The sequence below is a fragment of the Acetobacter ghanensis genome, assembly GCF_001499675.1.
In the GTDB taxonomy this organism is placed as follows: domain Bacteria; phylum Pseudomonadota; class Alphaproteobacteria; order Acetobacterales; family Acetobacteraceae; genus Acetobacter; species Acetobacter ghanensis.
On record NZ_LN609302.1, the window covers coordinates 342,896 to 400,011 of the forward strand.

A 57,116-nucleotide genomic window follows, 5' to 3' on the forward strand; every position below is an offset into this window, starting at 1 on the left:
CTGCGCCCAGAACAGCCTATCCTCAAACCGGGGAATACCGACTGTGTCGGGCAGAATAACCAGCCGGGCCTGCAACCCCTTGGAGCCATGCGCCGTCATAACCCTGACCGCGTTACCCCCTGCTTCGGCCTCACGCTTGACGGTTTCCTCCGAATGGCGGAGCCAGTGCAGGAACCCCTGCAAGGAGGGCGGGTGCTGCTCCTGATACCGCAGGGCGGCGGACAGCAGTTCGTCCATAGGTTCTGCTGCTTCCGGCCCCAGCCGCGCCAGCAGGCGTGCACGCCCCCCGTGCTGGCCAAGGGCTGCGCACAGCAGTTCATACGGGGTCAGATAATCCACCCGGCCAAACAGGGCGTTGAGCATCTGCCACGCCTGTGCCCACTCCGCCCGCTGCGCATGGCGCTCCCGTAATGTGGACCATAACGGCGCACCGGGTGTACGCCCCACGGCCAGCGCCATCAGACTATCATCCGACAATCCACCCAGAGGGGAAGTCAGCACGCAGGCCAGTGTAAGATCATCCTGCGGCAGCAGCAGAGCGGCGCACAGGGCCATCAGGTCCTGCACCACAAGCTGGTCCGCAAGCCCGGTACGCACCAGCGTTGCCACTGGAATGTTGTGCCCTTTGAGCGCGCGGACCAGCAACGGGACAAAAGAGGACCGGCGCGGCACCAGCACCAACACGTCTGCCGGGGTCAGGGCTTTCTGCCCCGGTGCGGGGGGAGCAGCCAACTCGCGCGCAATGGCGCTGGCCAGCGCATCGGCCAGCTTCTGCCGTGGGCTTTGCCGGGTGGCGTTTACGCCAGCTGGCTCCCACGGGCTTATGCTGTCCTCCGCCCCTTCCACCTCGGCCAACGGCCATAACTCCACACGCCCACCCTGGCCGGGGCGGGCCGTAATATGGCGCATGGCGCGGCCCTGCTCCTCCGCCACGCCACGTGCGGCCTGCGGGTCGGCAAAAACCGCATCAACCAGTTGCAACACAGGCGCTGTGGAACGGAAGGACACCGTCAACTCCGGCTCCCGCCACGGCATGCCCGCAGCCTGCGCCCGCTGTTTGAAGCGCGCCCGCCAGCCCCGGAATTCTTCAGGGTCAGCACCCTGAAAACCGTAGATGGACTGCTTATAGTCCCCCACCGCAAAAACGGTGCGCGGCCCTTCCTCCTGCGTGCGTGCGCCTTCACCCGCAAAAAATTCTTCTGTCAGGTCACCCGCAATACGCCACTGTTCGGGGGATGTGTCCTGCACCTCATCCAGCAGAAGGTGGTCTATACCACCATCCAGCTTGTACATGACCCATGCGGCCCCCGGCTCCCGCAGGAGGGAGAGGGTGCGGTGGATCAGGTCATCATATTCCATTTGCCCCTGCATGGCCTTGCGCTGGTCAAACAGGTTGGCCACGGGGGCGGCCATTTTCAGCAACGCAACGCCCAGACGGGCCAGTTGCCGGGCGTTCAGGCCTTCTTCCACCGCCAGAATACGCTCGGCTTCTTTTTGCAGCGCCTCGGCCAGATCTGTATATTTTTCCGCCTGCTTGGCGGAAAGCAGGCCCCGGCTGCGCAACTTGCCATCTTTGGTCAGCAGGCCATTGCGCCACACATCCCATTGCGCAGCTCTTGCAGCAGGGGGCTGGGCCAGCCAGTCCAGCAGGGTATGCACGTTGGCCTTCACTGTGGCGGAACCTTCTTCCGCCAGTAAACGCAGGCCATCCCGCAACACGGCCTCGCCCTCAAACCCGGTGCAGGCAGCTTGCAGAACATCCTCATCCGTCTGCTGCAAAGCCGTTGGGGGTAACTTAAGCACCCGGCACAGCAACGCCTGCGCCTGTTCGGGCTGGGCACTTACAAGCTCGCGCGCGGCTTGTGCCCGGCCATCCCGCCGGAGTGTGCCCGCCAGCGCCACAAAATCTCCCAGCCCGATCTGCCCGGCCAGCGGGGCGACCGTCGCGGGGGCCTGACCGGCCAGCACCATTTCCACACAGCTTTGCAGGGCCAGTGCTGCGTCTGTTTCCTCCATGACCGTAAAATGCGGGTTCATGGAGGCCTCAAGCGGAAAGCGGCGTAAAAGCGACTGGCAAAAGGCGTGAATAGTGCCAATGCGCATACCGCCGGGCAGGTCCAGCACCTCGGCAAACAGGGCGCGTGCTTTGCGCCTTGTCTGCTCCGTGCGGGGAACGGACAGGGCTTCCAGCTCTGCATCAAGCCGCTCATCCGGCAATGTAACCCAACGACCAAGGCGGTTTTGCAGGCGAATGGCCATTTCCGCTGCTGCGGCCTTGGTAAAGGTCAGGCATAGAATACGTGCAGGTTCACTGCCCGGCACAATGGAACCATCGACCTCCACCCTTGGCAGCATAAGCCGGAGCAGCCGGTCAATCAGCAGTTTGGTTTTACCACTCCCAGCGGACGCCGAAACAAAGACGGACGCCGTGGGGTCGGACGCCATGGCCTGTTGCTGGTTAGCCTGCGTAATGGCGGTATGCAACGCGCCCTGAGCCGTGCTGGTGGTCATGCATCCGTCTCCATGCGCCCTGTGTTCCACTCCGGCACACGGGCCAGACGGGCGTAATCCGCAAAGCGAGGCTCCTGCCCCGGATGAGGGTGGGAGAGGTAAGGCTGTGCAGGGTTGTCATACGCAGCAATACGAACCAGCAGGCTTTGCCATGTGTGTTCGGCCAGATCGGTCAGGTCGGGATAGTCCTTGGAGGCCACGGCCACTTCCTCCCCCGGCTCCGCGCCACCCGTCAAACGCCAGTAAATAAGGCCGCCAATTTCCGCCACACCGGGGGCTGCGGCAAACCCGCCACGCAGCAGCATGGCGGCCTCCAGCGGCAACTGCGGGCTCCAGCCGGACAGCACATCCCGCATGGAAGGCAGCATTCCTGTTTTGTAATCCTGCACAATCACGCGGCCCTGCGCGCCAAGCTCCACCCGGTCTGCCCGACCAACCAGCCGGAAAGGACCGCCCGGTGCATCTGGCACCACAACAGCCCCTGCAATTTCGGTCAGAATGGCTTGCGGCACGCCGTGGGTAGCACGCCGTTTTTCTTCTGCCTGTGCAACCCAGCCTGCTATGCGCTCCAGCCGGGGCGCCCACCATGCTTGCAGAGCGGGGCGCAAGGCCTGTTCGGCAAGGCAGGCTTTGAACATATCCGCCAGTTTGCGTTCCGCATCGGCTGGCCACGACACACCATAGGTTTTGACCCACCGTTCCAGCGCGTCATGCACGATCATGCCGTAATCGGAGGCATCCGCCCCTCCTCCAGCTCCGGCATAGGGTCAAGTTTCAGAATATGACGCGCATAAATGGCGTAGGGGTCGCGCATCCATGTTTCTATTTCCGTAACGCTCAGGCGGCGCGGGCGCAGGGAAACATCTGGCGTGGGGCGCGGCGGAGCCACCGGCATGGCAGGGCCATCCGGCTGGTCCAGTTGCGCCAGCCAAGACAGAACCGGATGTTCGGGCACGCTCCCCCCCAACCCGCCAGAAAGGCGTCCAGCCGGGTCAGCCAGCGGGCTGGCACCACGGGTGCTCCCTCCCGCCTGCGAGCGGAAGACAGAACCACATGGTCCGCCGAGGCCGCCATGGCAAAAAAGTCATGCGCGGCTTGCCCCACGGCCTGTTCAGGCGGGGGGAGGCCTACCCGCTTGCGCATGGGGCGGCTCATCCACGGTCCCGCATCGGGCGCGGGGGGCCACACCCCTTCGGACAGGCCACCCAGAATTACAGTTTCCGCCGTTTGCAGGCGGGCTTCGAACAAGCCCCAGATCAGCACGCGTGGGTGCAGGGCCTGCGGGTTGTTGCCCCTGCGCGTTGCCACACGTTCCTGCGCCAGTACGGCAGTCAGCAACCCGTCCAGCACGGCGGGAGGCTGGGGCGGCAACACATCTGTTGCCAGCATAAGTTCGCTCAGGCGGGACGCCAGCAAACTGCCATCTTCCCCTTTCCATAACCGGGTGGCGGCGTCATCCTCATCCGTGCGGGCAAGGCGCTCCACGGTTGCCACAAGGGCCGCCAGCAGGTCGGGCACCGCCGCCTGATGCCGTGTGCCCGCAACCCCGGCCTGCACGGCTCCTTCTGCCTCGTCCCACCCCAGAACAGGCTCCAGACAATGGGCCAGCCGTTCCATAAAGGCTGGCAAGGGTTCGGGGCCAAAGGGGCGGTCTGCGGTTTCCCCTTCCGTTATGCGTTGCCGGTCTTTTTCCCTCCGGGGTTCAAGCCTGTCCCTTACGGCGGCGCACAGCCCGGCAAAACCGGGCACGGGGGACGGGCCACGCAGCACGGCACGCTCAAGCAGGCGGGCTGTGGCACGGCACACACCGGGGGCGAGACCACAGGCCACCAATGGATGTTTGAGGACAGAAAGCAGGGCCACCGGCGTAAACCGGCTATCCACCGCCTGCGCCACCAGCCTGAGCAGAACAGCCACCGGCGTATCCGCCAGCGTGGCCCCTGCACTGTCATCCGCCAGAATACCCCAACGCTCCAGCTCTGTGGCAACGCGGGCAGCCAGCCCGCGGTCTGGAGTCACCAACGCAACCCTGTGGCCGGGCTGCTCAATAGCGTCCCGCATAATCATGCTGATGGCCACGGCTTCTTCCTGCTGGTCAGCGGCCTCAAACCGGCTGACATGCGCCAGTTCCACCGGTCCGGGTTTTGACCAGTCATCCAATGCCGCGGCAGGCAGCATAATACGGGACAGCACCGCCGCACGCGCGGGCTCGCCGCCCGGCGCATTCCATACCTGCACGTCTTCACGCCGGGTTTCTAACGCGGCCAGCAGGTGGCTCATACCGGCCTGCGGGTGGCTATCTGGCAAGGTGGCAAACACATCCTCGGGCATGAGCGTATCCAGCCCCGGCAGAATGACCTTACCCTCTGGGCAGGACAGAATAGCCTGCAGCGCTTCTGCCGTGGGCGCCATGGCATGGGTAAAACCGGCAGCCCATAACCGGGCCGTCTGCCCCTGTTCCCCCATAGTCCGCCACAACCGCGCCTGAGAGGCCAGCAACGCAACCTGCCGGGCCACGGGGTTGATCAGCCCCTGACTTTGCAGCCATGCGGGCCATGCCGCCGTCACGATTTCCAGAAACTTAAGAATAATCTGCCAGTGTTCGGCAAAACTCTCCTGCACCGCATCTGGCAGGCGCTCAAGCAGGTTCACCCCGGCCCACTCGGCCTCGTCCATCAACTCCGCCAATGCGCGGGCCAAAGGCCATGCCTGATCCAGCGTGGGGCGGGTGCCAAAGGCACCATCGGCCTGCAAAATAAGCCGGGTTAACACGGCCAGCCGGGTCATACCGGTTACGGCTGGTGGCAAGGCAAGAGCATCCGCTCCACCACAGACGGACAGCCCCAGTTCGGTTTCATCCAGCGCACCAATGGGCATAATGCGGGGCAGCAACATACTGCGCCCGTCCATGCGCCGTAAAAAGGCCTCCGTTAACGCACGGGCGGCCCGGCGGCCGGGCAGAATAATTGTGCCTTCCCCCATGGCTTCCGGGTCATGCCCCGATGCCTCTATCCACCGCCCGGCCAACTGGTCGAGAAACGGCAGATGCGCGGGAATGGTGGCGACCTTCATGCCCCGTTCTCCGGGCCTGCGCCGCATGATGTTGGCAAACGCCCCGGCCACCCAACAAGAGTTGCAGTCCGGCTGCCATCCTCCGCAACGTCCAGTGTAAGGTGCAGGGCATGGGGGGGCATCATATCCTCCAGCCGTTCGGGCCATTCGACCAGCATGATGCCCTCGCACGCATCATCCCACCCCAGTTCATCCAGCTCATCCGGGCTGCTCAGGCGCCACAGGTCAAAATGATAAACCGTGGCCACGGGCGCATCATACGCTTGCACCAGCGTATAGGTCGGGCTTGGCACTTCCAGCGCCGGGTCTGCACAAACACTCCGCAAAAAGGCGCGTGCAAACACGCTTTTGCCTGCCCCCAAGGGGCCAGACAGCAAAATGGCATCTCCGGGTTGCACAAGACCTGCAAGAGTTCTGGCCAGTTGTGCCGTATCGGCTTCGGTTTTGAGCAACATGACCGCTTTCTACTCCTGCTCCCTCATGGACAACCCTTTATGCCCAAAGTCCAAGATTGTCCTTTTTCATATCAGGCTGGAAGCGAAAAGGGTGAAGCAGTGAATTTGTAAATTTTTTACAAACATGAGATTTGTTAGGAAATACTAAAACCCAATGCAAATAACAAACCAAAATACCGGAAAAATTACTTAACATTTGTGTGTTTTATATGCCATTTTCATGGAACTCCATGTATATTCGGAGCGTGCACGTAAAAATCCATTTTGAATGTATCTTTTTAGTTATGATTTAAGTGCATATCTGCCATTAGTAATATAATAAAAATATTATGAATTTGTGTTTATTTTTTCTAAAAAACACGTAAAGGTATATCCACACGAACACAATACAACCACAAGGTGTATAGCCTTCCTGCTGCTACGTGAGGCCCGTCATGCGCATCCTGTTTGCCGAGGACAAGTTTACCTCCAGCCGCGTCATTCTTTCAGCCCTTAAAAAAGCTGGATTTGCCGCTGATCTGGCCCGGTCCGGCCAGAATGCCATAGAATTACTGCGCAATTATGACTACGGCCTAGCCATTATCACCATGACGTTGGCGGATATGGATGGGTACACCATTCTCAACACGCTCCGCACGCTCAAGGTCACCACACCGGTTATCATGCTCTCCAGCGTGAATACACCAGACGCCAAAATCCGTGCCTTTACCCTTGGAGCAGATGACTATCTGGCCGAACCCTTTGAACCCGCCGAACTGATTGCCCGTGCACAGGCCATTTTGCGCCGCTCAAACGGTTATGCCCACCCGGTTGCACAGGTTGGCGCACTGACCTTGAACCTGAACAACCACACGGTGACGTATGAGGGGCACCCCCTGCACCTGACTGGCAAGGAATTTGCTATTCTGGAACTGCTGGTCCTGCGCAAAGGCATTGCCCAAACCAAGGAGACATTCCTCAACCACCTCTACGGTGGGCGGGATGAGCCGGACATCAAGATTATTGATGTGTTTATCTGCAAACTGCGTAAAAAACTCCAGACTGTTGGAGCCGAGGACCTGATTTCCACCGTATGGGGCCGAGGTTACATCCTGCATGACCCGGATGCACAGCCACCTGTTCCGTCCTCTCTGGCAACCCTCTCCCAACTGGCCACAACGCCAGAGCGCGCGATGCGCCAGTTGCAGGCCGTAGGAGACTAACGGACCTACTGCCTGCTCTCTTATACGGGCCGGGTCGCCGGGTGCCATGCGTGCGCGTGCCACAAAGGCCCCGCGCCCTGCCCCAGTTCCGGCGCCTGTAAAATGGCGTTGTACACGTAATGGCGTGACTGCCTGACTGCCTCTGGCAAAGTGAGGCCCTGTGCAAGGGTCGTGGCCAGAGCGCTTGCCAGTGTACAGCCCGTACCATGCGTATGCCGGGTTGCAATGCGTTGCCCCGCAAACTCCGTAAATCCTGTATGATCCAGCAGAACATCCACCAGATGTTCCCCGGCCATATGCCCCCCCTTAAGCAGTACTGCGGCCCCCGTACGCTCACGTAGCCAGAGGGCCGCTGCCTTCATATCCTCCACGGTATGGATGGATTGACCAGTCAGCTTTTCCGCCTCTGGCAAGTTAGGCGTGATGAGCGAGGCAAGAGGCAGAAGCGTTGTGCACAAGTAGGCCACAGCATCCTCGGCTAACAGGGCCGCCCCCCCTTGGCACCATAACCGGGTCCACAACAACCACCAGACCCGGCAGTTTCTGTTTAATTTCTGCTATTTCTGCGGCAACTGTCCGTGTTTCCGCCACGCCGCCCAACATGCCGGTTTTAATGGCGTCCACACCAATATCGTCCACCACACAACGGATCTGATCTCGAATAAACGGAAGGGGCACAGGCAGAATGCCATGCACGCCGCATGTGTTCTGCGCTGTTAAGGCCGTTATGGCCGTCATGGCGTAACCACCCAGAGCGGTAATGGCTTTAATATCCGCCTGAATACCCGCCCCACCACCAGAGTCGCTCCCTGCAATGGACAGAACTCTGGGGCGTGAAGGGGCGGCAACGTCCATATCGGCTTTCTCTTTTATTCAGGCAGGCAGGGCCACTTTTTCCAGCACAGCGCACATCTGGCTCACGGCTTCGTCCACCAATGCGGCATCTTCCGCTTCAGCCATAACGCGTACCAGCGGTTCCGTTCCGCTACGCCGCAACAACAGGCGGCCATGCCCGGCCAGCTTGCGCTCTACCTCGTGCTGGCGCTGGCGCACTTCATCCGTATCCAGCGGGCAGGCCCCTGCATAGCGGACGTTGCGCAACTTCTGCGGAAAAGGCTGGAACAGGCGACATACCTCGCTAGCAGGCCGTCCGGCCTCTACCAGCACGGCCAGAATCTGCAAGGCGGCAATCAGCCCGTCACCAGTCGTGGCGAAGTCCGTCAACACCATATGGCCGGACTGCTCGCCCCCCACATTAACGCCCCGCTCCAGCATCCGTTCAACCACGTGCCGGTCCCCGACTGCCGTGCGCTCCAGCCCAACACCCATGCTTTCCAAAAACCGTTCAAGGCCCATGTTGGACATAACCGTAGCCACCACGGCATTGCCCACCAGACGGCCTTCCGCAGCCCATGACCGGGCAATAAGAGCCAGAATCTGGTCACCATCAATCAAGCGGCCAGTTTCATCCGCTATCAGCACCCGGTCTGCATCACCATCCAGTGCAATGCCAATGTCCGCACCATGCTGCACAACGGCCTTGCACAGCGCCTCCGGGTGGGTGGAGCCACATTGTTCGTTAATATTCACGCCGTTGGGGTCACACCCAATGCGAATAACCTCCGCCCCCAGCTCCCACAACGCGGTAGGCGCAACCCGGTAGGCCGAGCCATTGGCGCAGTCGATGACGATCTTCATACCATCCAGCCGCAGCTTGCGGGGGAAGGACGATTTAGCACTTTCAATATACCGACCGGCTGCATCATTCAGGCGCGAGGCACGGCCAATCTGGGCCGGGTCTGCCATATCCGCATGCAGATCGGTTACCATCAGGTTTTCAATCGTGCGCTCATCCTGATCGGAAAGTTTAAAACCATCAGGGCCGAACAGCTTGATCCCGTTATCCCCAAACGGGTTATGGGAGGCGGAGATCATGACCCCCAGATCGGCCCGCAGGGAGCGGGTAAGCAAGGCAATGGCTGGGGTGGGCAGAGGCCCCACAAGTGTGACATCCATACCGGCGGACAGAAAGCCGGAAACCAGCGCGCTTTCGATCATATAGCCGGACAATCTGGTATCCTTGCCCAGCAGCACGCAGTGCCGGTGGTCCCCCCGCCGGAAGTGCAGACCAGCCGCCTGCCCCAGCTTCTGAGCAATTTCCACCGTCATGGGGGTAATATTGGCCGTGCCCCGAATACCGTCTGTTCCGAAAAATCGCTTCATAATACTCATTCCATTCCGCAGTCGGCAATGGACCTGAATACTCTGGCCGTTGCTGGCGGAAACTCCTGATCCTGTCCTGCCCATCTTTCCTAAAACGGTTTCCTGTTGGAAGAAACCATGTTCGGACGACAAAAAATATTTTTAACTTACAGTGTGTTCAAGCGCCATACACGCCCTGCCACACCCGCACCCCCTGCGCCATGGCAGCCACATTATGCACCCGCAAAAGTGGGTTCCCAAATGGCAGGGCCGCCAGAGACGCCGCAACCGTACCGCTGTCACGTTGCGCGGGATCCGTAACGCCCGTTAATGCGCCAATCATCCGCTTGCGCGAAAGGGCGCAGACCACACGGCACCCCAGATTGGCCAGCAGGAGAATACGGCGTAGCAGAGCGGTGTTCTGCTCGTTGGTTTTTGCAAACCCAAAGCCCGGATCAACCATCAACCGGCCACGGGCAATACCGGCGGCAACCGCGGCATCCACCCTCTGCCCCAGTTCACGCACCACGTCACAGGCGACATCGGTATAATGGGTGTGCTCCTGCATGGTCTGGGGCGTGCCACGCATATGCATCAGCACAACGCCACAATCTTTATCCGCCAGCAGAGGCAGGGCATCCGGGTCATGCTCCAGTGCTGAGACATCGTTAATCACACGGACTCCTGCGGCCAGCGCCCGCTCCATGACCAGACTATTCCGCGTATCCACCGAAAGCGGCACATCCGGCAGGGTGTGGCGCAACCCTTCCAGCACCGGGGCAACCCGCTCCCACTCCTGCTGAGGCGAGATAACCTGAGCACCCGGCCGCGTGCTCTCGCCCCCTATGTCCAGCATACCGGCGCCATCATGCACCATCTGCCTGCCAGCGTGCACGGCGTTTTCCGCCTGCAAATGCTGCCCTGCACAGCTAAAACTATCCGGCGTTGTATTGAGAATACCCATAACCAACGGGCCAGAAGGCAGCCCCGCATCCGACACGGGAGAAACGAGGCGCTGCACCACCGGGAGCCACGTATTGGGCACGGCGCCAACTGGCATGGGGCCAGAAACCTTGTCCCCATCAATCAGCAGCACAGTTGTAAACGCTGCGGTACTGTTCTGAAGCGGCAACGCCACCCCTTGCTGTATGGCGGCCTGCGCCATCTGCCCGAACAGTAGCCCCATAGGTTCAACCAGCCTGCGCCACATACCTTTTGTCCTCTTTTATCGTCCCCAACATACAAAAGAGGCGGCACTGGGTGCCGCCTCTTCCGCTTTATGTCCGCTTACTACCGCACCCTGCCATTAGCCGGGCTGAGGGGCGGGAACCGCGCCGCCACCATCAGCCGGGTCGGAAGAAGGAACTTCTCCCGTTACCTGCGGCACGGAAGCACGGCGGTTAACCGGGCCATCTTCTGCTTCTTCCGGCCGTTCAATCGGCTGACCACGCATGATCTGGCGAATGTCCTCACCCGTCAGCGTTTCATACTCCAGCAGGGCTTCGGCCAGACGATGCAGTTCGTCCACGTGGTCATGCAGGTAATTACGGGCCTGCACATAGGCTTCATCAATCAGGCGTTTGACTTCCTCATCAATGTCTCGCGCCGTCTGTTCGGAGAAGTTGCGCGAAGCACCAAAGAAGCTGTTGTTCTGATCGTCATCCGCATAGGCAATCATGCCCAGCTTGTCGCTCATGCCCCATTCGGTCACCATGCTGCGGGCCACGCGGGTTGCCATTTTAATGTCCCCCATAGCGCCGTTGCAGATGTTGTCCTTCCCGTAGATCACTTCTTCCGCAACACGCCCGCCCATGGCCACAACCAGATGCGCGATGGCGTTCTTCTTGCTCATGGAAAGCCGGTCATCTTCTGGCAGACGCATGACCATACCCAACGCGCGACCACGCGGAATAATGGTCGCCTTATGGATAGGTTCGCTCTCCGGAACCAGCACGGCCGTAATGGCGTGCCCGGCCTCATGGTAAGCAGTGCGCTTTTTCTCGTCCTCACTCATCACCAGCGAGCGACGTTCCACACCCATCAGCACCTTGTCCTTGGCGTCTTCAAATTCACGCATAGACACCGTGCGGCGGCCAAGGCGCGCGGCGGACAGAGCGGCTTCGTTAACCAGATTGGCCAGATCCGCGCCAGAAAAACCGGGGGTGCCACGGGCAATAATGCGCGGGTCCACATCGGATGCCAGAGGCACCTTGCGCATATGCACCCGCAGGATTTTCTCACGCCCGCTAACGTCGGGGTTCGGCACCACAACCTGCCGGTCAAACCGGCCGGGACGCAGCAATGCGGGGTCCAGCACATCCGGGCGGTTGGTGGCGGCAATCAGGATCACACCCTCATTGCTTTCAAAGCCATCCATTTCCACCAGCATCTGGTTCAGGGTCTGTTCGCGCTCATCGTTACCGCCGCCCATGCCTGCACCACGGTGGCGGCCAACGGCGTCGATTTCGTCAATGAAGATAATGCACGGTGCGGACTTTTTGCCCTGCTCGAACATATCCCGCACGCGGGAGGCACCAACACCGACAAACATTTCCACAAAGTCGGAACCGGAGATGGTGAAGAAGGGCACATTGGCCTCACCCGCAATGGCGCGGGCCAGCAGGGTCTTACCCGTGCCGGGCGGGCCAACCAGCAGCACACCTTTGGGAATTTTACCGCCCAGACGCGTAAACTTCTGCGGGTCCTTGAGGAAATCCACGATTTCCTGCAACTCGCCCTTGGCTTCATCAATGCCAGCGACGTCTTCAAACGTCACGCGGCCGTGCTTTTCGGTCAGCATCTTGGCACGAGACTTGCCAAAGCCCATGGCGCGGCCACCGGCCCCCTGCATCTGGCGCATCATAAACAGCCATGCCGCTACCAGCAGGATAATGGGCAGGGAGTTCAGGAAGTAGCGCAGCAGCGGGCTACCATCCTGCTCCAGCGGCTTGGCCACAACCTCGACCCCTTTGCCCACCATGCGCGAGACAAGGGAGGGGTCCATGGGCGCGTAGGTCTCAAACGCTGTGCCATCGGTCAGCGTGCCGGAAATATTGTGGTTCTGCATGACAACAGACCGCACATGCCCGGAATCAATATCCGCCACGAAATCGGAATATGCCAACTGCTGGGCGGCATGCTGCGCCGTGCCCGGCTGGAACATGTTCACAAGTAACAGCAGCAGCAGGATAATGCTGACCCAAAGCGCCAGATTGCGACCTAAATTGTTCATCTTGCCCGAGTGTCCATACTTCTAGTGCGTAAAGCGCCGGAGTGTCCTGCCATCTTGCCCGGCGCCCGGGGAAAAAAGCAACCTTTGCTCTTATAAATGGGATGCCTGAACCGTTTTCCTAGCCCACGGGTCCCACATAGTCCTTGTTGTGTACTTTTTTGCACCCGTACACACCCATTCCGGTTGCGGGAACAGGCGGTCTGAAATCAAAAAAAGCACCATCCCAGTCGGCTGAAAGACTCCAGCCCAGATGCGGCACGCAAACCAGTTGCCCCTGCCACCATAAGGCTGGCAGCCCCGCGCAGAACAGGGCGGGCCATCCGCCACGGGTCTTACGAGGCAACCCATAACCTGCCGCCCCAACATATACCCCGCAACGCAACAGGGCAGAAGGGGCATGCAGCACAAAGCGGCCATCCCACACAACGCCGGGGCTGGCCGCAACCGGAGCCGCAACCCCGGCCTGCTCCCGAATGAGAAACCACTCATCCCGCCATCTGACAAGACGGGTGCCCGCCAGAGTGGCTGCCTCCCCCTTTTTGCACACCCGCTCTACGGCAGCAGGTGCCGGAGGGTAGCGCAGCCCCCCCACCGTGCGGATGACGGCCGAAAGAACAGCCGGTTCTGGCAACGCAGCCCCCAGCCCGACCCAGCCTTGCGGATAAAACGCACAAGTCCGCGCCAAACTGGCCGCATTGGCCTTGTCCCGCTCCATACGCTGCCACCCGGCATCCATGGCAAGACACCAGAACTGTTCGGACAGCCCACCCTCATGCAGGGCAAAGCGCACACGCACACGCTCGGCTTTCATATCCAGATTAGATGGGTCATCCACCCACGCCTGCCCGGCCTTGCGTAACGTATTGCGTAAGGCTGCGCGGGAGACCCCAAGCAGAGGCCGCACAAGCCGGACATCCGGGGTGTGGCTGATCCACCCCATAGCCGCCAGACCATCCGGCCCGCTGCCTGCGTTGGATCGCATCCATGCCGTCTCGGCCTGATCATCGGCCTGATGGCCAAGCAGGAGGTCCACGCAACCTGCCTGCTGGCAGGCTTCCACCATACGGGCATAGCGGGCCGTGCGTGCACGCGCCGCTATGGCAGGACCTTTTGCCAGATCTGTTAGGGTAATCAGCCGGGCCGGCACATCCATATGGGCCAGACGTTCCAGCGTAAGCTGCGCTTCGGCTGCGGATTCTGGCCGTAATCCGTGGTCCACGACAAGAGCCAGCAAATTCCTGCGCCAGCGCCGGGCCAGCCAGGCAAGGGCCAGACTGTCCCCCCCACCGGAAACAGCAAGGGCAACAGGCGCCTGGCCCGGACTATCCTCTACCCAGGGGCCAAGGCTTTGCAAAACCGCTGCAAACCATTCCGGCGAGACCGGCTGGTCCGAAAAAACCGGCCGATGAGCAAACAGAACCGGAATATTCTTACCCCCAGCAACCAAAAGGCATCAGCTACAGCCGCCCTTACGCCCATAAATTTCCGCAGCATGGGCCACACGCGGTGCGGGGGAAGGAAATTCGTTGTTCAGCTTACCCAGCGCCTCACACGCAGACTTTTTGTCCCCCAACGCCAGCAGGGAGGCGGTAACGCCCAGCAGGGCATCGGGCGCCCGCGCACTTTTGGGAGACTGGCGATAGGCGTCGTAATAGGCCACGGCAGACTGGCGATACTGCTTTTGCCCAGCGAGCGACTGCGCCAGAAGGAACTGGGCATCCACGCGGAACGCCCCCTTGGCACTTTTAAGCGCTGCCTCTGCATTGTCATGCGCGGTGTCATAATCACGCTTCTGCAGAGCGGCTTTACCTGCACTCAACAAGGCATCCGGCGTTGTGGGGCGTGCTGCTGCCGTATCTGCCGCTGCTGCTGCGGGGGCAGCAGCCCCTGCACCAGCCGCACCGGCCTGTGCTGCAAACTGGCTATCCGCCATCTGCTTGGACAGGGCTGCCGTTTTTTGCTGCAAATCGTTAGTCAGCTGGTCAATTTCGCCACGCATGTCGCGCTGCTGCTGTTCCAGCGTGTTCACCCGGTCCAGCAACTGGGACACAAGGTCCCCATTGGCAGAGGACGAGGAGGACGGCGTGGCGGATGGAGGCGGCAGCGCTCCCCCGTCTGCCTGAGACGCCTGCATCTGGCTCATGCTCTGTTTGAGCGCCAGAATCTGGTTTTGCAGGGCAATGCCTTCCCGGCTTGTAACGTCCTGTGCGTGACCGACCGGGCTAGCGGTGCCCATAAGCACCGCGGCCAGCCCCGAAAGCACCAGACCATGGCGGACAACGCGTACTGCTTGAATCCGGGACTTCATTAGAACCTCACCCCATCCATAAAAGACGGGCAAGAATTCCATCATTCCTTCCCGCAAAACAAGACACGAAATACAAAACAGGCCGGGCTTTTTGGGCCCGGCCTGTTCCGCTTGATCAGTCAGATTTCAGAAAAGTCTGAAAACCTTACTTCACAGCCGTAATGGCGTTACGGTTCTGAGCCCAAGCTTCTTCGTTGTCACCCAGAGCCGTGGGACGGTCTTTGCCGTAAGAGATGGTGGAAATACGCGAAGAGGTCACACCTTTGGCCACCAGGTAGTCGCGTGCAGCGTTTGCACGGCGCTGACCCAGAGCAATGTTATATTCTTCGGTGCCGCGGTCATCGCAGTTGCCTGCAACTTCAACGTTCACCTGCGGATACTTGGCCAGCCAGTCGGCCTGCTTCTGCAGGGTTGCCTTGGCGTCTTCGCTCAGGCCGCTCTTGTTCAGGTCGTAAAATACGCGGTCCCCTACGTTGGCGACCAAGTCAGCTTCGCTGCCCGGCACCGGGCCAGACGGCTGAACAGCCGCGCCGGTGGAAGCACCTGTGTTTGCATTTTCGTGCGCACAGGCTGACAGAAGAGCAACCATACCAAGCGCAGCAACAACTTTCAGTCTCATGTGTCGGATCCTGAGAATTAGCCATAGGGCTATTCGGAGAAAAGAAGTTAATAACCTTGTATCCCCGCGTATTCTTCTGCTCCCCTCCGAACCCTTCGAAGAGCCGACGAATTTTGGAGACCATTTCGCCGTAAGCCATAGCTTTAGCGACCGGTCAAGCGTGTTCTCTGTTTCTCATATCAGCCATACCTTGACTGATACCCAAACAACACACTCCAGCCTTACGCACACTAGGCCCATTTTGCGAAATTATAAAGAAAATTACGGCGAAATTATGAAAACTTCTCCCGCCCAAACACTGGGCGGGAGAATAATCCATCACCCATTCAGGGGGGACCATGCCGGGTCAGATGCCCCTTCCGGCGTAGGCAGAACACGGTCATTGAAGCCCGTAATATCAACCATGCCGATGGTGGAGCTAAACCCGCTCCCACCCGCGCCGGCGCGGCTCTGGCGGCAATAGGCCAGCACACGCCCGTTGGGGCAGAAGCTCGGACTTTCCACCGTAAAGCCTTCGGTCATAATCCGCTCACCAGACCCATCAGGCTGCATAACCCCAAGCGAGAACATACCCCCTGCAATACGGGTAAAGGCAATCAGATCCCCACGGGGGGACCATACGGGTGAACCGTAGGTGCCCTGACCGTAGGAGATACGCTGCGCGGTCCCACCACCAGCAGGCATGATGTAAAGCTGCGGGCTGCCGCCTCGGTCTGAGTTGAACACGATCTTGGAGCTATCCGGGCTGTAACACGGGCTAGTGTCAATCGCGCCCGAGGCCGTCAGCTGCCTGCGCGCGCCCGAGGCCAGATCGACCGAATACAGGTCAGACCCACCATTGCGGGTAACAGACAACAGGACCGAACGCCCATCGGGAGAAAAGCGCGGGGCGAACGAAATGCCTTGGAAATCCCCCAGAATCTGCTGCCGACCGGTATTGAGGTCAAACAGATACACCCGTGGCCGGTTATTGGCGTAGGACATAAAGGCGATCTGGTCCTTGGCAGGGCTGAAGCGCGGCGTCAGCGTCAGCCAATTCCCTGCCGTCAGCATACGGGCATTGGCACCGTCCTGATCCATGATGGCCAGCCGTGTGCGCTGGTGCCCACGCGGCCCGGAACGGGAGATAAAGGCGATACGGGTATCAAAATACCCTTTCTCACCCAGCATCCGTTCGTAAATCACGTCCCCTACAATATGGGCGATACGCCGCCAGTTGGCAGCGGACGTGGTATAGGCCGTGCCCTGAATCTGCTGCTGGGTCAGCACATCCCACAGGCGGATTTCCACCCGCACGGACGCGCCGCTTCCTGCAACGCTGCCAGTAACCTGCGCATGGGCCCCAAGCCCCTTGGCCGTGGCAAAGTCCGGCTTGGCCGCAGTGGACGCACCGGGAATGACCTTAAACAGACCAGTGTTGTTGAGGTCGTTGGTCAGCACCTCCGCCATTTGCTGCCCAAGCCCCCCACCAAAATCGGGGATGATAATGGGAATGGGGGCCGTACGGGCCTGGTCAACCGTAATTTCCGCCTCTGGCGCGGCAGAAGCAGCAAAGGCGGCCAGCGGCGTGGCCATAATGCCCCCTGCGGCAACGCTGGCACCAAGCAGGGTCCGGCGGCGCAGCGCGCCCACCAGAGCATCTGCGTCCTGATCAGAGATAAGAGGCCGGGTACTCATCAACATGTGTTTTCCTCCGTGTGGCCTGCTTTTAAGGCCTGAAGACAAATTTGAGTTGCCGGGGCTGGCCAAGCAGCTCCTCGGGAATGGGCAGTTTGGCGCATGTGGGGCTCAGCACGGCTGCCCGTGCGCGCTCCGCCAGTGCGCGGTAAGATGCATCCGCGTTCATACGGGCCTGTGTTTCCGGCGCGAACTGCACAATGCGTGCCTCGCCCGTTGCGTCCACAGTCACCACCAGATGGGCCACAAAGCTGGCGTAGTCCTTGGCTGCCGTATCTTCCGAATAGCAACGCCGGACGGATGCCCCTATGGCCTTCTGCTGCCCAACGCTCAGGCTGCCCGTAATGTTACTGCCAACAGGCGACCCACCCCCATTGGGCGCTCCCCCGGCCTGCGGGTTGGCGCGGGCTTTGGGTGCGTGTGTCTGCTTCTGGTCCGAGCGGAAGGTATCCAGCGTTTCCAGCAGCGAATGGGTGTCAGGCTCGCTCTTCTTGGCCTTGTTAGGCTGCGTAATGTGCGATGGCACCACCGTATCGGGCAGCGTATCCGTCTGCTGCGTCATGGGGGATGGCGGAGCCACACTGGGTGAGGGCTTGACCGGCGCAGGAGGGGACGGAGGCGTTTTAACGGCCTCTGGCGAGGGTTCCTCCGCCTTGGGTGGCAAGGGCACATCCGGCAGCGGCTCCGCCTCGGTCTGGGGCGGGGGTGGCACAGGCTGCGGCGGTGGAGGAGGCGGAGGAGGCTCCTCGTTCGGCACATCCTTGGGCGGTTCTGGCGTAGGGGGTGCGTCCTGCACGGCAGGGGCTGGCGGACGCGGCTCTTCCGCAGGCTTTTCCGCCTTAGCGGATGGCCCACCATCCTGCGCGTCCGATGGTTCGAACTCCATCTCCACCGTCGGCTGCGGCGGTTCTTCCGGCGGCCGCGGTGTTGGCAGAGAGATCAGCAGTGCCACCAGTGCCGCGATATGCGCCGCACCAGACACATAAAGGGACCGCCTGAGCAGGACCTGATCAGACCGGCGTGGCCGTGCCATGGGCATCGTATTCGTACCTCTCCACCCGACCGGATGGCTTATTGCCCGGCGCTGGCGGGTTGCTGCGCCAGCAGAGCCACATGCGTAAATCCACCTGCGGTAATCTGCCCCATGACCTGCATGACCTGCCCATAATCTATGTGGGCATCCCCCCGCACAAAGATGCGGTGTTCGGAGTCATTGTTCGCTGCGGCTTTGAGCTGGGCCACAAGCTGGTCCGTGGTAACAGGCGTATCCCCCAGGTAAAGGCTGCCATCAGCCTTGATGGATACCGTAATCGGCTTGTTGTCCGAGTTGACCGGCCGCGCATCGGTTTTGGGCAGGTCAACATTCACGCCGCTGGTCATCATGGGAGATGTGACCATGAAGATGATCAGCAGCACCAGCATGACGTCCACCATGGGGGTCACGTTGATGTCGGCCATCGGACGCCTGCGGCGGCGACGGCTCCCTCCAGACGGCATGGCCATGCTCAGACCCTTTCTTCAGACTGGCGGGAGAGAATGGCCGCAAATTCGGTGCCAAATCCTTCCAGACGGTCTTCAAACAGGTCCAGACTGTTGCTGACAACGTTGTAGGCGACATAAGCGGGAATAGCGGTCAGCAGGCCAATGGCCGTTGCAAACAGCGCTTCCGAAATACCGGGGGCCACAACGCTCAGATTGGTGTTGTGTTCAGCCGCAATGGAGCTGAAGGAGTGCATGATCCCCCACACCGTACCGAACAACCCGACAAACGGTGCCACCGGCCCCACGGTTGCCAGAAAAATCACCCAGCGGCGCAGGCGATCCATCTCCCGCGTGATGGTAATGCCAATGGCGCGGTCCACGCGCTCCTTGACCCCGCCTCGCACCAGATCCACACCGGGAATACGGGCTGAACGCCGCCATTCACCCATGGCAGCACCAAACACGGCGGCCATCGGGCTTACGGGTTTTGCACCATCGCTTTCGTACAGGTCATCAAGGCTGCCACCGGACCAGAACCGGTCCTCAAACCCAGAAGCCGCGCGGTTGATCCGCCGAATTGTTACAAACTTGTCGATAATAATGGCCCAGACCATGATGGAGCACAAAAGCAGCCCCAGCATGACCAGCTTGACCACAAGCGAGGCGTTCATAAACAACGCCCAAACCGACAGGTCTCCCGCCGCGCTCACGCCGAGATTTGCCGCATCAACCGCACGATCCAATAATGCCTCCTGCCTCTGCACCCGTTGCGGGCCACCAGTCTCCGACTCGGGCGAGATTCCTCACGGCCCAACACTGCTGCTTCTTACTGTTTTCCGTAAAAAAGCAGAAGAGGCGCTTTTAGTCCTTTGGTGCCAACCGGGTCAGAAGATCATGCCATAAAGGCGGAAATCGGGCAGGACGCCCATCTGCTGCACGCACACATGCCAGCCCTACGTCCACCTCAGCCGAAACATCGTCCCCACGAGTTATAATCTGTTCCAGCCGGCAGCTTGCGGCCCGCAGGGATGTCAGCCGTGTTGTTACGGTCAGCACATCATCCAGCCGCAAGGGCATGCGGTAGGTCAGTTTGGCGTCATGCACCACAAAGACCAGCCCGTAATCATGCAAAAGGCCCGAGGCAGGCATACCGCAACTGCGAATGGCCTCGGTTCTGGCCCGTTCGGCAAAGGCCAGATAGCGGGCATGGTAAACGATGCCGCCTGCATCCGTATCTTCATAATAAACGCGAAAATCTATCGAGTGGCTGCTCATGGAGCTTCCTCATCATCCGCCAGAAAGTCCATCTGGGGTCCGGCAGTGTTTTCAGGCCGGGGTGGGGGCGTCAAGCCTAGATGCAGCCAGCCACGCTCGCCCAGTACGCGGCCACGGCTGGTGCGCAGGACCAGCCCTTCCTGAATAAGAAAAGGTTCAATCACATCTTCAAGAGTATCGCGCGATTCGGCCAGTGCTGCCGCCAGCGTTTCCACTCCCACCGGGCCACCGTGATGGTACTCGGCTATGCGCCGCAGGTAACGCCGGTCCATGCCATCCAGCCCCAGCGCGTCCACCTCCAGGCGGGTCAGGGCGGCATCGGCCACGTCCACCTCGACCACCTGCCCTTCGGGCACGGAAAGGGAGGCAAAGTCACGCACCCGGCGCAGCAGTCGCCCGGCAATACGGGGGGTACCACGGGAGCGGCGTGCTATTTCCATGGCACCAGCGGCAGACAGTGCAAAACCCAGCTTTTCCGCCCCACGCGCCACAATGCGCGAGAGTTCCTCCGGCGTGTAAAACACCAGCCGGAGCGGAATACCAAAACGGTCGCGCAAAGGCGTGGCCAGAAGTCCTGCACGGGTTGTGGCGGCCACCAGCGTAAAGGGGGGCAGGTCAATCCTGACGGAACGGGCTGCCGGGCCTTCCCCAATAATCAGATCTAGCTGGAAATCCTCCATCGCAGGGTAGAGAATTTCCTCAATCGCGGGCTGGAGGCGATGGATTTCGTCAATAAACAGCACGTCACGCGGTTGCAGGTTGGTCAGGATAGCCGCCAGATCGCCCGCACGCTGGATAACCGGGCCGGATGTAGCGCGGAAGCCTACCCCCAGTTCGCGCGATACAATCTGGGCCAGTGTGGTTTTGCCCAAGCCCGGCGGGCCATGCAGCAGCACATGGTCCAGCGCCTCGCCCCTGTTCCTGGCGGCATGAATGAAAACGGACAGGTTTTCACGACTGGCCTTCTGCCCCGTAAAGTCGGACAGTGTCTGGGGCCGTAAGGCGGCCTCGCCAACATCCTCGCTCTGACGGGAGGCATCAATCTCCCGTTCAGGGGTAAATTCCGGAGTCATCGCGCCAGATCCTTCAGGCTGTCACGCAGCACCGTGTCCAGCGTGGCGTCAGGCCCACTGGCTTCCATAATGCGGCGCACAACGGGGGCTGCCTCCATACGGCGGAACCCAAGCCCTGCAAGCGCCATAAGGGCGTCGGCCTCAATGCTGCCAACGGGGGTCGCCATAACCGGCACACTAAAGCCGCCCTTGCTGCCGGGCATTTTACCTGCCTTGTCACGCAGTTCGGTCAATATCCGTTCGGCAAGGCGGCCACCCACACCGGGGGCACGCATAAGGGTGGCCTTATCGGCCGTGGTCAGTGCGGCAACCAGCTCACCAGCAGAAAGGGCGGACAGAATACCCAGCGCCACCTTGGCCCCAACCCCCTGCACACCCGTAAGCAGACGAAACCACTCCCGCTCCGCACTTTCGGAAAAACCGTAGAGCAGGATGGCATCCTCACGCACCACGGTTTCGATCAGAATCCGGGCTTTTTCAGGCGGGTTTGGCAGGGCTGCCAGAGTACGGGTGGAGGCGGCAACCAGATAGCCCACCCCGTTCACATCCACCACACAACTGCCCAGATCCACCTGAATGACCAGCCCGCATAAAAACGCAATCATGCCATTCTGACTCCGGCTGCAATGTGGCGGGCACTTGCCCTGTGGTGTGCGTGGCAGATGGCAACGGCCAATGCGTCCGACGCATCGGCCCGAATAACCTCTACCCCCGGCAGCAGCCGGCGCACCATCATTTCCACCTGTTTTTTATCGGCTGAACCCGTGCCAACCACCGCCTTTTTAACCGCCAGCGCGCCATATTCAGCCACACTCAGGCCAGCAAGGGCCGGAGCCAGCAGGGCCACGCCGCGGGCATAACCCAGCTTGAGCGTGGCAGCACCGTTGCGGTTAACGTAGGTTTCTTCCACTGCGGCTTCTGCGGGCTGAAGGCGTTCTATCAGCCAATGCAGGTTATCGTGCAGGACCTTCAGCCTGTCTGGCACGCTGTCCGCACTATTGGTGGCGATAACGCCATTTTCCACATGCCGGAGCCTGTTGCCCTCGACATCGATCACGCCCCACCCTGTAAAACGCAGGCCGGGATCAATGCCGAGCAGACGTACCACAATCAGGCCGACAGTTTTTCCGCCAGATCATCCGGCAGGTCAAAGTTGGCATAAACGTTCTGGACGTCATCATTGTCTTCCAGAACATCAAGGAACTTGAACAGGCTGCGGGCCTTTTCCTCATCCAGCGTCACGGTGTTTTCGGGACGCCAGTCCAGCTTGCCACTTTCGGCCTCACCAAACCGGGCTTCCAGCGCATCCTTGACTGCAAAGAAGGATTCGACCTCGCACGTGATCTCGTGCCCGGCTTCGGTGGAAACCACGTTTTCGGCCCCGGCCTCAATAGCCGCTTCCAGCATATCATCTTCAGATGCAACGGATGCAGGATAGGTAATGACGCCAAGCCTGCGGAACATGAAGGAGACGGAATTGGTTTCCCCCATGGAGCCACCGCATTTGGAAAATGCTGCCCGCACTTCAGACGCGGTGCGGTTGCGGTTGTCCGTCAGGGCTTCCACAATAACCGCCACACCTGCGGGGCCGTAGCCCTCGTAGCGCATTTCCACGTAGTCATCGCCACCAGCGCCACCCGATGCCTTTTTGATCGCACGCTCAATGGTGTCCTTGGGCATGTTCACGTCACGCGCAGCCACAATAGCAGCACGCAAACGGGGGTTAGCGCTGGGGTCGGGCAGGCCGGACCGTGTGGCCACGGTCAGCTCACGAATGATCTTGCCAAACTGCTTGGCGCGCTTGGCGTCCTGCGCACCCTTGCGGTGCATGATGTTCTTGAACTGGGAATGACCAGCCATATTCCTTACCTTACCTGTCCTGCCATCGGGCGGGCCGTATTCAGCCTAGCTGCCCGTGGCAATGCTTGTATTTTTTACCCGATCCGCATGGGCAGGGTGCGTTGCGGGGGGTTTCTCCCCAGCTGGACGGATCATCCGGCATAATGGCGCTGCCGCCGATGGGCGCGGCCATTTCCGGCGCAGCACCCGGCGTAAGCCCGGTGCCCGGTTCTGAGGCATACCCTGCAACTTCCGGGTCGGCATGAATGGCCGCCGTATCTGCAAACGGGTCTTCCATCGGCGGAGGCGAAACCTCCACATGCGCCATCAGCGATGCAACACGCTGACGCATTTCCTCAAGCATGAAGGTAAAGAGCTGGAAGGCTTCATGCTTGTATTCGTTCAGCGGATCTTTCTGCCCATACGCGCGCAGGCCAATGCCCTGACGGAGCTGGTCAAGCGCGTGCAGGTGTTCTTTCCACACCGCATCGTAGGTTGTGAGCAGGATCTGCTTTTCAATAAACCGCATCAGGTCGGGGCCAATATTGGCGGCCCGTGCGGCCTGAGACTGGGTAACGGCCTGGCTAATCCGGTCGGCCACGCTCTCTGCGTCCATCCCATCTTCACGCGCCCAGTCGGCAATCGGCAGGTCAAGACCGAACACCTTGTGGACCTGCTGGGTCAGCCCCTCAACATCCCACTGCTCGGCAAAGGATTTTTCGGGGATATGGCGGGCCACCAGCGTATCGATAACATCATCCTGCGCGTCGGCCACAGTGCTGGACACATCATCCAGCGCCATGAATTCACGCCGCTGGGCGTAAACTTCCTTACGCTGGTCGTTCATCACGTCATCATATTTGAGCGTGTTCTTGCGCATGTCGAAGTTGCGGGCTTCGACCTTTTTCTGCGCCCGTTCCAGCGCCTTGCTCAGCCACGGATGAACAATGGCCTCGCCTTCCTGCATCCCCATCTTCTGGAACATACCGCTCATACGGTCGGACCCAAAGATCCGCATCAGATCATCCTGAAGCGAGATGAAGAATTTGGAGTTGCCCGGATCACCCTGACGTCCAGCGCGGCCGCGCAACTGGTTGTCGATCCGTCGGCTTTCGTGCCGTTCGGTGCCGATCACGTACAGGCCGCCTGCCTCGCGCACAATGGCGTGGTCACGCGTTACGCGGTCACGGATTTCCTGCTCAGCCGCGGCCCGTTCGGGCGTGTCTTCCATATCGCCAAGCTGCTGGGCGATCAGCATTTCCACATTGCCGCCCAGTTTGATGTCCGTGCCACGGCCAGCCATGTTAGTGGCAATGGTAATGGCCCCCGGAGCACCGGCCTGCGCCACAATCTTGGCTTCCATCTCATGGAAGCGGGCGTTCAGCACATGGTGAGGAATACCCTCCCGCTTGAGCAGAGCGGACAGGGCCTCGCTCTTCTCAATCGAGGTGGTGCCAACCAGAATAGGCTGCTGGCGCTGATGCACCTCGCGGATGAGCTTGACGACAGCGGCAAATTTTTCGCCCTCTGTAAGATAAATTTCGTCGTCTTCATCCTTACGGGCCACCGGGCGGTTGGTGGGGATGGCCACAACGTCCAGATTATAGATTTCGGCAAATTCGTCGGCTTCCGTCATGGCGGTGCCGGTCATGCCCGAAAGACGGGGATACAGACGGAAGAAGTTCTGAAAGGTAATGGAGGCCAGCGTCTGGTTTTCCTGCTGGACTTCCACATGTTCCTTGGCTTCGAGCGCCTGATGCAGGCCATCGGAATACCGGCGGCCTTCCATCATGCGGCCGGTAAATTCATCAATAATCACAACCTTGCCGTCACGCACGATGTAATCCACATCACGCGAGAACAGGGTGTGGGCCCGCAGAGACTGCTGCACATGGTGCACTACGGCGACGTGGTGCAGGTCATACAGCCCACCCTCATCCAGCACGCCGGCCTCCCGCAGCAGGTGTTCGACCGTGTCGGAGCCTGCATCGGTCAGAATGACGGTGCGGAATTTTTCGTCTTTTTCGTAAGTCGCCGGGTCCTGCACCAGCTGGGCCACAACACTGTCCACCGCACGGTACAGGTCGGAACTGTCTTCCGCCGGACCGGAAATGATGAGGGGTGTCCGCGCCTCATCAATCAGGATGGAGTCCACCTCATCCACAATAGCGTGGTGGAAGGGCCGCTGAACCATTTCGTTCAGCTGGTACTTCATGTTGTCACGCAGGTAGTCGAACCCGAACTCGTTGTTCGTGCCGTAGGTAATGTCCGCGGCATATGCCTGACGGCGCTGCTCATCAGGCATGTTGGGCACGATAACGCCGGTGGTCAGCCCCAGAAAAGTATAGAGCTGCCCCATTTCCGCCGCATCGCGCGATGCAAGATAGTCATTGACCGTGACCACATGCACACCTTTGCCAGAAAGGGCGCTCAGATACACAGCCAGTGTTGCCACTAGCGTTTTGCCCTCACCCGTGCGCATTTCCGCAATGCGGCCGGAATGCAGGACCATGCCGCCAATAAGCTGCACGTCAAAGTGGCGCATACCCAGCACACGGCGCGATGCCTCACGCGTGACGGCAAAAGCCTCGGGCAGCAGGTCGTCAAGGGTGGCGCCTTTGGCCAGCCTATCCCTGAACTCTACGGTTTTGGCTGCCAAAGCAGCATCATCCAGAGCCTGCATCTGCGGCTCCAGGGCGTTAATTTCCGACACACGGCGCTGGAATGCCTTGAGCGTCCGGTCATTGGCTGTGCCGAACAGGGCGCGGACGAAGCGAGAAAGCATGAACACCTTTCCAGAACAGTGCAGCCCTGCCCCCCGCCCTGCATCATCCCGCAAAAATGGAGCGGGACAGGGTGAAAGACACAGGCATTTTGCGTGGCTTGCCCTGCAAAATAGGACCGGGCAGGGGTTCGGTCAACCAAGCTTACCGCCGGGCCGCCATATACGAACGAAACAGGGGTTGCCGGGGCGGGTAGCCTCCTTCATACATATCGAACTGTTTTTTACCGACTTTAAGGTTTTGTCCTATGCGGTTTATTCCCTACGCGTTCGGGTTGGCAGCTACTGCCCTGCTCGGTTCCTCCATGCTGTGTGCTCCCTCTTTTGCGGCGGCTCCGGCACCGGCGGCCTCCACAGCGCCTGCTACGCCCTCGGACCCGAACACGGTTGTCGCCACCGTTAATGGTGAGAAAATCACCGTTGCCGATGTGCAGAACGCCATGGGCACCATGCCACCGCAGATGCGCCAGCTCCCCCCGACCCTGATCTACCCCATGCTGGTCAACCAGCTGGCAGACCAGAAGGCCATTCTGATTGCTGCGCAGAAGGAAGGGCTGGACAAAAAGCCTGACACCCAGAAGCTGATGCAGACGGCATCCGACAACGCGCTCCAGAATGCGTGGCTGTCCCAGCAGGTGATGCCCCACCTGTCCGATGAGTCCATCAAGCAGTATTATAACGAAAACTACGTGGGCAAACCGGCCGAGCAGGAAGTTCACGCTCGTCATATTCTGGTCAAGACCGAAGCCGAAGCCAACGACGTTATCAAAAAGCTGAAGGCTGGCGCGGACTTTGGCAAGCTGGCAGCCGAAGTCTCGACCGACAAGGGCAGCGCCGCACAGAACGGTGGCGACCTTGGTTGGTTCAAAAAGGGTGACATGATCCCCGCCTTCTCCGATGCCGCTTTCTCCATGAAGAAGGGCGAAATCAGCTCTAAGCCGGTGCAGAGCCAGTATGGCTTCCACGTTATTCAGGTGCTGGACACACGCACCGACCCGACCCCCACGCTGGACGCAGTGCGTGACAAGATCCGTCAGGCCCTCATCCAGAAATATGTGCGCGAAGCCGTGGAAAAAGCCGCATCTGGCGTAAAGATTGTCCGCTTTGACCCCACCACGGGCAAGCCGCTGCCAGATGCCCCCGCTGCTGGCGCTGCCGCACCCAAAAAGTAAAACACACTCCAACCGATAACAGGCCCGGCCATACCCGTATGGTCCGGGCCTGACCTCAATACCAAGGATACCGCCAGATGGCGCAGTCTCTCCCCGTTTCTCCCCTTGCCCAGCCAATGCCTGAGCTTGGCATTGTTCGCGGGGTAAGGCTTGGCGCCATTGCGGCAGGTATTCGCTACAAGGGCCGGACGGATCTGGTCCTTGCCGAATTTGCGCCCGGCACCACGGTTGCCGGTGTGTTTACCAAGTCCAAATGCCCCGGCGCGCCGGTGGACTGGTGCCGCGCCATTCTGCCCACCGGGCAGGCCCGCGCACTGGTGGTTAATGCTGGTAACGCAAACGTGTTCACCGGTCGCGCAGGCCGCCAGACATGCGAGGCCACGGCACAAGCCGCCGCCGAAGTGGCCGGATGCACACCCGATGCGGTCTATCTGGCCTCCACCGGCGTGATTGGTGAAATCCTGCCAGCCGAGCGCATTACCTCTGCCCTGCCCGCACTGCACGCCGCCCTGTCCGAAACTGGGTGGGAGGCCGCCGCACGCGGCATTATGACCACGGACACCTTCCCCAAGGCCGCCATCCGCAAAACGCAGATCAATGGCACCGATGTGGTTATTCAGGGCATGGCCAAGGGCAGCGGCATGGTCGCGCCGGATATGGCCACCATGCTCTCCTTTGTGGCAACGGATGCAGCCCTGCCCGCCTCTGTTCTGCAAACACTGTTGAGCGCGGGTGTTAAACAAACCTTCAACTGCATCACGGTTGATTCAGACACATCCACGTCGGACATGGTTCTGCTGTTTGCTACGGGTGCTGCGGGGAATGCCCCCGTGTCCGACACGGCAGATGCCCTGAACGACCCGGCTCTGGCTGACTTCCGCACCGCACTGAACGACCTGCTGCGCGAACTGGCCCTGCTGGTCATTCGAGATGGAGAGGGTGCAACCAAGCTTATGACCATTACGGTCAGCGGTGCCGTGTCGGATGAGTCCGCATGGCGTGTGGCCATGGCCATTGGCAACTCTCCGCTGGTTAAAACCGCCGTTGCGGGGGAAGATGCCAACTGGGGCCGCGTTGTCATGGCTGTTGGCAAATGCGGTGAACCAGCGGACCGGGATACGCTGAGTGTGTCTATTGGTGGTGTCTGCATTGCCCGTGATGGGACCGTAACCGAAGGGTATGACGAAACACCCGTGGTTGCCCACATGAAGGGGCAGGAAATTGATATTGCGGTGGACCTAGGGCTAGGCAACGGCAAGGCCCGCGCATGGAGTTGTGACCTGACACACGGCTACATCGACATTAACGGCTCATACCGTAGCTGAGTGTTCCGTTTTTACCGATCATCTGCCTGCCCGCGGCACACCAGGGAGCTATGACCATGCCCACCATTACGCCACCACCCGGCTGGGGTGCCGCCCCGCAACCCTTGCCTGAGGACCCTGCCGCATGGGGCTTACCGCAACCCAGTGTTTGGGTTTACGCGGGTTTTTGGTGGCGGGTCTGGGCGTTTTTGATTGATGCCTTCATCCTCAGCACGGCGGAGGGCATTCTCAGTCTGTTTTTAGGTCCCAAAATCAATGTGGAATGGGAGGAGCTTCCCATCCCCGATGGTTCCAGCCAGACAGTGGATGTGGTCAACATCGCCACAACGTCGCTACCCCATGCAACCCCGGCCTCTATTCTCATCCCGCATCTTCATGCCGGGTCGGAGTGGCATACGTTTGGCATTGTTCTGACCCTGCTGCCCATGCTGTACTGTGTGCTGTTCGAGGCCTCCTCCTACCGAGCAACGCCGGGCAAACGGCTGTGCCGATTGGAAGTTGTCACGCTCAAGGGGGAGCAGATTTCTCATCTGCGCGCACTGCTTCGGTTTGTTATCAAAGCCTGCTTGTCCTTCCCGCTCCTTTACATAGGGGTGCTGATGGTGGCGTTCACGCAGCGCAAGCAAGCCCTGCATGACATGATTGCAGGCACACTGGTGCTACGGCACACAAAACCAGCGCAGATTGTCCCTTTCCCACCGCATAACTAAGCAAACCTGCCTGCCTGTATAACAGTTGAACCGGTTGTTGGTCTTGATACGGCCAGAATTGCCTCCTACCCTGATGGCAACATCAGGCGTATAGCGCAAAACCCAGAGCGTTCAGCAAAGGACAAGGCAGGGAATGACTGCACACAGACGGGACCGGTATTTCTTTTTTTCCTGGATAGTCAAAAGCTGTCTTTTATTTTTACTAGGTTTGGGACTTCTTCCCCACACATCTGCCTTTGCTGATACACCAGCCCCCGTACAGGCGAACGGTCTGAACCAGCAGGATGCCCAGCAACTGCTGAATGTGCTGAATGACCCGCAAAAACGCGACGAATTTACAAAAACGCTCTCGCTCATGGCCAAGGGGCTGCCCCCAGCCCCCAGCGCACCTGCCAAAGCTCCTGCGGCCAACTCAGCAACGCCTGCCGTCATCGACAATTCCGTCCACTCGGAACTGGATGATCTGGGCAATACGGCCACAGAATACGTCAACAACTTTACCAGTCTGTTCACGGATCTGGGCACTGTTGGCAAATGGTTCCGCCACGAAATTCAGGACCCTGCATCACGCCAGTCCCTGTTGGATTCCTTTGGTCGCGCCCTGCTGATTATTGCGCTGGCACTGGCGGCGGAACGCGCAACCAGCATTGGCCTGCGCAAGCCCCTGACCGCCGTTAAAAAAATGGCCGAAGCGCGCGAAGCACGTCAGACCGCCAGTCAGAATCAGGAAATTGACACGCAGGTAGATGCGGCAGCCCCTGCCCCTGACACCGCAACAGAGGCCGACACAACCCAAACGCGTGAGACAGACCAGCGCCGCGGGAACGAGGTGCTGCGTTACCTTATTCGTGTGCCCTACAATGCCATGCACTTCCTGCTCAAGCTGCTGCCCGTGGCTGTCTGCCTGCTGCTTGGCTACCTTGGCGCGGAGTTCCTGACATCCACCGATCAGGCCCGCACGGTCGCGCTGACACTGGTCAACGCCTATGCCATTGCCCGCTGCCTGTATTTGGTTGTTGAGACCATTCTGGTGCCCCGCTCCCCAGCCATCCGCCTTGTTCCCATGCCGGATGATACCGCCCGCCTGCTAACGCGGTGGTGGAACGTGCTGGTGGCAGCCCCTTCCATTGTAATCTGCCTGTCCATTCTTGGCCGTGAGTTTGATCTGGCCACGCAGGGTGTGGAGGCCATGATGCGCGGCGTGGTGCTGGTCCAGCACCTGATTATTGCCGCCTTCATCTGGCGTATCCGCCATATTGTGGGCCGGGCGCTCCAGCCGTCTCCGGGTTTGCGCAAGAATGCGCTGTGGGCATTTGCTGGCACGCTGGCACGCCTGTGGTGGGTGCCTGTCATGTTTCTGGACATGGCGCTCTGGTTTGTCTGGGCGGCTCACCTTAAAGGCGGCTACCAGTGGATTCTGCACGGCACGCTGCTGACCTTCCTGTGTCTGGTCGTGTCCCGCATCATGGCGCTACTGCTCTATGGTTTGCAGGACCGTCTGTTCCGTGTTGGGCCAGATTTGCAGGCGCAGTACCCGGACCTGCAGAAGCGGGCAGATTTTTACTACCCGTATGTGCGCAAGATCATGACTCTTGCCATTATCCTGACCACCGCAATCTGCGTTGCTCAAAGCTGGAGCATTCCCACCTTTGACTTCTTCCTCCACTCCGCCCTTGGGCTGCGGCTGGTTGGCGCGGCTGCCTGCCTGCTGGTAGGCATGACCATTGCCGCCGTTGCGTGGGAGACCGTTAACAGTATTCTGAACAAGCAGATCTCGCGCTATTCAGCCAGCGCGCAGGAGGCGCGGGCTGCAAGGCTCCGCACCGTGCTGCCCATTATTCGCACGGTGCTGCTGACTGTCATCATCATCTTCGTGGCGGTTACTACCCTCTCCCAGATCGGGATTAACGTGACACCACTGCTGACCGGTGCTGGTATTCTGGGTGTTGGCCTGTCCTTTGGTTCGCAAAGTCTGGTCAAAGACGTGATCACCGGCTTTTTCATGCTGGCGGAAGACGCCATTCAGGTCGGGGACTGGGTGACTACGGGAGGCATTGCCGGTACGGTGGAGCATCTCTCCATCCGTACCCTGCGTGTCCGGTCATTTGATGGGGACCTCCATATTATTCCGTTCTCCTCCGTGACCTCCATCGCCAACACAGCGCGCGGCTTTAACCAGATTATCGTGCGTCAGACGCTGGATCTGAGCGAAGACACGGGCAAGGTCGTCAAGATCATGCAAAAAACCATTGAGGATATGCGCAAGGAAGAAGCCTTCCGCCCCATGATCTTCTCTGACTATACCGATCTGGGCGTGGACAGCTCTGATGGGAACGGCGCAGTGCTGGTTGGTATCATCAAAACCGCTCCGATGATGAAGTGGAAGGTCCAGCGCGAGTTTTACCGCCGCATTGCCCTGCGCATGGCTGCTGCGGGAGTCAAGTTCTACACACCCACCAGCTACTCCACCACGCCGCCAAATGTGCCCATCCATATGGCGCTGGACGCCATGCCCGCCGGACCGCAGGACGATGCGGCTCTGGCACCACCTGCCGCCCAGCCTGCACAGCAGCCACAACCCGCAGCCAAACCGCAGGCTCCCCAGCCTCCGGCCCACGAATAAGAGACCCATTGCATGTCCGAACACACCTCTCCGGCGCCCCTTGCAGACACGATTATCCAGACCATGGAAGGGCCGCTGGAGCAGGAAGGCTTTGCCTTTTTACAGGCCAAGGCCATGCGGACCGTGCTGGAAAGCTATGGTCTGCTCGGATGGGATGCGTTTGCGGCAAGCTGGAACGATCTGGGCGTGGACCGCTACATGGCGGATGGCGGGCGTTACCGGCGCAGGCGTTATGCCACCTTCTCGCTGACGGAAGGGGGGATAACGCGCAAACCGCACCAGCCCCACTACCAGAGCCGAGACTACAACACCCTGAATGGAGGGATAGAACGCTGGTTCAAACCTGTTCTTCCCACCATTGGCGACCATCCCGCCCTTATGGCCATCCTACATCTGGCCTTCCGTGTGGCTACGGACATGACACCTGCCGAACGCAGGCCAAACGCATGGCATACGGAAATCCACCAGTTCCGTATTGAAGCGCGGCCGGATACGGACGGATGCCCAACCCCCGAAGGGCTACACCGTGACGGTGTGGACTGGGTGTTTGTTGTCATGGTCCGGCGGGAAAACGTAGCGCGGGGCGAGACATCCATTCATGACCTCAGCCACAGGCAGGTCGGCAGCTTTACCCTGACTGACCCGCTGGACACGGCTGTTGTGAATGACAACAGGGTTTACCACGGCGTAACCCCTGTTCAGCCGGTCGATCCGGACCGTCCCGCTTACCGGGATGTGCTGGTGGTTACCCTCCGCCACGAATAGGTCGGCCGAGCAACCACCGGCCAAAGCCTTAATACCCGGCGTAATAAATGGCGTGCAGCCCCAGTGCGACAAAACAGAGCACAAAGGCCAGCGCCCCCGCCATCTGGGCAAATTCCTTCAGAGACATACCATCCCCGCGTGCTGCGGGTGGGGCCACAGGGTGCTGGACCGGCGCAGGCTTGTCTGGCGGGGTAGCGGGCAGCACGTGCACCGGCTCCGCCAGCGCCTCATGCGTTTGTGAATGAACGCTCGCGCTGGTCTGGCTGGCCGCATCGGCTACTGCATCAGCCTGCGTCGTCTGCTCAGCGTGCAGAGGAGCAGTTCCGTCAACACCGCCTTGTGTTTCCTGCTCACTCATGATGCTGTTCTCCACGTGGTTTTCATGCAGGCTGAAAAAGGTACTGTTTTTTTGGTCCTGTCATGGTTTTTCGTCAAGCAATTCAGGCACCAGCCTCTCGCTGCCAGCACTGGACGACACCCGCGCAAACGCGCCACATAGGCCAGACAGGATTTTTTACGACGGAAGCAGACATGAAACATCTTTCTCTTTTTTCCGCCTTACTGGGGCTGGCCGCAGTTCCGGCAATGGCCGCGCCACATACAACACCATCTGCCGAGACCTCCACCCAGATCCAGACCAACTTCCCCACCGCCACCTTTATGGGCACATGGACCGTGCGGGCCGAAGTGCCGCCCTTTACGGTTGCTGGCAACAAGGCACTTGGCCCGGCAGCCAGACTGCTGGTGACAGTGCCCGAAATCTACGCCGTGAACATTGGAGAAAGCCGGTTTAGCCTGAGCCGAAAAAGCGGCTCCGTCTGGTCCGGAACAGAGCATGACACAACCATGACCATGACTCTGGTCTCACCCAATGCCGGAAAAATTCTGATTACCAATACCAATGGGCACAAGGTGGAAGTTCCCCTGTACCGTAACGACCCCTGAGCAGCCATTGCGCCGGGTTTTTCCTCCCATCCGCACCGGTGGCGTATGGGAGGAACAGCGCTTTACCCGTTAGCGACTTCGGGCGTCCAACCCTTGAGGAAAGCCTCTAAAGCCGCATCGGGCTTGCCAACCTTGACTTCCAGCCGAACGTAAAGGTTGCCAGCTTCCTTACTGCCGTGTGCCTGCACACCTTTGCCGCGCAGGCGCAGCACGGTGCCGGTATCGGACCCGGCAGGCACGTTCATTTTGACCGTACCTGTTGGCGTGGGCACCATAATGGGGCCACCCAGCACTGCCGTTTTCAAATCTACCGGCAGCGTTTCCCGCAGGTCATCCCCTTCACGCGTGAAGGTCGCATCTGGCAAAACGGTGACCGTAATCAGCGCATCACCCGGCGGACCACCCTGTACACCGGGCATCCCCTTGCCGCGCAGACGCAGGACTTTGCCATCCTCCATACCGGGCGGAATGCGCACATCCAGCGTGGCGCCATCGGGCAGGTTCACGCGCGATGTGGCCCCGTTAACAGCATCCAGAAAACTGACATTGAGCGAGAAGGACCGGTCCGCCCCTTTGCGCGGCCCGGCACGGCGCGCGCGCCCACCGCCACCAAACATGCTGCCGAACAGGTCGCTCAGGTCTTCTTCCTGAAAACCGCCCATGCCCGGGCCGCCGGGGCGGAACCCGCCAGCGCCGCCAAACCCACCGCCACCAAAGCCGCCTGCTCCAAATCCGGGATGGCGCTCCTGCCCGGAGGCATCAATCTCACCCCGGTCAAAGCGGGCGCGTTTATCCGCGTCGGACAGCAGATCGTTGGCCTGATTGAGAGCCTTGAATTCTTCCTCGGCTTTTTTGTCCCCCGGATTCAGGTCCGGGTGGTATTTTTTTGCCAGTTTGCGATAGGCCTTGCGGATATCGTCCTGACTGGCTGTTTTGGAAATACCCAATACTGAATATGGATCGCGCTCACTCATGCAGCCGTCCCTTCCCCCATCCTGTTACCGACACCGGGCCGCGCCATACGCCGCCCTCGCCCAGCCATTACCCCGGACCGGGCGTTCAGGCGGGGTTTGTAAAAAGCCTCCGCCAAACCTGTAGTCATTAAATTCCGTCTCCATATCACCGTGCCTGTCGGGCCTGTATGTGTTTGCGCCCGGCACCGTTTTTTCAACATGTTACCTTTAATAATGGGAACGCGACCCTAGCCGGTCAATGGAGCGTGAGCGAAAGCCACATGTGCGCCAAAAGGATAAACTGGCGCGCAAAAACGGAAACCCTCGTCTGGCCCCTGTCCGGCTGCGCCTTTATTCTTTATAAAGTCGGGACCATAAGAGCGCTATGCCAGACAGCAGCAGGCTGTTGGCGGCTCGTAACGGATTGATTGGAGACCCCCGCATGGCTGACAAACCGCGCTTTTTTGATGATCTTGCAGGTGTTGCCGGAGGTGCCGTATCCGCACTGACCGGAGTGCGTGAAGAAATGAACGCCATTGTCCGCAGCCGTGTGGACGAGGTGCTGACCAGCCTGCAGGTTGTCCGTCGCGAAGAATTTGAAGTCATGCGTGAGTTGGCGGCGCAGGCCCGTATTGGTCAGGAAAATGCCGAACGCCGCCTGAGGGAACTGGAAGCACGGGTAGAAGCGCTGGAACAGCACGTAACCGGTGGCCACCATAACAGCGCACATTAAGGCCTGAACGGTCGCCTACAGTCCCGCTTTTGTTTTTTGACCGCAGGCACGGGAGTCACGCCATGCCAGCCCTGACAACCGGTTCTACCGTACCCCCCACCAACCCGCTGGACCTGATGGAACAGGTTATTGGCGGGCATGGCTGGACCTTTGACCGCTGCACCCCAACCGAAATGGCGGCGGAAGCCCCCGCCAGATGGTGCGACTACGGATTATTTTTTTCGTGGTCGGCAGAGTTGGGCACCATACTGTTCACCTGCGCCTTTGACCTGCGCGTAAGCCCGGACATGCGCGTGGCTCTGTATGAGCTGATCGGTCTGGCCAATGAGCAGGTGTGGGTCGGCCACTTTAGTGTGGATACGGAAGACGGCGTTCTGCTGTTCCGCCACGCCCTGCTGCTGCGGGGCATGGAAAACGCCACCGACATTTTTGAAGACATGATCGACATTGCCCTGACCGAGTGTGAGCGTTTTTACCCGGCCTTGCGCTTTTTCCTTACCGGCGGCCTAAGTGCTGCGGATGCGCTGGCCTCGGCCATGCTGGATTGTCATGGAGAAGCATGAACATGACTGACCTTTCCCCCCTTCCTCCATTCTGCTTGTCGGATGTGGCAAAATGGGCGGCGCAATGCTGGAAGGCTGGCTAAAGGCTGGTCTGGCCCCCTCCGTTGTTATTGACCGCCATATGGCCGACCTGCCCGCCCCCCACCGGGTTGTGCGGTCCATACAGGATGTTCCGGCCGATTTTACGCCCGATGTCATTATTGTTGCGGTCAAACCGCAAAAGGCCAACCCTGTGCTGGCCGAACTGGCCCAGCGTTACGGGCAGGCAACCCTGCTTTCCGTCATGGCGGGGCGCACCATTGCCAGCCTGCATGAGGTCTACCTGCAAGCCAACCCGAAGGCCTGCCCGGTCATTATCCGTTCCATGCCCAACACGCCCTGCGCACTGGGCGCTGGTATGAGCGGCCTATATGCCCCGCCCAACGCAACAGCTCCGCAAAAAGCCCATTGTGATGCCCTGCTTAAAGCTGTGGGGGAAACCGTCTGGGTGGAAGAGGAAGGGCTGATCGACTCCGTTGCTGCCATTTCCGGCAGTGGTCCAGCCTATGTTTTTCTAATGGCTGAACTGTTGGAAAAAGCCGGGGTAGAGCAGGGTCTACCCGCAGACGTTGCCCGCAAGCTGGCCCGCGGCACCCTGTATGGCGCAGGCTGTATGCTGCACACCCTGCCAACCGATGCGGATGAGCTACGCCGCAATGTTACCAGCCCCGGCGGCACCACGGCAGAAGCTCTTAAGATCATGATGGCCCCCCAAGCTTGGCCAGCCACAACCTCCGCAGCCATTGCCGCCGCCGTGCACCGCGCCAAGGAGCTGGCCAGCTAGGCTTTGCCACCCCACCTTGCTTTTTCAGGCGCAATGCCTGCCCTGCTTTTGACTGCTTATGCGACAGGTCTTTGATATGGATAATGACGACTTTGACACAGCCCTTGTCTCGGCTGCCCTAACTCTGGCGGAAGAGCGGGGCTGGGCCTCCGTTACCGTGCTGGCTGCGGCCCGTCAGGCAGGGCTGCCTCTACCCGAGGCCCGGCGCCGTTTTCCTCTCAAGGCCAGCATCCTGCTCCGCCTTGGCCGCATGGCCGATGATGTGGCGCTGGCGGATGACATGATTTGTGGCGCCGTGCGCGAACGCCTGTTTGACCTTCTGATGCGCAGGCTGGATGTGTTCCAGCAGTACCGCGGCGGTCTTCAGTCCGTCTTTCGTAGCCTGCCATTCGACCCCGCTCTGACCATTATGCTGGGGGGCGCTACTGTGGAAAGTATGCGCTGGATGGCCGATGCCGCTGGAATTAATGCCAACGGCATACGGGGCTTTGTGCATGTTAACATGCTTGTTGCCGTTTGGACGCACACCCTGCGGGTCTGGGAAAAGGACGAAAGCCCGGATATGGGCAGCACCATGGCCGCCCTAGATCAGGCATTGGACAAGGCAGGCCGGTTTGGATTGTTCCCCACCAATACAGATGAGGCCGCTACGCAGGACGGGCTGGCAGATCTGGACGACGTGGCAGACATGGACGCAGGCTTTGCTGCCCCCAGAATATCGGCACAGGACCTCTAATTTCCTAATAACCGGCCTTTACGACTGTACCCTGTTTGGCTTAAAAGAGGCGCAGGCAGTTCAGGCCATTGGGGCGTAGCCAAGCGGTAAGGCAGCGGATTTTGATTCCGCCATGCGGAGGTTCGAATCCTCCCGCCCCAGCCAGAACCTGTTTTCCCCTTTTCTTTCCATCGGGTAACAGCCTCCCTCTGCTCCTGAGCATTGCAGGGCAATGGCCTGTTTTGGCCATTACGGCAGCTACGCCATGCAAAAATCAGACCATATTGGTGCTATTTTTTACCTCTACGCGGTTTTGATGCGCTCCATACGTAGCCATACCATCAGCATTTTGCTCTCATCGCGCCTCAAATCAGTCTGTCTTTTGGATATCATTCAACGTTCCCATGCCTGACCCTGCCCCTTCTCCCTCCCTCCTGCGTCAACCCGGGTTGCCTGCCGCCATTGGGGCGCGTGCTCTTTCCGCCTTTGCCGGGCAGGTGCAGGCCGTTGCTGTTGGCTGGCAGATTTATGCCCTCACTCATAGTGCGGCCGCCCTTGGGTTTGTGGGACTTGCGCAGTTTTTGCCCATGGTTGCGTTCATTTTTATTGGGGGACATGCGGCAGACCAGCACAACCGCCAGCGCATTGTGGTCATCTGCCAGAGCATAGAACTACTGGCGGCGGCGTTTATGGCTTACGCCTCTTTTACGCACCAACTAACTGCCAGTATGATTTACGGGCTGGTTGTCGTGTTTGGCACCTGCAAGGCGTTTGAAATGCCTGCCCAGCAAACATTTCTGCCCTCCCTTGTGCCTCCCGCCCTGTTCCCGCGTGCAACAGCACTTTCTTCTTCCCTGTTTCAGGTCGCAAGTATTGCCGGGCCATCGCTTGGTGGAGTGCTGTACGGTCTGGGAGCCGGGGTCTGTTACACAACCTGCGCAGTCAGTTTTGCCATAGCCGCACTGGCGACATGGTCTATGGTTATGACCAACCCAGCCCGCCCCCGCCAGCGTGCAACACTGGCGGCCATTTTTGGTGGCATAGCCTTTTTGCGGCGGAAACCAACCATGCTGGGCGCAATCTCGCTTGACCTGTTTGCCGTGCTCTTGGGCGGCGCTACAGCCATGCTGCCCATTTTTGCCACTGACATTCTACATGCCGGGCCATGGGGGCTTGGCCTTTTACGTGCGGCCCCCGCCATTGGCGCGTTGGTTGTTGCCACCGTGCTCGCCCGCCACCCGCTGGGCCGCCATGCTGGGCGATGGATGTTTGCCTCTGTGGCCATTTTTGGCGTTGCCACCATTCTGTTCGGCTTTTCCCACTCCACGGTGTTATCCGTACTCATGCTGGCCATTCTGGGCGGAGCGGACGTTATTAGCGTTATGGTGCGGGGCGCACTGGTGCAGCTTGGCACCCCGGACGAAATGCGGGGCCGCGTATCTGCCGTGAATATGCTGTTTATCGGGTCGTCCAACCAGTTGGGAGAATTTGAAAGTGGCATGTTGGCCGCTGTCATGGGGCCTGTGCCCGCTGTTGTGCTGGGTGGCCTTGGCACGCTGGTTATAACTGGTGTGTGGATGGGCCTGTTCCCCGGCCTGCGCAAACTGGACAAGCTGGAAGATATTACAACCGAGACGCGCTAACCCGGACAATAAAAAAGCCGCCCCGAAAAAAAATCGGTGCGGCTTTTACAATCATTCCACCAGAAAATGGCAGAAGAGGTCTTACCTCAGACAGCTTTTTTAAGATTGGGGCTGGCTTTAAAACGAACCGTTTTACCAGCCTTGACCTTGACCGGCTCACCCGTGCGCGGGTTAAGCGCCTTACGGGCTTTTGTTTTGCGAACCGTGAACGTACCAAAAGACGGCAGGGTAAACCCACCCTCACGCTTGAGTTCAACCACAATGGCGTCAATAAGGTCATTCGCTGCCTGATTGGCGGCAACCCCTGTGCAGTTGATCGAATCCTGGATCACTGCTGCAATAAAGGCCTTGCTCATAGAGTTACTGGCTCCCTTTCAGACAGAATTTTGTACATGACAATTATTGAACGGATACGCCTAAAAGGCTTTACGGCTTGTAGTCACATTTTTTACAAATTACCAACATAAAAAATATATCTTTTTTCGATTCCTGCCGATGAGAACAGCAAAAACGGAATCTGTGTCTTTACAGACACACCCCTCCACAACCGGCCTACCCGCTATGAAAGCACCAAACCGACTGGCATCCATACCCTCTATCCTATTGGAGATACAGGGTTATACCGCGTTATTACACAGGCCAGCAGAGCCGATATATGTGAGGATTTGCATAAACGTTTAATCCGCCACATCGTTTCTATTCCGAATAGAAAAATAATGCTCTCTATTCTCTATAAATGCAGATCATATCTTACGTTTTAATAACCATATTTATAATACAGGATGAGTTTATAAACTTTTTATGGAAATGCCCGTACCACTTAATCCGAACACGCTCGGTCTCCCCATAGGGAGAACCAGAATAGGTATTAAAAATATATTTAATTAACCCGTATTTTCTTGTTCGTGCCCCCTCACTTCCGCGCAGAGCACAACAGAAAACCGTGGCCTTGCACAGCAGAACATCATGAGGAAGAAAAGTGCGCACACGCACGCTGCATAACCAGACAAAGGGTTATGACTGACGCGGAAAGACGAATGTATGATACATTCATCAACCGACCAAATTTCCATTGGAAAATCTGGAGCGGGCGATGGGATTCGAACCCACGACCCCAACCTTGGCAAGGTTGTGCTCTACCCCTGAGCTACGCCCGCATCAGATGGGCTCCTTTTATGGGGGTCTGCTCAATCGCGCAAGAGGGAAAATGCAAAAAAGCCGCTTTTTTTTCATACCCCTGCACGCACCTGTCATAATGCGGCCCTTTACCAGCCCTTGGCGGCCGGTTTACCCGCCTGCTAAACAGAAGCACGTTCCCGGCAGCAAGGAAGGAAAGCCGTGACCACGTCCTTATTCCGATCTCTGTACCATCAGGGATTTGTGCGCGTGGCAGCCTGCACGGTGCCCGTCACCCTTGCTGACCCCAAAGCCAATATGGACCAGATTCTGGCCGCCACCCGGACCTGTGCACAACAGGGCGTTGGGTTATGTGTTTTTCCCGAACTGGGGCTAAGCGGCTATTCGATTGAGGACCTGCTCCACCAAAGCGCGCTCCTCCATGCCGTGGAAACCACTCTGGCCGATCTGGCACGCGCTACGGAGGACCTGCTGCCTGTAGTGGTGGTGGGCGCTCCCCTCCGCCACGGGAATAGCCTGTATAATTGCGCCGTTGTGCTCCACCGGGGCCGCATTCTGGGTGTTGTGCCCAAGAGCTATCTGCCCAGCTATCGTGAATTTTACGAAGGGCGGCATTTTGCCGCTGGTGCCGCCATTCGTGGGCAGACCATGGCGCTAGGGGGGCAGACCGTGCCTTTTGGCGTGGACCTGCTGTTTACCGCGCAGGACGTTCCCGGCTTTTGTCTGGGGATCGAAATCTGCGAGGATATGTGGGTGCCCACTCCGCCCTCCGCCGCACAGGCCATGGCGGGGGCCACCGTGCTGGCCAACCTGTCCGCTAGCGATATTACTGTCGGCAAAGCGCGAACCCGCACCCTGCTCTGCCTCTCCCAATCCGCCCGGTGTGTCGCCGCCTACCTGTATGCTGCGGCGGGAGAAGGCGAGTCCACGACCGATCTGGCATGGGACGGGCAGACCGCCATTTTTGAAAATGGTGCCCTGTTAGCCAAAAGTGACCGCTTCCCCGCTGGCCCACGCGCCGTTGTTGCGGATGTTGACCTAACGCTACTCCGCCACGAACGCCTGCAAATGGGCACATTTGCAGACTGTGCCGCCATGACCGGCGCGCAGGACCGGGCATGGCGCTCCATCAGCTTTGAGCTTGCCCCTCCGGCAACAGACCTTGGCCTGCTGCGCCCCCTCTCCCGTTTTCCCTTTGTGCCAGCAGACCCCGCAAAGCTGGAACAGGACTGTTTTGAGGCCTTTGCCATTCAGGTCTCGGCTCTCAAACAACGCCTTAAAAGCTGCAAGGCTGCGGGCATGGTTATTGGCGTATCAGGCGGGCTGGACTCCACACATGCGCTGTTGGTGGCCGTACGCACAGCGGATGAACTGGGGTGGCCCAGAACAGCTATTCGGGGTTACACCATGCCCGGTTTTGGCACTACGGGGCAGACACTGGCCAGCGCCAACGCCCTGATGGAACACTTGGGCATCCAGCGTGAAACACTGGATATCCGCCCAGCCGCCAGCCTTATGCTCCAGACCATTGGGCACCCTTTTGCCAGTGGCGAGCCTGTGCATGACATTACGTTTGAAAATGTACAGGCCGGACTCCGTACGGACTTTCTGTTCCGTCTGGCCAACCAGCACAACAGCATTGTTATTGGTACGGGCGACCTGTCGGAGCTGGCGCTGGGGTGGTGCACTTACGGTGTGGGCGACCAGATGGCCCATTACAATGTAAATGCAGGTCTGCCCAAAACCCTTATCCAGCACCTTATCCGCTGGTGCATTGCCTCGGGCCACTTCCCTGCCGAGGTCTGCTCCGTACTTGGCACCGTGCTGGCAACCGAAATTTCGCCCGAGTTGATCCCGGCGGCAGAAGGAAGCAGCCAGAGCACGGAGGACACAATTGGCCCCTATGCACTGCATGACTTCACCCTTTACCACGTACTGCGCCACGGTTTTGGCCCTGCCCGCATAGCCTTTATGGCCGAACAGGTCTGGCAAAATGCGGAACAGGGCGCATGGCCGCCGGGCTTTTTGCCGCAAGACCGCAAAAGCTATTCGCTGGCTGTCATCCGTAAATGGCTGAAAGTTTTTATGTTCCGCTTTTTTACCACCAGCCAGTTCAAACGCTCGGCCATGCCCAATGGTCCCAAGGTCATGGCCGGAGGCAGCCTCTCCCCCCGTGGGGACTGGCGCGCCCCCTCCGATGGCAATGCAACATTATGGCTAAAGGAGCTGGACGAGCATGTGCCTGAAGCCTGAAACAGCCCTACGCGCGCGGAATGGCATTGTGCCCGGTCTTGGGCTATAAGCTGACACCATGACAACATCGCGCCAAGCCACAGTTCACCGCGTTACCAGCGAAACCGATATTGCCATTGCCCTGAATCTGGACGGGACTGGCAAGGCTCGGATTGAGACCGGTATCGGCTTTTTTGACCATATGCTGACCGCTCTGGCCAAGCATGGCCTGTTCGATCTGGATATAACGGTCAAAGGTGATCTGCACATAGATGGCCACCATACGGTGGAAGACACCGGCATTGCACTGGGGCAGGCCATGCGGCAGGCACTGGGCGACAAGCGTGGCGTGCGCCGGTTTGGCTCCGCCCTTGTGCCGCTGGACGAAGCTTTGTGCGAAGCGGTGGTGGACCTGTCCGGTCGCCCGTTTCTGACCTTTAACGCCACGTTTGACCGCGACCGTATTGGTGAGCTGGACACGGAGCTGGTGGAAGAATTCTTTCGGGCTTTTGCCATGTCCGCCCTGCTGACCCTGCATCTGAACCAGAGGGCTGGCAAAAACTGCCACCATATTGCCGAGGCCGCGTTCAAGGCTCTTGCCCGTGCCCTGCGCATGGCGGTAGAGCCAGACCCACGTGCCTTAGGGGCCATCCCCTCGACCAAGGGCGTGCTGTAAACAAGCTGGCAGCGCTTTGATCCAGCCATGTTCATTCTGGAACATGGGGGCAGCCCAGACAGACAACCGGCCTTTATTTCGCCCGTATCCGGGCAGAAGTAGAGGTCTTCCGCAGGATCAGAACCAAGAGGGTTTTATGGCCCAGCCTCTTTCCATTGCTGTTGTTGATTATGAAGGGGGCAATCTGGCCTCTGCCGCCCGGGCCGCCATGCGCGCCGCCGAGCTTTCGGGTCTCAACGCCTCTGTCATCATTACCAACGAACCCGCCGAGGTCCGGCAGGCAGACCGTATTATTCTGCCCGGTCAGGGCGCCTTTGCAGATTGCGCCCACGGGCTGGAAGCCATTGCAGGCCTGAAGGACGCCATTTTGCAGGCTGTTGCAAAAGGCACTCCTTTTCTGGGTATCTGCGTGGGTATGCAGCTTATGGCCGAGCGGGGGTTGGAACACGGGGTAACGGAAGGCTTTGGCTGGATTCCGGGGGAGATTGCCCCCATGGAAGCTCCCGGCCTACGCCTGCCCCAGATGGGCTGGAACGAGCTGGAACTCCACCAGCCCCACCCTCTTACCCAAGGCCTTGGCCCTGCGCCACATGGTTACTTTGTACATTCCTACGCCCTGCGCAACACACGGGATGACGTACTGCTTGCCAGTGCGGACTATGGCGGCCCGGTGCCTGCCATGGTGTGCCGGGGCAACGTGGCAGGCACGCAGTTTCACGTAGAAAAAAGTCAGACCGTCGGGCTCAGGATCCTTGCAAACTTTCTTGCATGGCAACCGGAAACCACAGTCTGATGACCCGCAACGCCCGCGTCCAACGCATTCTCTCGCTAGAGGAGGATGACCTTCAGGCCCTGTGCGAGTCCGTGGATGCCGCCATTCTGGATGGCGGTGGGTTCGGCTGGCTCCAGCCGCAGGGGCGGCAGGTTCTGGAACGCTATTTTCGTGGGCTGTTACTGGTGCCCGAACGGATGCTGTTCGCCATTAGGCTGGATGGCGTTATTGTCGGCGGTGCCCAGCTTATTCGTGCGCCACGCAATAACGAACTTCAGGCCATGTGTGTAACTCTGGCCCACCTGTTTGTGGCCCCATACGCGCGCAAACGGGGGCTGGGAGCCGCCCTGCTACAGGAAGTGGAAAATGCGGCGCGCAACATGGGCTTCAGAGTTCTGAACGCGGACGTGTTGCAAACACAGACCGCCGCCATTGCCCTTTTTAACAAGGCCGGATTCCAGATATGGGGCAGACATCCGTTTTACGCCCGTGTGGGGGATGAGCTCGTATCCGGGCTGTTCCTCACCAAATGTCTGGATAATACCCCGCCTTTTCTGTCCGCCAAGACCAGCAACGAACAAGAAGCCAGCCACACCCCATGAACACACCCAACTCCTCCCGTCCGCTGACTCTTTACCCCGCCATTGACCTGAAGAACGGGGCCTGCGTGCGCCTGCGCCGTGGCGAGATGGACGATGCAACCGTCTATTCCGACAACCCTGGTGCACAGGCCAAGGCATGGCAGGATGCGGGGTTTAAATGGCTGCATGTGGTGGACCTGAACGGTGCTTTTGCCGGGGCCTCCGCCAATACGGACGCGGTGCGGTCCATTCTGGACGCAGCCAATGTTCCGGTTCAGCTTGGCGGGGGACTGCGCGACATGCAGGCCATTGCCGAATGGCTGGAAGCAGGCATTACCCGCGTTATTCTGGGTTCGGTTGCGGTTAAGAACCCCGCTCTGGTGCGCGAGGCCTGTAAGGCGTTCCCCGGCCGTATTGTTGCAGGAATTGACGCACGCTCTGGCCGTGTGGCCACAGAGGGCTGGGCCGAAGTCTCCGACATGCAGGCAACGGATCTGGCCCTGCGGATGCAGGATGCCGGTGTGGCGGCCATTATCTTTACCGAAATCAGCCGCGATGGGATGCTTGAAGGGTTGGACATTGAACAGACGGTAGAACTGGCCAATACCGTGTCCATCCCCGTCATTGCCAGCGGGGGCGTTGGCAGTATTGACCATCTGGCAGCCCTGCGTACGGCAGCCAACACCACACCGGGCATAGAAGGTGTTATTGTGGGGCGGGCGCTGTATGATGGTCGCGTTTCACCCACTGAAGCCCTGCGAGTGCTGAGCTGATGCTGAAGCTGCGCGTTATTCCCTGTCTGGACGTCAAGAATGGCCGGGTGGTCAAGGGGGTCAACTTTGTCTCCCTGCGTGATGCGGGGGACCCGGTTGAACAGGCTGCGGTGTATGATGCCGCCGGAGCCGATGAACTGACCTTTCTGGACATTACCGCCAGCCACGAAAACCGGGATACCATTCTGGATGTTGTCAGCAAGACGGCGGAGAAAATCTTTCTGCCCCTGACCGTTGGCGGCGGTGTGCGCACAACGGACGATATGCGCCGCCTGCTGCTGGCCGGGGCAGACAAATGTGCCATGAACTCTGCCGCTGTCTCCCGCCCGGACCTTATTAACGAAGCCGCCCGCAAGTTTGGCAGCCAGTGCGTTGTCGTAGCCGTGGACGCACGGCAAACCGCACCGGGCAAATGGGAAGTCTTTACCCATGGTGGGCGCACCCCCACAGGAATAGACGCCATAGACTGGTGCAAGCAGGCCGCCGAACGCGGAGCGGGAGAAATTCTGCTGACCTCCATGGACCGCGATGGCACAGGCAGCGGCTTTGACCTGGACCTGCTCCGCGCGGCAACTCAGGCCGTGCGTCTGCCTATTGTCGCCTCTGGCGGTGTTGGCACGCTGGAACATTTTGTGGAAGGTGCTCGGGCCGGAGCCACAGGGCTGCTGGCTGCCAGTGTTTTCCACTTCGGGCAGTTTACCGTCGCTCAGGTCAAACAGGCACTGGCCGATGCCGGACTGCCGGTTCGCCCTTCCCCCGCTCCATTTCAGGTCAGTCAGACGTTATGATCAAAAAAGCCCCATCAAAAACCGAAACCAAAACCACCAAGGCCAAAAAAGCCAAGGGGGCGGAAACAGCGGCACTCCCTCCCCTGTCCGAGGAAGCCGATAGCTCCGTGCTAAACCGCTTGTATGATGTTGTGCAGAGCCGCAAGAATGCTGACCCCTCGGTCAGCCATTCTGCCCGCCTGCTCTCACGCGGGACATACAAGATTGCCCAGAAGTTTGGTGAAGAAGCCGTTGAATGCCTGATTGAGGCCGTAGCCGGCCGCACAAACCTGCTGGTGGGAGAAAGTGCCGATGTGCTCTACCACCTTATTGTTATGTGGGTGGACGCTGGCATTACGCCTGATGAGGTCTGGGCAGAACTGGCCCGACGCGAAGGGACAAGCGGCATTGCCGAAAAAGCCTCCCGCCCCAAACCACCCCTGACAACGCCAGACGCAACAAAACAGGACTGAACGCACCATGGCTGTGACCGGCAAAGGCCCTTACGACCAGCAGAACATTTTTGCCAAAATCCTACGCGGCGAAATTCCCTGCAAACCTGTTTTTGAAAATGAATGGGTTCTGGCTTTTGAGGACATTGCGCCCAAAGCCCCCGTTCATGTGCTGATCATTCCCAAAAAGCCCTATGTGTCTTTCATGGACTTCAGCAAAACCGCACCGACGGAAGAAATTGCTGAAGTCATGCGTTCGGCAGGTCAGATTGCCCATAAGCTCGGGCTGGAAGAAAACGGCTACCGGCTGATCACCAACGCTGGCACCAACTCCGGGCAGGAAGTTCCGCATTTTCACCTGCACCTCATGGGGGGTGGACCACTTCCGGCATTCCCTCAGTAACGCCCGGCACCACCCTTTTTTAGCAACAAAGGCACCCGACCATGACACCCATGGACATGCTTCTTTCCCGCGCTTCCACCGACCGGCTGAAAGAACCTGCACCTTCCCCCGCCCAGTTGACGGAAATTCTGGCTACGGCGATGCGGGCTCCTGATCATGGTCGGCTCCAGCCCTGGCGCTATGTTGTTATTGAAGGGGAAGACCGGCCCCTGCTGGCCGAACGTATTGTTGCCAGCATGGCGCGGGTGGAACCCGATGCCCCAGCTGCCAAAATTGAAAAACGGCGCAGCCGGTTTGCCACCATGCCCATGATTATTGCCTTGGGTATGCACTTGCGCCCCGAGCACAAAATTCCGCTCTGGGAGCAGGAAATGTGCGTGGCGGCAGGCACCATGAACATTCTTAATGCGTTACACGCCACGGGTTTTGGCGGCGTTTGGGTGTCCGGCGCACTGGTGGATGACCCTGTTCTGGCTACCGAACTGGGCCTTGCTGCTCCGGCCAAACTGGCTGGTTTTCTGTTTGTGGGCACACCTGAGGGAGTACCACATACACCCAAACGCGCAGACCCGGCCCTGTTTACAGCCCGCTGGCACGGCCAGCCCGTAACCTTTGGCGCAGACAACAAGGACTGACCCTTATGTCAGACATTCAGCAGACAGACGTTGCCATTATTGGTGGTGGTCCGGTGGGGTTGGCCACCGCGCTCCTTATGGCGCAGGGTGGTCTCTCGGTCTCTGTTATTGAGCGTGCTCCGCTTAACACATGGTCCGAACCCGGCTTTGACGGGCGAGAAATTGCCCTGACCCACCACTCCGTCCGTCTGCTGGAACAGGCCGGTGCATGGTCCCTTATTCCGCAGGCCGTTATCTGCCCGCTTCAGGAAGCACGGGTTGAGACCGGCAATTTCCGCCACCCGCTCACGTTTGATACGCGGGGTAAAGGCGTGGATGCGCTGGGCTGGCTGGTCTCCAACAACCAGATCCGCCGCGCCCTGTTTGCCGCTGCCAGCCACACACCCAACATTACCTTACTGTCCGGCACAACCGTGCAAACCATACGGCAGGGGCATGATTATGCTGCGGTTCACCACAACGGTGGGCAGGTTAACGCCCGGCTGGTTGTTGGGGCGGACGGTCGTTTTTCTCCCACCCGGCAGCGGGCTGGTATTGGCGCCATTGTGCATGACTTCCGCAAGTCCATGCTGGTCTGCCGCATGGCGCACGAATCTCCTCACCATAATGTTGCACTACAGTGGTTTGATGAGGGGCAGACCATTGCGCTGCTCCCCGTTAATGGCATGGCCTCTTCCCTTGTGCTGACTCTCCCCCCGCAGGAGATTGAGCAGATGGCCCATATGCCGCGTGAGGCTTTTAATGCTGAAATCATGCGCCGTGTTGGCAACCGTCTGGGGGCAATGCGGCTTGTCAGCACCCGCCATGTGTACCCGCTCAAGGGGGTTTACGCACACCGCTTTACCGCGCGTAGGCTCGCACTGGTTGGAGATGCCGCAGTTGGTATGCACCCCATTACGGCACATGGGTTCAACCTCGGGCTGAAGGGGCAGGAAACACTGGTCAAGAACGTGCTGGCGGCTGTTGCCGGCAATGGGGATGCAGGGAATCCTGCCGCCCTACGTGCGTTTGAACGCCAACACCGCAAAGCTACGGCCCTGTTATTTGCTGGCACAAACGGCATTGCCTCGCTTTACACCCATGATGGCCCGCCCTTCCGCCAGATCAGGGAAGGATGCCTGCGTGTGGCAGACAGGTTCTCACCATTCAAAAAAGCCGTAACATCCCTGCTGATGGACCGTCAGCCGTCCGCACCCGGCGCCTGATTGCGGGTGGATTTTCGGCTTTTGCGCACGGGCTGCCACGCGGCCCCCGCTACGGGGTGAGCTAGCTCATTCTCCAGCCAGTGCGCTATGACGCTTAGAACGTAGTTCTGCTCAGTCTCATTGAGTTGGCGCCCAGATGGCAGGGCATGCCATTTTGCCAGACACGAGCGGCAGCAGGTTCCTGTGGCATGTTGTGCGACAAAAACCGGATGCCCCTTCCACGGCGTTTGTCGCCCATCTTTATGGGGAAAAGCTGGGGCTAGACGGCGGGCAATAAAATCCTGCCCATGCTCCAACACCAGCGGTAAGCCTTTTTCCCGCAGATAAGCCATATCCTGCGTGTTTAAATGAAAACGCTGCCTGAAAGCAGACCGCGCCAGCCTTTCCCACAACTCTGCTGGCACGGTTGCCCGTGGTGTTGCATTTTGCCTAGGAAAAAGATCGCTCTGAAAAACCGTCATACCTTACGTTATGGGGATGGTCGGCGGTTTTTTCCAGCATCAGGCATAATCAGGGGCTATCCGGGTTGTTGGTATGGTAAGCGGCTTTAAGCGCCCCCAGCACTGCTGCAGAAGGATCGCCCAGCGGCATCTGATACAAAGAGCCCTGCGTTTTAACCGACAAAAAGCCCCACGCCTTGTGGCCATCTGGCGTAAACAGAACTTCCATCTGATACGCGGCACAGTCATGAGGTTTGCACAGATGCCCCAATAGATAGGGTTTACCGTCGATAGTGGTTTTTTCCACCGGAACCGAGGTCGCTTTTAGCTCCGAGACCCAAGAGGGAAGCGTGCTCATGGCATGGTAGGCTGGCGCAAACTGTGGCTGGGCAGCAAACTCTGCCGTTACGGGCAGATCGGCTGCCAAAGCAGGTGTTGCCAAACCAAGAATGGGTAACAGCAGCAAAGAAAAACGCATGGTCGCACCTCGTCGGTTCTACTTGGTCAGAATACCAATGCCATCATCCGGCTGCACCTGACCCTCTGCAACCAACCCTATGTCCGCATCATGGATAAACAAAGGCAAGAAAACAGGCTTCCTTTCACCACCATAATACGCATCTATCTTTGCATTTTAACAAAGAGATCTGATGCTCTGGTCAGATCTCTTTGAGCTTGCTCCACATTATTGTGGCAGATCCGGGTATTTAACTTTTACATGCTCCGTCATGCCGCCATCCCACACACCACCTTGTGTTGTGTCTGGGGTATCCGGATTTTTCACGTTCACCTGCTCCGCAATACCTGCATCCCAGACCCCACCTGTTGTTGTATCTGGTGTGTCTGGATGCTGCACTTCTACCTTTTCGGAAATACCTGCATCCCAAGTTTCAGCATGAGCGGACTGTCCTACAATAAGACCAAAAACCAATGCACAGGCGTAATATGTTTTCTTCATCATAACCTCAAACTTTAACATAACTGTAACAGTAGTTATTTACGCACATCTATGCTTCAAGGTTTGACAGTTAAATTTTATTACATGCTTTCTTCACATTCCACGCGGTAGCTATCAAAAATCCCGGCACATCAAGCAGTTGCTCCTCGCGGACCTTTCCTTGAAAAAATTGTTCACGATTTTGAAAAAAGTCTCGCCGTTCAGCCAAATCCGACAAATCGGATGTTTGCAGACTCTCCAACGGACACGCATCACCGTTAAATTAAGGAAGAGACCGTAGGCCATAAAAGGAAGTCAGACAGCGGCTCCCTTACACCCAGCGACAATACGCCAGCACTTGCGTGGGTTTTCCCCCGCAGCTGGCTGCACAAACATATAAAGACTATGGAGAATAGGGCGACGAGCAGGCTTGGGAGAGGACGTAAACTCTGCCGGGCAAACGCCACAGACCAAGTTTACAGAAGCATAGTGCAGGCTGGGCAATCCGCCAGCCTGAAACCTGAAAACCACCGAAAGCTAAGGAAAAGCTTGGTGGGTGCACAAGGACTCGAACCTTGGACCCGCTGATTAAGAGACACAGAACCCTAGATACAGTTAAGACGCAGGGAACCGCATAGAGACGAAAAAACGGCTGTTTTTGGCGGGTCCATAAAAAGCGATGATGCAGGGTGACGCAGCGAGCCGCACGGATTACCTTTTCAAATGACTCCGGATTGACTCCGGAAAACGGCATCAGCGGGTGCAGGAGGGGGACAGGTGCCAAAAATTCGGGCCGGGTTACACCAAATGCGGTGTAATAGGTGTATCAGGTGTATCACTCATATATATTATATTGATTTTATTGGTTTTTTTTGCCCTCAGACTGCTACACCTCTCCATTCCGTGAGGTGTAGCAGGTGTGACAGATGCACCGGAGGGGCCGCATGAAGCTGACAAAATCGGGAATAGACGCCCTCACCTGCCCGCCGGGTAAGCGGGACGTGATGTTTACCGATAGCGAGGTGAAAGGCTTTGCCGTGCGGGTAAACGCCACCGGCACCAAGACATTCCTATTCAACTACCGCTTTGCTGGTAAGCCCAAACGGCTGGTGCTGGGGCAGTATGGAGCCTTAACACTGGCACAGGCCCGCAAGCTGGCCGAGGCCGCACGGGGCCGCGTTCTGGCGGGCGGAGACCCCGCTGGCGATAAAAAGGCACAGATGCTGGAGTATCAGGCTCAGGTGGCCGAGCAGGCCGCACAAGCTGCTGCCAATGCCCTGACGCTGGATGTGCTGATAGACCGCTGGCTTGCAGGGGCATTGCGTGACCGGGCTGCCAGTTACCGGCGCGATGCCCCACAGCGCATACGCTATGCCCTGCCCCACCTGCTTGGCCGTGCAGCCCACGCCATTACGCAAGCAGAGGTGCAGGCCCGGCTGGATGAGATAGCCGAGGACCACCCGACCACGGCCCGCCGACTCCATGCCTATGGCCGCGCCATGTATGGCTGGGCGGTCAAACGCGAGCTGGTGCCAAGCAACCCGTTCTCTGCCGCGATTGTAGAAGGCCGCGAAGTCTCCCGCGACCGGGTATTGTCTGATGCGGAATTGGGGGAGTTCTGGCGGGCTTCCGGCCTGCTGCCTTACCCGTTTGGCCCGTTCTTTCGCCTGCTGGTGCTGACCCTCCAGCGCAGGAATGAGGTAGCGGGGATGCAATGGAGCGAGATAGCACCAGACCTTTCAACCTGGACCATTCCGGCGGAGCGGGCCAAGAACGGCAAGGCCCATATTGTCCACCTGTCCGAACCCGCCCGGCATGTGCTGGCAGGGCTACACCGGCAGACCGACCCAAAGACCGGGGCCATATCGCCCTTGGTGTTTACCAACACAGGCAAAACGCCCATTTCCGGCTTTTCCGCTGCCGTGGCGCGGCTGGAAGCCCTGATTATGCGCGAACGGGCCGTGCAGGCCACCAGTGGGCAAAAAAAGCGGGAAAAAAGCCCCTCCACCCTGCAAGCTACGGTGGGGTGGCGATTGCATGACCTCCGCCGCACGGGTGTGACGGTAATGGCCCGGTTAGGCATTGGCCCCCATGTGGCCGATAGAGTGCTGAACCATACGGAGGGCACCATTAAAGGCGTTGCAGCCGTTTACCAGCGCCATGAGTTCCTGACGGAGCGGGCGGCGTCACTGGATGCGTGGGCCGGGCACATCACTATTAAACGATAAATAAATAAATATTATTTGTAATTCTACATACATGTGATGGTGATATTCAAATATATTTTAAAAATTATTTTTCACACAATCAGGTTGAAAGATTCTACTCCCCATGAAAGATGCTCCTCCACATATTCAATCAAATGCTTCTGAGCAGGATAATGATGCTTTATTTTCACAAATACACACAAAATTTGCGAATTTTAAAAAAACAATCCAAAATCTACTTTGTTTTTGGATGACAAAACATCAAAAATGAAGATAAAAAATCCATGGGGTGACGATTCCTTATCTATAGATGTCCCGGATGATCCTGAATCTCTTGCATCTCTTGCATCTCATATGGAAAATATATTTCTTCCTGAGCGATTTACAGCAATATACCATAAAAAAGAAAAGGATTTAGAGTTTATTTTTACAGCCTTCACACTTAGCAACGCAGCAAAGGAAATAGCTTCACGACATTTTAGTTTCCATTTGAATGGAAAAACTCATATTTGCGAGTACGCCGCTAGTAGCGATAATTTAATTGCCATAGCAAAAAACATCAAGATGGTATCACAATCAGTTACAGACTACAGAAATTTACAATCTTTCATGTTATATGCTTTCAAAACTGACAATACGGAGAGCTTAACCTCCACACTTAGCGCAGCAACAATTGGTGAACCCATTTCATTCTGGGTTAGGAATGTAGATTGGGATGATAATAAAATATTAGCTATCGTAAGAAATCTAAATTTTATGATGTCCTATTACGACTATTTAAGTCCAAATATAATTATACATACCCCGGCAACAGAACAGACAACTAATCAACCACGCCCTCGTTATAAAATAGGCAGTTTCCCAAAAGAAATTAACGCAACAGAACTTGATGAAAATATTTTGGCTTTTTGGATGGCATCCAAGTCAGGAGATCCAATTCAAAGATTTTTGTTTAGTTATCGAATAATAGAATACATATCTTTCACTTATCTTGATGCAGAAGCACGGAATACAATCAAGCGCGCAATTAAATCACCACATGCTTTGCATAATATAGAAAAAACTACGGATTTAGTTGTTGGGGCCATTCAAGGATGCAAGTTAAGTGACGTCCAAAAACTTGAAGCAGTCATTAAAGAACTTGTCGACCCAGAAAACTTATGGAATGAAATTTCTTGTGACACTGATGCCTTTAGTAAAAGCATCGACTTTGATGGTGGTGTTAAGTTGAATTCTTTAATCAATAATGGATGGAAATTTGAAGACTTCCAAGTGAATGGTATTGATAAATTTTGTAAGCAAATTAGAGAAATAAGAAATGCGCTGTCCCATGGACGGGAACAAAAAACTAGTATGGTTATCGCCCCCACTACTAAAAATTTTAGCTTACTTCGTCCTTGGGCCGCTTTAATCGCAGCAGCAGCCGAAGACATCATTATCAACCGAACCTCCATACATTAGACTTGACACTATGTTCGATTTTATGCGTTGAATAGTGTTATCGATGAATAAGGAAAATGACTATGCGTCCTGTTGGTTAAAAGAATCTTTAGGCCTAATTAAAATAGGCCTATCAGGTGGTTTTAACTCTTAATGGGAAAAGCCCGGCGCAAGCCGGGCTTTTTTAATATAGAATTAATAATATTGATATCCCAGAAGATACCATAAATCTATTTTAATCTTGATACTCATACGATACTCTATCAGTGCAGTGCTTTCCGTAACCTAACCCCAGCCCCTCCGCCGTTTTCGGGGATGAACTCGACCCCTGCGGCTTCTAGTGCGGAGCGGATAGCTTCTATTGTGCTGGCTTTGAGTTCTTCGCCTCGTTCAAGGCGGGCAATGGTGTTGGTAGAGACACCCGACTTTTCAGCCAGCTCCCTAACACCCCATCCAACAGCCACGCGGGCCATCTTACATTGAACTGGCAGCAAAAAATTAACCTTGTTGCGATTTTCTCTTGCAAAACAATGTTAACTATGTTGCGATTATAGCGCAATCACTGATTGCGGCCGGAATGGGAAGGTGAGAGTTCCCAAACCAGCCTGACCACAACCGCTCGTATCAGGAGACGGTAATGGCTAACCACGCCTATACCATGCCCGGCAAATGCTTGGCAGTGCTTACCCCTGCTCGCCTGCATGGCGATGCTCTGGCTGCCCTAGGGGCTACTGGCCTTTGTATGCTGGCTCTGGCTGGCGCTTTGCACCCCGAACACCTGCAAGCCCCCTCCGGCCAACAGGCACACCACACACAGCCCCAACGCAAACCCGCCAAGCTTTACATGGCCTGCCTGCTCCCCAGCCCTGAGGTGGCAGAATGAGTCAGATGCAGACTGCCCCCACGGGCCTGTCCCGCCGTGGTGCTATTGCCTCCGTGCTGGCCGCCACAGTGGCCACCATGCCCGTTATGGCCTGTGCCACCACCAATGAGGATAGCGCCGCTCTGGCCCTCTGTGCCGCGTTCTGGCGGGTGCACGGGCGCATTAGGGCAATGGATACAGACCCGGAGTTGCCCTACGGCTCGCCAGAGCAAAAACGGTTTGAGGCGGAGTTGGCAAAGCTCTGTTGGCAGGAGGCCGACATTCTAGGCCAGCTTGCCAACACCCCAGCCCGCACCACAGCAGGCCAGCAGGGCAAGGCATCCATCCTGCGGGCAATCCTCCCCACCGCCTTTGCCGACTTTGATCTTGGCATGGAGTGTGAGGAAATCCGGCTGGTTATGAGCCTGCTGGATGATCTGGCCGGAGGGCTGGCAGCATGAGCAAGCCACACCCCACACAAACCGGCTTATCCCGCCGCACGGCACTGGCCGGGGTTCTGGCCCTCGCCGGTAGTGCTGCCCCCGCTCTGGCCGCTCCTACCGTGCCAGATGATGCGGAGTTGCTACGGGTGGTTAAGGCCGGGCTTGAGGCCGATGCAGCCTTCTGCCAGCTATCCGAGGCATGGAGCCATACTGTTGACATACCGCCGCATGTGGAAGCTCAGGAACTCGCGCTAGCAGATGCCCTGTCCGATAAATGGGATGAGGCCGGGAGCCTGCAAGCCCATACGCTGGCTGGGCTACAGGCCAAAGCCCGACTGGCCCTTACCGCCATGCCCCTTAACCGTAACGGCGCAGTCAGCCCCGGCGCTCCGGACTACCTTGCGTGGTCGCTCTGCCGTGACCTGCTGGGGGTGGCAGCATGATAGCCATGCAACAGCCCTCCGCTGGTTCCCTATTGCCAATTCCCGTTTTGTTCCCCATCGTGGAGCCAAGCGCGGCTAGGTTTGGCCGCCGAACGCCTGCCCCCCATGACAGGCCCGCCGCGCTCCCTTCCTATAGTCATGGGGATAACCGGCGTGGGGCGGTTGTGGTGCGGTCTATTTTGTCTCCCTTCGTCGCGGATAGGCTACGAAACGGTATTCATCTCTCATCTTCTGTGGCTGTCTTTGGGCGCTATGACGCCCGACTGTCTGAGTTGGACAAAGACCTTTCTCGCAAAACATACGCTTGTTACGTGAATGGCGTTCCACGTGAGTGGTTACGTGACCCAGAACATTGGTGGCTTAAAACCAAGGGCGGAGAACCCTCCGATAAGTTTTATATTTTTCACGAATTTTGTATTACTTATGCGGCAATGTGCCGCTGTGTTCGTGAACTTCTTTGCCACGGTAGTCTAGAGGCTTGCGGGCGTAAAAAGTCTGCGGATAACCCTTTTTCCGCTATGGATATTTCGCTTTTTGGTCACTCAGGCAGGTTAAGATTTTCGGAAAGTCGCCTTTCGATAGATAAGCTGTCTTTCTTCGATATACGCACTGCCAGCAGGATGGGTTTGCCTTTTAACTGTGCCATGTCGGCATTTGGCTCCCCTGATCTGGTTGAACGCTGTGTGACCTTACGCCACGTAGTTACCGGCGGAGACAAAGAGCGAAAACACCGCAACAATTTGCGCCTGATAACTCAGGAATTGCAGCAAGAGGTCTTTTCTCTCCTAAAAGAAGGCTTGCTACGAGCAGTTACGGTCTGCGACCAAAGCCCCATTGAACCCGGTGTCTGGCATCAACCAACAATAGACATGGATGCGTCCACAGTCCGCGATATTGAAGGCAGTTGGGTGGAGTTCCGTATTCTTTCTCCATTAGCCATCCGTAAGCAGACCGACCTCTTAGAATGGCGTCCAGAAACCACACCATATCCAATGCCTACTCCGCAGAAACCTGCTGCTGCACAAACTAACAAACCTGTTCTGCAAGCCTCTGATAATCAGCTTGTAGAACTGGCTGTTCGTGAGGACAAAAGGCGAGCGGAAAATGGTGAAGAATTATTGGATATGAAGGAACGGCTGACCTTCCTCCAAAAATATAAGCCCAAACTCTCCGCGAACTATTTGAGAACCGAGTTAATGCCCCAAATTAAATGCCGCGCAAAAGAGCAGGACGTTCCTCTGCGTGGAAGAGGCAATACAAAACAAGGGGTTAGCAAATAATAGGAGGCGAACTGCATTCCTCCTATTTGCCGACTATTCCCCTCCGATTTGGGTTTTTGCTTCCATCCCTTCACGCACTAAGCGGCTCACACATACCGCAAGGTGCCTGTGAAACAGGGAGTTTTTCGTAATGCCGACAATGGCACCAACTCAGAATGACAAGGCAAGACAGATGGGCACCATTGCTCACTTTCCTGCACACCACCACAAGGAAGCCGTAGCGCCGCTAGTGGTTTCAGAGGCTAAGGCCGCCGCAATGGTTGGTCTTGCTCCACGCACCTTGCAGAGCAAACGGCTGGACGGCTCAGGCCCGGTTTTCGTGCAGCTCACAAAGCGCCGAATTGGTTACAGCGTGGAAGCCCTCCGCGTATGGGTAGCAGACCGTTCTGTGCGCTCCACGGCTGACGCCACCACACGCTTTAAAGGTGTGGCATGAGAACTGCCCCGCCAACATGGACGCATGGCGCCATGCTCTCGACCGTGGAAATGGCCATGGTTGCAAAGCAGTATGAGCAAACACCCTGCACATGGCTGTGGTCGGACTATGATGCTCATGGGCCTAATCTGCTTAGTAAGTTGCTCAATTTCTTGGCCGGTGTTGAGGGATACCTCCCTGAAAGCATGTCACAACCGAACTTAATCAAAGCCCTCCGGCCTTATGGTATCACCGATTTTGCAGTTGTTCCCTCGCCTATGACCATTACCGGGCTGGCAACAGTCTGGAGCTATGTC

The 57,116-nt window shown here is 58.2% G+C and carries 55 protein-coding genes, 2 tRNA genes and 3 pseudogenes (1 of these 60 cut by a window edge); 31 read left to right on the forward strand and 29 right to left on the reverse strand.

Annotated features, from left to right (window positions below):
• The 3 genes and pseudogenes from AGA_RS01640 to tsaE all read right to left on the reverse strand — a co-directional run.
• On the reverse strand, positions 1-2,511 hold a 2,511-nt coding region (locus tag AGA_RS01640), incomplete at its 3' end, for a UvrD-helicase domain-containing protein (protein WP_059024578.1).
• A pseudogene (gene addB, locus AGA_RS01645) lies at positions 2,508-5,583 on the reverse strand (double-strand break repair protein AddB). The gene AGA_RS01640 and the pseudogene addB, both read right to left, overlap by 4 nt.
• The gene (gene tsaE / locus AGA_RS01650) at positions 5,580-6,038 is read right to left on the reverse strand and encodes a tRNA (adenosine(37)-N6)-threonylcarbamoyltransferase complex ATPase subunit type 1 TsaE (protein WP_059022712.1); all 459 of its coding nucleotides are present in this window, start codon (positions 6,036-6,038) and stop codon (positions 5,580-5,582) included. The pseudogene addB and the gene tsaE overlap by 4 nt, the downstream one beginning before the upstream one ends.
• A 434-nt stretch (positions 6,039-6,472) precedes the next feature.
• Here tsaE and AGA_RS01655 point away from each other — a divergent pair, with 434 nt between their 5' ends.
• Entirely contained in the window at positions 6,473-7,240 is a 768-nt protein-coding gene (locus tag AGA_RS01655) for a response regulator transcription factor (protein ID WP_059022713.1), read from the forward strand.
• Positions 7,241-7,260: 20 nt separating this feature from the next.
• On the opposite strand, the pseudogene thiD reads toward AGA_RS01655, so the two are convergent.
• The 17 genes and pseudogenes from thiD to secA form a co-directional block, all read right to left on the reverse strand.
• A pseudogene (gene thiD, locus AGA_RS14415) lies at positions 7,261-8,095 on the reverse strand (bifunctional hydroxymethylpyrimidine kinase/phosphomethylpyrimidine kinase).
• A gap of 18 nt (positions 8,096-8,113) precedes the next feature.
• A complete protein-coding gene (gene glmM, locus AGA_RS01665) occupies positions 8,114-9,472 on the reverse strand; it encodes a phosphoglucosamine mutase (protein WP_059022714.1) in 1,359 nt (452 codons plus the stop codon).
• A gap of 148 nt (positions 9,473-9,620) precedes the next feature.
• Positions 9,621-10,652: a dihydropteroate synthase gene (gene folP, locus AGA_RS01670; protein WP_059022715.1), complete on the reverse strand. Its 1,032-nt coding sequence runs from the start codon at positions 10,650-10,652 to the stop codon at positions 9,621-9,623.
• A 96-nt stretch (positions 10,653-10,748) separates the two neighbouring features.
• On the reverse strand, positions 10,749-12,674 hold the full coding sequence (gene ftsH / locus AGA_RS01675) for an ATP-dependent zinc metalloprotease FtsH (RefSeq protein WP_059022716.1): 1,926 nt from the start codon (positions 12,672-12,674) through the stop codon (positions 10,749-10,751).
• A gap of 118 nt (positions 12,675-12,792) precedes the next feature.
• Positions 12,793-14,121: a tRNA lysidine(34) synthetase TilS gene (gene tilS, locus AGA_RS01680; protein ID WP_059022717.1), complete on the reverse strand. Its 1,329-nt coding sequence runs from the start codon at positions 14,119-14,121 to the stop codon at positions 12,793-12,795.
• A 6-nt stretch (positions 14,122-14,127) separates the two neighbouring features.
• Positions 14,128-14,982: a tol-pal system YbgF family protein gene (locus AGA_RS01685; RefSeq protein WP_231945894.1), complete on the reverse strand. Its 855-nt coding sequence runs from the start codon at positions 14,980-14,982 to the stop codon at positions 14,128-14,130.
• Positions 14,983-15,127: 145 nt separating this feature from the next.
• Positions 15,128-15,601 carry a peptidoglycan-associated lipoprotein Pal gene (gene pal / locus AGA_RS01690; RefSeq protein ID WP_059022718.1) on the reverse strand — a complete coding sequence of 158 codons (474 nt, stop codon included), beginning with the start codon at positions 15,599-15,601 and terminating at the stop codon, positions 15,128-15,130.
• A gap of 318 nt (positions 15,602-15,919) precedes the next feature.
• A complete protein-coding gene (gene tolB / locus AGA_RS01695) occupies positions 15,920-17,284 on the reverse strand; it encodes a Tol-Pal system beta propeller repeat protein TolB (RefSeq protein WP_059022719.1) in 1,365 nt (454 codons plus the stop codon).
• Positions 17,285-17,309: 25 nt separating this feature from the next.
• The gene (locus tag AGA_RS01700) at positions 17,310-18,317 is read right to left on the reverse strand and encodes an energy transducer TonB (protein WP_172793709.1); all 1,008 of its coding nucleotides are present in this window, start codon (positions 18,315-18,317) and stop codon (positions 17,310-17,312) included.
• Between the two features lie 32 nt (positions 18,318-18,349).
• On the reverse strand, positions 18,350-18,781 hold the full coding sequence (gene tolR / locus AGA_RS01705; protein ID WP_172793710.1) for a protein TolR: 432 nt from the start codon (positions 18,779-18,781) through the stop codon (positions 18,350-18,352).
• Between the two features lie 2 nt (positions 18,782-18,783).
• Positions 18,784-19,524 (reverse strand): protein TolQ, encoded by a 741-nt coding sequence (tolQ, locus tag AGA_RS01710; protein WP_157065270.1) that lies wholly within the window; start codon positions 19,522-19,524, stop codon positions 18,784-18,786.
• A 97-nt stretch (positions 19,525-19,621) separates the two neighbouring features.
• Complete coding sequence (ybgC, locus tag AGA_RS01715; protein ID WP_059022722.1) at positions 19,622-20,035, reverse strand: tol-pal system-associated acyl-CoA thioesterase; 414 nt, start codon at positions 20,033-20,035, stop codon at positions 19,622-19,624.
• Positions 20,032-21,108, reverse strand: coding sequence for a Holliday junction branch migration DNA helicase RuvB (ruvB, locus tag AGA_RS01720; RefSeq protein WP_059022723.1), 1,077 nt, complete (start codon positions 21,106-21,108; stop codon positions 20,032-20,034). Before ruvB ends, ybgC begins: the two co-directional genes overlap by 4 nt.
• Entirely contained in the window at positions 21,105-21,713 is a 609-nt protein-coding gene (gene ruvA, locus AGA_RS01725; protein WP_059022724.1) for a Holliday junction branch migration protein RuvA, read from the reverse strand. The genes ruvB and ruvA overlap by 4 nt, the downstream gene beginning before the upstream one ends.
• Positions 21,710-22,216, reverse strand: a complete 507-nt coding sequence (ruvC, locus tag AGA_RS01730; RefSeq protein WP_059022725.1) for a crossover junction endodeoxyribonuclease RuvC — start codon at positions 22,214-22,216, stop codon at positions 21,710-21,712. Before ruvC ends, ruvA begins: the two co-directional genes overlap by 4 nt.
• A 2-nt stretch (positions 22,217-22,218) precedes the next feature.
• Positions 22,219-22,968: a YebC/PmpR family DNA-binding transcriptional regulator gene (locus tag AGA_RS01735; protein WP_059022726.1), complete on the reverse strand. Its 750-nt coding sequence runs from the start codon at positions 22,966-22,968 to the stop codon at positions 22,219-22,221.
• A gap of 40 nt (positions 22,969-23,008) precedes the next feature.
• Positions 23,009-25,732: a preprotein translocase subunit SecA gene (secA, locus tag AGA_RS01740; RefSeq protein WP_059022727.1), complete on the reverse strand. Its 2,724-nt coding sequence runs from the start codon at positions 25,730-25,732 to the stop codon at positions 23,009-23,011.
• A 245-nt stretch (positions 25,733-25,977) separates the two neighbouring features.
• Here secA and AGA_RS01745 point away from each other — a divergent pair, with 245 nt between their 5' ends.
• From AGA_RS01745 to AGA_RS01765, 5 genes are all read left to right on the forward strand, one after another.
• Complete coding sequence (locus AGA_RS01745; RefSeq protein WP_059022728.1) at positions 25,978-26,901, forward strand: peptidylprolyl isomerase; 924 nt, start codon at positions 25,978-25,980, stop codon at positions 26,899-26,901.
• A 77-nt stretch (positions 26,902-26,978) separates the two neighbouring features.
• Positions 26,979-28,226: a bifunctional glutamate N-acetyltransferase/amino-acid acetyltransferase ArgJ gene (gene argJ, locus AGA_RS01750; protein WP_059022729.1), complete on the forward strand. Its 1,248-nt coding sequence runs from the start codon at positions 26,979-26,981 to the stop codon at positions 28,224-28,226.
• A gap of 56 nt (positions 28,227-28,282) precedes the next feature.
• Positions 28,283-28,936: an RDD family protein gene (locus tag AGA_RS01755; RefSeq protein WP_083503654.1), complete on the forward strand. Its 654-nt coding sequence runs from the start codon at positions 28,283-28,285 to the stop codon at positions 28,934-28,936.
• Between the two features lie 133 nt (positions 28,937-29,069).
• Positions 29,070-31,559: a mechanosensitive ion channel domain-containing protein gene (locus tag AGA_RS01760; RefSeq protein ID WP_059022730.1), complete on the forward strand. Its 2,490-nt coding sequence runs from the start codon at positions 29,070-29,072 to the stop codon at positions 31,557-31,559.
• A gap of 12 nt (positions 31,560-31,571) precedes the next feature.
• The gene (locus tag AGA_RS01765; RefSeq protein WP_059022731.1) at positions 31,572-32,324 is read left to right on the forward strand and encodes a 2OG-Fe dioxygenase family protein; all 753 of its coding nucleotides are present in this window, start codon (positions 31,572-31,574) and stop codon (positions 32,322-32,324) included.
• 28 nt (positions 32,325-32,352) lie between these two features.
• Here the strand turns inward: AGA_RS01765 and AGA_RS01770 are convergent, their stop codons facing one another.
• On the reverse strand, positions 32,353-32,682 hold the full coding sequence (locus AGA_RS01770; RefSeq protein ID WP_059022732.1) for a hypothetical protein: 330 nt from the start codon (positions 32,680-32,682) through the stop codon (positions 32,353-32,355).
• Between the two features lie 173 nt (positions 32,683-32,855).
• Between AGA_RS01770 and AGA_RS01775 the strand changes: the two genes are divergently transcribed.
• The gene (locus AGA_RS01775; RefSeq protein WP_059022733.1) at positions 32,856-33,269 is read left to right on the forward strand and encodes a hypothetical protein; all 414 of its coding nucleotides are present in this window, start codon (positions 32,856-32,858) and stop codon (positions 33,267-33,269) included.
• A gap of 62 nt (positions 33,270-33,331) precedes the next feature.
• On the opposite strand, the gene AGA_RS01780 is transcribed toward AGA_RS01775, so the two are convergent.
• Positions 33,332-34,243, reverse strand: a complete 912-nt coding sequence (locus AGA_RS01780) for a DnaJ C-terminal domain-containing protein (RefSeq protein WP_059022734.1) — start codon at positions 34,241-34,243, stop codon at positions 33,332-33,334.
• Positions 34,240-34,371, reverse strand: coding sequence for a hypothetical protein (locus AGA_RS14300; RefSeq protein ID WP_264811737.1), 132 nt, complete (start codon positions 34,369-34,371; stop codon positions 34,240-34,242). The genes AGA_RS01780 and AGA_RS14300 overlap by 4 nt, the downstream gene beginning before the upstream one ends.
• Positions 34,372-34,664: 293 nt before the next feature.
• Between AGA_RS14300 and AGA_RS01785 the strand changes: the two genes are divergently transcribed.
• From AGA_RS01785 to AGA_RS01815, 6 genes are all read left to right on the forward strand, one after another.
• Complete coding sequence (locus AGA_RS01785) at positions 34,665-34,955, forward strand: accessory factor UbiK family protein (RefSeq protein ID WP_059024582.1); 291 nt, start codon at positions 34,665-34,667, stop codon at positions 34,953-34,955.
• A gap of 62 nt (positions 34,956-35,017) precedes the next feature.
• On the forward strand, positions 35,018-35,518 hold the full coding sequence (locus AGA_RS01790) for a type III secretion system chaperone family protein (RefSeq protein WP_059022735.1): 501 nt from the start codon (positions 35,018-35,020) through the stop codon (positions 35,516-35,518).
• Between the two features lie 28 nt (positions 35,519-35,546).
• Entirely contained in the window at positions 35,547-36,341 is a 795-nt protein-coding gene (gene proC, locus AGA_RS01795) for a pyrroline-5-carboxylate reductase (protein WP_408735969.1), read from the forward strand.
• Positions 36,342-36,417: 76 nt separating this feature from the next.
• A complete protein-coding gene (locus tag AGA_RS01800) occupies positions 36,418-37,077 on the forward strand; it encodes a hypothetical protein (RefSeq protein ID WP_059024583.1) in 660 nt (219 codons plus the stop codon).
• 69 nt (positions 37,078-37,146) lie between these two features.
• Positions 37,147-37,221: transfer RNA gene (locus tag AGA_RS01805), tRNA-Gln, on the forward strand.
• Positions 37,222-37,460: 239 nt separating this feature from the next.
• Entirely contained in the window at positions 37,461-38,699 is a 1,239-nt protein-coding gene (locus AGA_RS01815; protein WP_059022738.1) for an MFS transporter, read from the forward strand.
• An 86-nt stretch (positions 38,700-38,785) separates the two neighbouring features.
• On the opposite strand, the gene AGA_RS01820 is transcribed toward AGA_RS01815, so the two are convergent.
• Both AGA_RS01820 and AGA_RS01825 read right to left on the reverse strand, forming a co-directional pair.
• Positions 38,786-39,055, reverse strand: coding sequence for an HU family DNA-binding protein (locus AGA_RS01820; RefSeq protein ID WP_025826862.1), 270 nt, complete (start codon positions 39,053-39,055; stop codon positions 38,786-38,788).
• A 726-nt stretch (positions 39,056-39,781) separates the two neighbouring features.
• Positions 39,782-39,856, reverse strand: a tRNA-Gly gene (locus tag AGA_RS01825).
• A gap of 181 nt (positions 39,857-40,037) precedes the next feature.
• On the opposite strand from AGA_RS01825, the gene AGA_RS01835 reads away from it, so the two are divergent.
• The 9 genes and pseudogenes from AGA_RS01835 (at position 40,038) to ubiM (ending at position 48,332) form a co-directional block, all read left to right on the forward strand.
• Positions 40,038-42,089 carry an NAD(+) synthase gene (locus tag AGA_RS01835; protein WP_059022740.1) on the forward strand — a complete coding sequence of 684 codons (2,052 nt, stop codon included), beginning with the start codon at positions 40,038-40,040 and terminating at the stop codon, positions 42,087-42,089.
• 58 nt (positions 42,090-42,147) lie between these two features.
• Complete coding sequence (gene hisB, locus AGA_RS01840) at positions 42,148-42,744, forward strand: imidazoleglycerol-phosphate dehydratase HisB (protein WP_059022741.1); 597 nt, start codon at positions 42,148-42,150, stop codon at positions 42,742-42,744.
• Between the two features lie 136 nt (positions 42,745-42,880).
• Entirely contained in the window at positions 42,881-43,537 is a 657-nt protein-coding gene (hisH, locus tag AGA_RS01845; protein WP_059022742.1) for an imidazole glycerol phosphate synthase subunit HisH, read from the forward strand.
• Positions 43,537-44,870, forward strand: a pseudogene (gene hisA / locus AGA_RS14420) (1-(5-phosphoribosyl)-5-[(5-phosphoribosylamino)methylideneamino]imidazole-4-carboxamide isomerase). Before hisH ends, hisA begins: the two are co-directional and overlap by 1 nt.
• Positions 44,870-45,658, forward strand: coding sequence for an imidazole glycerol phosphate synthase subunit HisF (hisF, locus tag AGA_RS01860; RefSeq protein WP_059022744.1), 789 nt, complete (start codon positions 44,870-44,872; stop codon positions 45,656-45,658). The pseudogene hisA and the gene hisF overlap by 1 nt, the downstream one beginning before the upstream one ends.
• Positions 45,655-46,110 (forward strand): phosphoribosyl-ATP diphosphatase, encoded by a 456-nt coding sequence (locus AGA_RS01865; RefSeq protein ID WP_059022745.1) that lies wholly within the window; start codon positions 45,655-45,657, stop codon positions 46,108-46,110. Before hisF ends, AGA_RS01865 begins: the two co-directional genes overlap by 4 nt.
• A 7-nt stretch (positions 46,111-46,117) precedes the next feature.
• Positions 46,118-46,492 carry a histidine triad nucleotide-binding protein gene (locus AGA_RS01870; RefSeq protein WP_059022746.1) on the forward strand — a complete coding sequence of 125 codons (375 nt, stop codon included), beginning with the start codon at positions 46,118-46,120 and terminating at the stop codon, positions 46,490-46,492.
• A gap of 41 nt (positions 46,493-46,533) precedes the next feature.
• Positions 46,534-47,127 carry a nitroreductase family protein gene (locus AGA_RS01875; protein ID WP_059022747.1) on the forward strand — a complete coding sequence of 198 codons (594 nt, stop codon included), beginning with the start codon at positions 46,534-46,536 and terminating at the stop codon, positions 47,125-47,127.
• Positions 47,128-47,132: 5 nt separating this feature from the next.
• The gene (ubiM, locus tag AGA_RS01880; RefSeq protein ID WP_059022748.1) at positions 47,133-48,332 is read left to right on the forward strand and encodes a 5-demethoxyubiquinol-8 5-hydroxylase UbiM; all 1,200 of its coding nucleotides are present in this window, start codon (positions 47,133-47,135) and stop codon (positions 48,330-48,332) included.
• On the opposite strand, the gene AGA_RS01885 is transcribed toward ubiM, so the two are convergent.
• From AGA_RS01885 to AGA_RS01895, 3 genes are all read right to left on the reverse strand, one after another.
• Entirely contained in the window at positions 48,308-48,793 is a 486-nt protein-coding gene (locus tag AGA_RS01885) for a DUF4186 domain-containing protein (protein WP_083503507.1), read from the reverse strand. The genes ubiM and AGA_RS01885 overlap by 25 nt on opposite strands.
• Positions 48,794-48,842: 49 nt before the next feature.
• Complete coding sequence (locus tag AGA_RS01890; protein WP_059022749.1) at positions 48,843-49,250, reverse strand: Ivy family c-type lysozyme inhibitor; 408 nt, start codon at positions 49,248-49,250, stop codon at positions 48,843-48,845.
• 207 nt (positions 49,251-49,457) lie between these two features.
• Positions 49,458-49,733: a hypothetical protein gene (locus AGA_RS01895; RefSeq protein ID WP_231945898.1), complete on the reverse strand. Its 276-nt coding sequence runs from the start codon at positions 49,731-49,733 to the stop codon at positions 49,458-49,460.
• 920 nt (positions 49,734-50,653) lie between these two features.
• Between AGA_RS01895 and AGA_RS01900 the strand changes: the two genes are divergently transcribed.
• The 3 genes from AGA_RS01900 to AGA_RS01905 all read left to right on the forward strand — a co-directional run bounded on the left by AGA_RS01900 (position 50,654) and on the right by AGA_RS01905 (position 53,377).
• Positions 50,654-51,937, forward strand: coding sequence for a tyrosine-type recombinase/integrase (locus AGA_RS01900; protein ID WP_059022750.1), 1,284 nt, complete (start codon positions 50,654-50,656; stop codon positions 51,935-51,937).
• Positions 51,938-52,040: 103 nt separating this feature from the next.
• Entirely contained in the window at positions 52,041-52,187 is a 147-nt protein-coding gene (locus tag AGA_RS13630) for a hypothetical protein (protein ID WP_157065271.1), read from the forward strand.
• Positions 52,184-53,377: a hypothetical protein gene (locus AGA_RS01905; protein ID WP_059022751.1), complete on the forward strand. Its 1,194-nt coding sequence runs from the start codon at positions 52,184-52,186 to the stop codon at positions 53,375-53,377. Before AGA_RS13630 ends, AGA_RS01905 begins: the two co-directional genes overlap by 4 nt.
• A gap of 242 nt (positions 53,378-53,619) precedes the next feature.
• Here AGA_RS01905 and AGA_RS01910 read toward each other — a convergent pair whose 3' ends face one another.
• Entirely contained in the window at positions 53,620-53,829 is a 210-nt protein-coding gene (locus tag AGA_RS01910; RefSeq protein ID WP_059022752.1) for a helix-turn-helix domain-containing protein, read from the reverse strand.
• Positions 53,830-53,993: 164 nt separating this feature from the next.
• Between AGA_RS01910 and AGA_RS01915 the strand changes: the two genes are divergently transcribed.
• From AGA_RS01915 to AGA_RS01940, 6 genes are all read left to right on the forward strand, one after another.
• Entirely contained in the window at positions 53,994-54,239 is a 246-nt protein-coding gene (locus tag AGA_RS01915; RefSeq protein ID WP_059022753.1) for a hypothetical protein, read from the forward strand.
• Positions 54,236-54,679: a hypothetical protein gene (locus AGA_RS01920; RefSeq protein WP_157065273.1), complete on the forward strand. Its 444-nt coding sequence runs from the start codon at positions 54,236-54,238 to the stop codon at positions 54,677-54,679. The genes AGA_RS01915 and AGA_RS01920 overlap by 4 nt, the downstream gene beginning before the upstream one ends.
• Complete coding sequence (locus tag AGA_RS01925; RefSeq protein WP_059022756.1) at positions 54,676-55,104, forward strand: hypothetical protein; 429 nt, start codon at positions 54,676-54,678, stop codon at positions 55,102-55,104. Before AGA_RS01920 ends, AGA_RS01925 begins: the two co-directional genes overlap by 4 nt.
• A gap of 311 nt (positions 55,105-55,415) precedes the next feature.
• The gene (locus AGA_RS01930) at positions 55,416-56,384 is read left to right on the forward strand and encodes a hypothetical protein (protein ID WP_157065274.1); all 969 of its coding nucleotides are present in this window, start codon (positions 55,416-55,418) and stop codon (positions 56,382-56,384) included.
• 130 nt (positions 56,385-56,514) lie between these two features.
• Entirely contained in the window at positions 56,515-56,820 is a 306-nt protein-coding gene (locus AGA_RS01935) for a hypothetical protein (protein ID WP_059022759.1), read from the forward strand.
• Positions 56,817-57,116, forward strand: partial view of a hypothetical protein gene (locus AGA_RS01940; protein ID WP_059022761.1) — the beginning only. The gene runs 309 nt beyond the window's last position; the window shows 300 of its 609 coding nt (coding positions 1-300); it begins with the start codon at positions 56,817-56,819; its stop codon lies off the right edge, out of view. The genes AGA_RS01935 and AGA_RS01940 overlap by 4 nt, the downstream gene beginning before the upstream one ends.

Bases quoted from the DNA above. Each gene is read 5' to 3' on its own strand.
- tsaE (WP_059022712.1), bottom strand. From the start codon at position 6,038: ATGTTGCTCAAAACCGAAGCCGATACGGCACAACTGGCCAGAACTCTT.
- AGA_RS01655 (WP_059022713.1), top strand. From the start codon at position 6,473: ATGCGCATCCTGTTTGCCGAGGACAAGTTTACCTCCAGCCGCGTCATT.
- glmM (WP_059022714.1), bottom strand. From the start codon at position 9,472: ATGAGTATTATGAAGCGATTTTTCGGAACAGACGGTATTCGGGGCACG.
- folP (WP_059022715.1), bottom strand. From the start codon at position 10,652: ATGTGGCGCAGGCTGGTTGAACCTATGGGGCTACTGTTCGGGCAGATG.
- ftsH (WP_059022716.1), bottom strand. From the start codon at position 12,674: ATGAACAATTTAGGTCGCAATCTGGCGCTTTGGGTCAGCATTATCCTG.
- AGA_RS01685 (WP_231945894.1), bottom strand. From the start codon at position 14,982: ATGAAGTCCCGGATTCAAGCAGTACGCGTTGTCCGCCATGGTCTGGTG.
- pal (WP_059022718.1), bottom strand. From the start codon at position 15,601: ATGAGACTGAAAGTTGTTGCTGCGCTTGGTATGGTTGCTCTTCTGTCA.
- tolB (WP_059022719.1), bottom strand. From the start codon at position 17,284: ATGTTGATGAGTACCCGGCCTCTTATCTCTGATCAGGACGCAGATGCT.
- AGA_RS01700 (WP_172793709.1), bottom strand. From the start codon at position 18,317: ATGCCCATGGCACGGCCACGCCGGTCTGATCAGGTCCTGCTCAGGCGG.
- tolR (WP_172793710.1), bottom strand. From the start codon at position 18,781: ATGGCCATGCCGTCTGGAGGGAGCCGTCGCCGCCGCAGGCGTCCGATG.
- ybgC (WP_059022722.1), bottom strand. From the start codon at position 20,035: ATGAGCAGCCACTCGATAGATTTTCGCGTTTATTATGAAGATACGGAT.
- ruvB (WP_059022723.1), bottom strand. From the start codon at position 21,108: ATGACTCCGGAATTTACCCCTGAACGGGAGATTGATGCCTCCCGTCAG.
- ruvA (WP_059022724.1), bottom strand. From the start codon at position 21,713: ATGATTGCGTTTTTATGCGGGCTGGTCATTCAGGTGGATCTGGGCAGT.
- AGA_RS01735 (WP_059022726.1), bottom strand. From the start codon at position 22,968: ATGGCTGGTCATTCCCAGTTCAAGAACATCATGCACCGCAAGGGTGCG.
- secA (WP_059022727.1), bottom strand. From the start codon at position 25,732: ATGCTTTCTCGCTTCGTCCGCGCCCTGTTCGGCACAGCCAATGACCGG.
- AGA_RS01745 (WP_059022728.1), top strand. From the start codon at position 25,978: ATGCGGTTTATTCCCTACGCGTTCGGGTTGGCAGCTACTGCCCTGCTC.
- argJ (WP_059022729.1), top strand. From the start codon at position 26,979: ATGGCGCAGTCTCTCCCCGTTTCTCCCCTTGCCCAGCCAATGCCTGAG.
- AGA_RS01755 (WP_083503654.1), top strand. From the start codon at position 28,283: ATGCCCACCATTACGCCACCACCCGGCTGGGGTGCCGCCCCGCAACCC.
- AGA_RS01760 (WP_059022730.1), top strand. From the start codon at position 29,070: ATGACTGCACACAGACGGGACCGGTATTTCTTTTTTTCCTGGATAGTC.
- AGA_RS01765 (WP_059022731.1), top strand. From the start codon at position 31,572: ATGTCCGAACACACCTCTCCGGCGCCCCTTGCAGACACGATTATCCAG.
- AGA_RS01770 (WP_059022732.1), bottom strand. From the start codon at position 32,682: ATGAGTGAGCAGGAAACACAAGGCGGTGTTGACGGAACTGCTCCTCTG.
- AGA_RS01775 (WP_059022733.1), top strand. From the start codon at position 32,856: ATGAAACATCTTTCTCTTTTTTCCGCCTTACTGGGGCTGGCCGCAGTT.
- AGA_RS01780 (WP_059022734.1), bottom strand. From the start codon at position 34,243: ATGAGTGAGCGCGATCCATATTCAGTATTGGGTATTTCCAAAACAGCC.
- AGA_RS14300 (WP_264811737.1), bottom strand. From the start codon at position 34,371: ATGACTACAGGTTTGGCGGAGGCTTTTTACAAACCCCGCCTGAACGCC.
- AGA_RS01785 (WP_059024582.1), top strand. From the start codon at position 34,665: ATGGCTGACAAACCGCGCTTTTTTGATGATCTTGCAGGTGTTGCCGGA.
- AGA_RS01790 (WP_059022735.1), top strand. From the start codon at position 35,018: ATGCCAGCCCTGACAACCGGTTCTACCGTACCCCCCACCAACCCGCTG.
- AGA_RS01800 (WP_059024583.1), top strand. From the start codon at position 36,418: ATGGATAATGACGACTTTGACACAGCCCTTGTCTCGGCTGCCCTAACT.
- AGA_RS01815 (WP_059022738.1), top strand. From the start codon at position 37,461: ATGCCTGACCCTGCCCCTTCTCCCTCCCTCCTGCGTCAACCCGGGTTG.
- AGA_RS01820 (WP_025826862.1), bottom strand. From the start codon at position 39,055: ATGAGCAAGGCCTTTATTGCAGCAGTGATCCAGGATTCGATCAACTGC.
- hisB (WP_059022741.1), top strand. From the start codon at position 42,148: ATGACAACATCGCGCCAAGCCACAGTTCACCGCGTTACCAGCGAAACC.
- hisH (WP_059022742.1), top strand. From the start codon at position 42,881: ATGGCCCAGCCTCTTTCCATTGCTGTTGTTGATTATGAAGGGGGCAAT.
- hisF (WP_059022744.1), top strand. From the start codon at position 44,870: ATGCTGAAGCTGCGCGTTATTCCCTGTCTGGACGTCAAGAATGGCCGG.
- AGA_RS01865 (WP_059022745.1), top strand. From the start codon at position 45,655: ATGATCAAAAAAGCCCCATCAAAAACCGAAACCAAAACCACCAAGGCC.
- AGA_RS01870 (WP_059022746.1), top strand. From the start codon at position 46,118: ATGGCTGTGACCGGCAAAGGCCCTTACGACCAGCAGAACATTTTTGCC.
- AGA_RS01875 (WP_059022747.1), top strand. From the start codon at position 46,534: ATGACACCCATGGACATGCTTCTTTCCCGCGCTTCCACCGACCGGCTG.
- ubiM (WP_059022748.1), top strand. From the start codon at position 47,133: ATGTCAGACATTCAGCAGACAGACGTTGCCATTATTGGTGGTGGTCCG.
- AGA_RS01885 (WP_083503507.1), bottom strand. From the start codon at position 48,793: ATGACGGTTTTTCAGAGCGATCTTTTTCCTAGGCAAAATGCAACACCA.
- AGA_RS01890 (WP_059022749.1), bottom strand. From the start codon at position 49,250: ATGCGTTTTTCTTTGCTGCTGTTACCCATTCTTGGTTTGGCAACACCT.
- AGA_RS01895 (WP_231945898.1), bottom strand. From the start codon at position 49,733: ATGATGAAGAAAACATATTACGCCTGTGCATTGGTTTTTGGTCTTATT.
- AGA_RS01900 (WP_059022750.1), top strand. From the start codon at position 50,654: ATGAAGCTGACAAAATCGGGAATAGACGCCCTCACCTGCCCGCCGGGT.
- AGA_RS13630 (WP_157065271.1), top strand. From the start codon at position 52,041: ATGAAAGATGCTCCTCCACATATTCAATCAAATGCTTCTGAGCAGGAT.
- AGA_RS01905 (WP_059022751.1), top strand. From the start codon at position 52,184: ATGAAGATAAAAAATCCATGGGGTGACGATTCCTTATCTATAGATGTC.
- AGA_RS01910 (WP_059022752.1), bottom strand. From the start codon at position 53,829: ATGGCCCGCGTGGCTGTTGGATGGGGTGTTAGGGAGCTGGCTGAAAAG.
- AGA_RS01915 (WP_059022753.1), top strand. From the start codon at position 53,994: ATGGCTAACCACGCCTATACCATGCCCGGCAAATGCTTGGCAGTGCTT.
- AGA_RS01920 (WP_157065273.1), top strand. From the start codon at position 54,236: ATGAGTCAGATGCAGACTGCCCCCACGGGCCTGTCCCGCCGTGGTGCT.
- AGA_RS01925 (WP_059022756.1), top strand. From the start codon at position 54,676: ATGAGCAAGCCACACCCCACACAAACCGGCTTATCCCGCCGCACGGCA.
- AGA_RS01935 (WP_059022759.1), top strand. From the start codon at position 56,515: ATGCCGACAATGGCACCAACTCAGAATGACAAGGCAAGACAGATGGGC.